The following is a 54,348-nucleotide window of genomic DNA, read 5'->3' as shown; positions in this document are numbered from 1 at the left end:
CGACGTAGACGGCCCATCGCCCGCCGTGGTAGCCGGGGCCACCGGGCGCGACCGAAGTGACCGAGAGCTGACCGTCGACACCGCTGGAGAAGGCGAAGATCGGGTCGACTCCCTTGCCTGGTGTCGATGTCGGAGTGACGACAGTTCGAACGACGACGCCGTCGTGGTAGAGCTGGCCGAATCCGGCGGCGGCGTTGCCGGAGTCTGCGACGGCGGGTGCTGTCGCCAGGACGGCCAGCGGTACGGCCAGCACAGAGGCACGGACAAGGGACACGAGACGAGGCATGAGGTTGCTCCTTCGAGCAGGCCGCGGCCAGGCGCCGCAACTCGACTGGGACGCCTCCGACATTAGATTCTGGCCAGCTGCCCAGCAGTTACAGGATCCTTACGGCCAGGACGCTCCCGGTCCGTTCTGCCACCGCCAGGTACCAGACAGTCGCGGCCGCGCGGGTCGTTCAAGCGCCGATCGCACGTGCCTGGCGGCGGGGCTACTTGGCCGCCAGGCTGCGGGCGAACAGGACGCCGCGGTCGACCCAGCGTCGAAGGTCGGCGGCCTCGGCGATGCCGGCCGGATCCACGAGTAGCCAGCCCTTCATCCGCTGGCCGCTCGGCCAGCTCAGCATCGTCGCACGCGCGAGCCAAGGCAGTGGCTGGTGGCATGCCACTGCTCGAAAGAGTCGATGGACATGCCGCGCACGCTTCATGAATTGCAGGCCTTACGGACCGATGACGGAATCGGCCTGGGTGGTGCTCTCGGGCTTAACGTCAAAGACGGGGATGGTCTAGATCGGAGTCGGTTCTGATGCGAACGGTTGTCGTACTTGCCTGCGGACTAGTGCTGACCGGCTGCGGCAGTGACCCCGGGACCGGTTCGACACCAGCGCCGACGCCGTCGCCGGTCACGGCGCTGTCGTCACGTCAGCCGTCGCCAAGCGCCAGTTCGACGTCACCGGGCGATCATTCCATGTCACCGCAACCCGCCGGGACCGGTATCAAGACAGCCGCCAGTAACTTCGGCCTGATCCTTTTCGACAGTACGGGCCAGGCGATTTACCTGTTCGACAAGGAGAAATCAGCGACCTCGGCCTGCTATGGCGCCTGCGCGGAGGCGTGGCCTCCGGTGCTGACGAAGGCACCACCCAAGGCGCTCGGCGCGGTGAAGCCGTCCCTGCTGGGTACGACGAAGCGGACTGACGGCACCATCCAGGTCACGTACGCCGGACATCCGCTGTACTTCTACGCCCACGAGGGCAAGAACCAGGTGAAGTGTCACAACGTCGAGGGCTTCGGGGGACTGTGGCTCGTCGTCACCGCGGCCGGCAAGGAAGCCCCCGCCTGAAGCCCTGTCGAGTCACTCGGCCGCTCAGGAACCAGGCCACATCCGTCCCGGCGAAACTTGACCTGCCGGATGAGGGGCGTGGATCGCTCACCAGGACAGTGAGACCTCAGTGACCACCTGCCTTTCCCACTGATCAGCCCGCGCACACGAATAGAACCCAGTGCCGCCCCGCGAGCCTCGACAACACCCCAGATAACGACACTCAGTGGCCGTGGCTAGGGGCACTGTGTTCTGTTTCGTGGGCTACGTCATGGACATCGTTACGAAGGCTTAAGGGAACATTTGTCCTGCATCTCTGCTTGAGTGCAGTTCATTGCTCGCCTGCGGTTCGGCCGCCGACAGCGGCAGGCGTGGTGGCTCCGGGCTGACGGCGTGTGCGGGTGGGCTGCCGACCGTCAGGAGACGGTGGGCAGCCAGTCCTCGATGTTCACCGGTCGCGCGCTCCTGAACCTGACGCTCCCTCGCGTTCTGTTCGCGCTCGGCGTGCTCGGGCCATCGGCGTGATCGCGTGCCACAGCGTGGCCATGGATTGTCGTCCGGTGGTCACTTTGACGGACGAGCGCCGCAGCCGGCGAGGGCGATCCACGAGCTGCTCCCCCCAAGCGGGATGCCGCCGTACGCAACGCAAGCTGCTGATCGATAGACAAGTCTTCGCGCTGATACCCAGCGACGCCCGTCATTCTCCACTCCTCGATCGGTTCGCCGCGACGGGCGAAACCGACGGCACTGGCCGATCGCTCCGGCCGGCGATGTCGTCGTACACGTCCTCGAAGGCCGCATCCGTTTCGGTCGGGGCTGGATCCGGCACCGACCAAGGCACCCGCGAGCGCGCCTCCGCCGGCAGATGTTCGTACGCGATGTCCCACACTGCGATCACGAGTCATGCGGCTGCACGACGTCGCTCACCTGAGCCGCGTGCCACTTGCCCGGATCCAGCCCACGCCGCCGCGCCACCTTCAGCGCCGGCGGATGCACGCGCTCCGCCGGCCGGGTCCCCGCCGCCACCGCGGGCACACCGACTACGTCGCGACCAGATCGCCGCCGCCAGCTGTGACACTCATTGACTCAATACATCACTGATGTATTCTCGGCTGCCAACGCTGCGGACAGAGGTCCGCACTCAGGTCATCTGATCACTTCGCCCTCAAGACAGCTGCGTGCGTCGCGATGCTCTCGATTCCGCGGGACAATCTCGCTGCAGGATCTGAGAACTGTCCCACCTCGTGTTTACGCTTCGAGAGTGAATCGCATCGACCGCCTGTACGCCCTGGTGGAGGAGCTGCGGGCCGCGGGACTCCGCGGGCGCACCGCGCGACAGTTGGCTGCGCATTTCGAGGTCAGTGTGCGCACCATCGAGCGCGACCTGAGCGCGCTCGGTCAAGCCGGCGTACCGCTCGCAACCAAGCAGGGCCGAGGGGGAGGCTTCACAATCGACCGGTCGATGAGCCTTCCACCGCTCAATTTCACGCCACTCGAGGCAGCCGCCGTCGCGGTGGCGCTGAGCCGGACCGAGCACGTGCTCTTCAAGAAGGACGCCCGCAGCGCGCTACAGAAGATCATGGCCGCGATACCGGAGCGAGCGCTCGAGGAGGCACGCACCACCGCCGAGAAGGTGGGGCTGCTCGTGCAACCTGTTCCCGACCCCGACACCGAGATCGCCGAGACCATCTGGCGGGGCGTCCGCGAGAACCGTGTGCTCCGGATCCACTACATCGATGTCGGCGGCGTCGAGACGGTCAGAGAGGTCGAACCACAGGCAGCCTCTTCGGCTGGACCTTCGAAGCCAACGGGCCCGCGTCGTCCGGCGGCACGGACTACCGCAACATCAAGGCCTCCGGCGCCGGCACCCCGATGGGCGGCATCGCCAACACCGGCGGACAGGCGCCCGGCCACGCGGTGCTCTACATCCTGGTCGCCGACGTCGACACCACCTGCATCGACACCGAACAGCTCGGCGGCTCGGTCGTCAGCAAGCACCTCGACCCCGGCCCCGGCGCCCCGACGTTCGCCTACCTGCGCGATCCCAGCGGCAACGTGTTCGGGGTCTTCGCCCCACCGGCGGCCTGATGCCGGCAGCGAAGAACGCGATGTCCCCGCCCGAACCTTCCGGCGGGCACGCTCGCGACCTCTACGACGAGCTTACCGACGACCTGCTCTACGACCCCGCCATCGGCCGGGCCACCATGATGGGCTACCCGTGTGTGCGGCTGGCCGGACGCTTCGTCGCAAGCTACGACGACGCATCAGGTCTGGTCGTGAAGCTCCCGCGCGACCGGGTCACCGAGCTCATCGAGTGCGGAACCGGCGACCCGTTCGCCCCCGCCGGCAAGGTCTTCCGCGAATGGGCGTCGATCCCCACACCCGATCGTGGATTGTGGACTGCTCTCCTCGCGGAGGCCGTCGAGTTCGCCCGAAAGTCACTCAGCCAGGAGCAGCGACGAGCAGGTAGCTCCTGAGCTCCCGCCGGGAGCCGCAGGTCGCGACACCGACTTCGGCTCTGAAGACGACATCGGGTCAGCCGTCCATCTTGTGCGTCCGGCGTTCGTAGTGTGGGTGAGAGCGAGAGCAGTGTCTCGCGTCACCGGAAGGATCCCACCATGACCTACTACATGTTGCGGCCAGGGCAACCGGTCCAAGGTCCGCCGATGTCCGACGACGAGATGAAGGAGCACCTGCGGGCGATCCAACAGCTCGAGGCGGAGATGAAGTCCGGTGGTGCCTGGGTGTTCGGCGGGCGGTTGCATGATCCTGCGACCGCTACGGTCGTGCGGGCCGAGAAGAACGATGTACTCACCACGGACGGGCCGTTCGCCGAGACGAAGGATCATCTCGGCGGCTTCTATCTGATCCGGACGAGCGACCTCGACGGAGCGCTGGCATGGGCGGGGAAGGTCAGCGCCCTGATCCGGGCCTCGATCGAGGTACGACCCTTCGTCGACGAGATGACGTCCTAGCGCCCATGGTGGCCGACCGCGAGGCGATCGACCGGATCCGGCGTGATGCCCGAGGCAACGAATTGCTCCGGGTCACCACCATGGAGCCGAGCGCAGCCGCCACCACACCTGACGACCGGCTGCGACTCCTCTTCACTTGTTGCCATCCAGCACTCGCCCGACAGAGCCAGGTCGAGCTGACGTTGCGCTTGGTGTGCGGCCTGTCAACCGCCGACGTCGCCAGGGCGTTCCTGACCAACGAACCGGCAATGGCCAAACGACTGGTGCGCACCAAGCACAAGATCAAGGCGGCAAACATCCCCTACCGGATCCCCGGCGACGCAGAACTGCCCGATCGGCTCCGCGCAGTCCTTGCCGCCACCTACCTGACCTACACCACCGGATACGGCGAGCCTGACCGCTGTCCCGACCTGTCCGGCGAAGCCATCGAGCTCGGCCGGATGCTCCGGCTGCTCATGCCCGACGAGCCCGAGGTCGCCGGCCTACTCGCACTGATGCTCCTCACGCAGGTACGACGTCGAAGCCGCACCGACAGCGCCGGCGAGCTCGTCCTGCTGCGTGATCAGGACCGCCGCCTGTGGGACCGCGACCTGATCCAGGAAGGGCACCGCCTGGTCCGCTGGTGCCTGCGCCGCAATGAGCCGGGCCGCTACCAGCTGGAGGCGGCGATCGCCGCGGTGCACGCCGAGGCACCTGCATTCGAAGACACCGACTGGAAACAGATCCTCGCCCTGTACGACCAACTGATGACCGTTGCCGCCACGCCGGTGGTCGCCCTCAACCGGGCGGTGGCAGTCGGCGAGGTCGACGGCGCAGCCAGAGGCCTCCACGACATCGACCAGCTCAACCTGCCCGGCTACTACCCGTTCCACGCGGCGCGGGCGGAATTTCTCCATCGACAGGGACACATCGAAGACGCCGTACGCGCCTTCCAGGCGGCCGCGTCACTGGCCCCGGACGGCGCGGAGCGCCGCTACCTCCAACGCCGAGCAGCCAGTATCTAGATCTCGTCTCCCCCGCATCAGTGCCGCGATGACGTACGCAGACGGCCGGTGCGGGCGACCGTCGTGCTCCGTCGACGGAGCGTCCCGCCACACTGATCGAATCCGACATGGAGACCAAGCCTCCTCAGGGCAGTTGGACGTAGCCGTGGCGCATCTTCCACAGGAAGTACTTCTCGAAGCCCAGCTTCATCAAGTGCGCCTGCGGGCCAGGAATCAGCACACCGTGCTTGCGGGGCGGCAGCATCTTGTCGGCCAGGATGATCACACCGTTGTTGCCGGCATCCATCACACAGACCGCCTTGATGTCGCCGAACCCCTTGGTGATCGTCGGCTGCTCACCCCGGATCTGCGCGGCGATGTTGGCGGCCGCAGTGTGTGCCATCACCTCGGTCGGGAAGCCCGTCTTCGGGATCCCGACCGGCGTCGGGGTCTGCCACGGCACGTCGACCGCCGCGGCCACCCCGACCGCGTAGACGTCGTCGTACTTCTCGCTCTGGTAGGTGTCCCGGACGACGACGTACCCCTTCTCGTCGGCCAGCCCGTTGGCGTCCTTGAGGAATTTCTGCCCGAGGAACGGCGGGATCACCATGCCGAAGCCGAACGGCAGCGTCTCGCCGTCCGCGAGCACCAGGGCGCCGCGGTCGATGTGCTCGACGCCGACCGAGATGCGCGCGTCGATCCCTTCCTTCTTCAGGAACATCCGCAGCAACCGCTCGCCGTGCGGTAGGCCACCGATCCCGAAATGGCCGAGGAACGGCTCAGCCGTGACGTACGTGAGCTTCACCTGCTTGTGCAGCCCGGCCTTCCGGAGCTGGTAGGAGGTGTTGAACAAGAACTCGTACGCCGCACCGAAGCAGCCGGCGCCCTGGGTCGCAGCAACCACGACGTCACCAGGATCGTCCAGGAACCGGCGCCACGCGACCCCGGTCCGCTGCGCCTCGGCCAGCGTGGTGATCGTGTTGGCGTTCTCCCTGAACCCCGGTACGACGTCGTCCTTGTTGCGATAGCCGGTGGCGATGACCAGATAGTCGTAGCCGAATTCCCGGCCGTCGTCGATCGTCACCTTCTTGGCGACCGGGTCGACCTTGGTGGCGGACGCGTGGACGAACTCGATGCCGTGCGAGTCCAAGGTCGGCGCCACCGGGAAGGTGATGTCGGCGCTGTCGCGCTTGCCGAACGGCAGCCAGATCAGGCTGGGGTTGAACAGAAATTTGTCGGCGGCCGACACGACGGTCACGTCGACATCCCCGACCAGTTCGTACCGCACCGCCAACGCCGCCGTCAGACCCCCGAAGTTGGCGCCGAGCACCAGCACTTTCTTGCGCATGTCCGACCTCCTCCATCGCACTCTCCAGCCAGATATACCCGGGGGCGTATCACCGTCGGGAGAGTCGAGTGGCCCCTCCTCGGGGGCCGGATGGCATCACGACTGCGGCGCCGTGGATGGCATAGTGCCCTGAGCGAACAGAGGGGTTGGGGTCTTGGGCAGCTGGCGGGACAGGTTGAGGTACTGGTTCGACAGCACGATGGCGCGTGGTACTCCGGCGCTGATCGGTTTGCTGGGTTTGGCATCGGCTCTGCTGGTGCTGGCGGTCTCGGCGCTGGTGCTGATGTTCGCCCCCGGCGATGTGGGCGAGCACCGTGGCTGGCACGGTGTGCTCTGGATGGGCCTGCTCCGGACGCTTGATCCCGGCACGATGGGCGGCGATCAAGGCGGGCTGGTCTTCCTCGGCCTGATGCTGGCCGTGACGCTGGGTGGCATCTTCATCGTGAGTTCGTTCATCGGTGTCCTCACCACGGGTCTCGAGAACAAGATCGCGGAACTACGGAAAGGCCGGTCACGCATCGTCGAGCGCGACCACACCGTCGTACTCGGCTGGTCGGAGCAGATCTTCACCGTGGTCGCCGAGCTCGTCCAGGCCAATCAGAGTCAGCGCAGGTCCTGCGTGGCGATCCTGGCCGACCATGACAAGGTCGAGATGGACGACGCGATCCGCGCCCGGGTACCCGAGCTGGGCCGGACTCGCGTCGTCTGCCGGTCCGGCAAGCCGCTGCATCCCGCCGACCTCGACCTGGTCAGTCTCTCGTCGGCGCGGTCGGTGATGGTCCTGCCGTCCGATGGCCCGGATTCCGACATCCACGTCGTCAAAGTCTTGCTCTCCCTGGGCAGCCGCGCGGCGACAGGCGACGGTCCGCACATCGTTGCCGCGGTCTGCGACTCCACCAACCTGCCCGCGGCCAGGCTCGCGGGCGGGCGGCGAGCGCAACTGGTCCGGGCCGACGAGCTCGCCGTACGGCTGATCGTCAACGCCCACCGTCAGTCCGGGTTGTCCGCGGTGTGTGCCGACCTGCTGGCCTTCGCGGGCAATGAGTTCTACCTGCGGTCCGAACCACAACTGGCCGGAACCACCTTCGGTACGGCGTTGCACGCGTACGAACTCGGCATACCGGTCGGGCTGCGGCACGCCGACGGAACCATCACGCTCAACCCGACCGGCGACCAGCCGATCACCGCGACCGACGAACTGATCGTGCTGGCCGAGGACGACACCCTGATCCGGCCCGCCGGAGCCGCACCACACGTCGTCGAGGCAGCGATCTCTGCACGGCCAAGACACGACCCCGCGCCCGAACGCACCCTAATGCTCGGCTGGAACGAGCGCGCACCCCAGATCATCGAACTCCTCGACACGTTCGCCTTCCCGGGATCGCACGTACTCATCGCCTGCCCCGACGTCGTCGACCAACTCATCGGCGCGACGACCAACCTGACCGTCGAGGTGATCCGCGCCGACCCGGCCAACCGGGTCGAGCTCGAAGCCCTCGATCCCCAGTTTTGCCAGCACGTCATCGTCTTGTCGGCCGACGGACTCGGCGCCCAGGAAGCCGATGCCAGGACGCTCATCACGCTGCTGCACCTGCGTGATCTGGCCGAGTCCCTCGACCAGCCGTACTCGATCGTCAGCGAAATCAACGACGACGCCAACCGCGAGATCGCCGAAGTCACCCGCGCCGACGACTTCGTGGTCAGCGAGAAACTGATCAGCCTGCTCCTCACTCAGCTGACCGAGAACCGCCACCTCGCGGCCGTCTTCGAAGACCTCTTCAACCCCACCGGCGCCGAGATCTACCTCAAACCCGCCGCCGGCTATCTACTCCCCGGCATGCCGGCCACCTTCAGCACGGTCGCCGAAGCGGCCGCCCGCCATGGCGAAACGGCCATCGGCTACCGCGTCCACGCCGAGTTCTACCAACCACCGGCCTACGGCGTCGTCCTGAACCCACCCAAACAAGCCCCACTCACGCTCACCGACAAGGACCGAGTCATCGTCCTGGCAGAGGACTGACCCTTGCATCGTCATCGCCACCCGGCGTACCGACACCACAACCGACTCCGGCCGCAGATCCGACCCACGGCGAATCAGGACAGGACGAAGTAGCGCAACCACAGGTACGGCGCCGCGATCGCGATCGTGATCGCAGTCATCACCGCACCCTTGCGGGTGAACTCCCAGAAGCTGATCGGATACCCGGCCCGGAGCGCGAGACCGATGACCACCACGTTCGCGCTCGCCCCGACCGCGGTCGCGTTGCCGCCGAAGTCCGCGCCGATCGCCAGAGCCCACCACAGGGCATGGGCCTGGCCCGGATCCGCAATGCCCTTGGTCAGTTCGGCCACGACCGGGCTCATCGTCGCGACGTACGGGATGTTGTCGACGATCCCGGACAGCACCGCGGACACCACCAGGATCAACATCACCGCCAGCAGCGCTCGTCCTTCGGTGATCTTGCCGATCTGAGCAGCAAGGTCACCGATCACGCCGGTCTTGACCAGTGCGCCGACCATCACGAACAGGCCGGCGAAGAACAACAGCGTCTGCCACTCGACGCTTGTCATGTACTGCCGGGTCTGCACCCCAGAGATCAGCACCAGCAGCCCGGCACCGAGCAGCGCCACCACTGACGGGGCGATATCCACAACCGCGCGCCCGACGAATCCGGCGAAGACCAGCAGCAACACCGCGCCACATTTGATCAGCAACCGCCGGTCCTCGATCGCCTCCCGCTCGTTCAACCGCATCACGTCCTCGACCCGCTCCGGATCGACCGTGAACGAGCCCTTGAACAGTCGAGGCAGGACCAGCGTGAACACCGCCAGCACGAGAATCACCAGCGGCGCCAGATGCACAAGGAAGTCGTTGAACGTCAGCCCCGACCGGCTGGCGATGATGATGTTCGGCGGGTCACCGATCAGCGTCGCCGTACCACCGATGTTGGAGGCCATCACCTCCGCGATCAGGAACGGCACCGGATTGATCCCGAGCCGGTCGCACACCAGCAACGTCACCGGCGCGATCAGCAGCACCGTAGTCACATTGTCCAGGAACGCCGAGGCCACCGCGGTGATCAGGGTCAGCAGGATCATCACCCGCAGCGGCGATCCCTTCGCCCGCTTGGCCGCCCAGATCGCGATGAACTCGAACAGCCCGGTACGGCGGACGATGCCGACGATCACCATCATCCCGAACAACAAGAAGATGACATCCCAGTCGACACCGGTCTCGTGCGAGTAGAACGCGTGCTCGGAATCGGTCACCCCGAGAGCGAGCAGCACCGCCGCTCCCCCGAGCGCCGCCAGCAACTTGTGCGTCCACTCGGTCGCGATCAGCGCATAGGCGACGACGAACACCACCACCGCGACGACGGTCATCCGCGGCTCCCGCCGCTCGGCAGACCGGCGTACGACGAGGCGCCGCAGGTCAGTGCGGTGTGACGGCGAGCTCGAGCAGCCTGGACGCGGTGATCGCTCCGAGGATCCGCCGGTCCTTCATCACCGCGACCAGTGGGCACCGCAGGCGGGCCATGATCGCCGCGATCTCCAGGATCGTGTCGTCGTGATTGACCACCGGTACCTCGGTGGGCTCGGCCGGCAGCAACTTCCGGACCGGAACACCTGACAACTTGTCGGCCACCCGATCCGCCAACTGCTCCCCGATCACCCGAGCCAACGAGGGATCGTCCTGCACATAGCTCGGGACCAGGAACCTCACAACCTGCGACGCCGGCAGCACCGCGAACGGGGAGCCGTCCCCGCCCACCACGATCAGACCCGGCAACCGCCGCGACGCCAGCAACTCGACCGCCCGCAGCGCATCCTCGTCCAGCCCTACCACCGGGTAGTCCTCGGCCATCTGCTCTCCGTGCACACCTCCACGGTACGCCGTGCCAACTCCGACCGATGACCACCACGAAGCCTCCCAGGACGCAACCGACCGACCCGCACCCAACTGGGTACGGGCATGCCGACCAGACTTCCCGGCGCACCAAGAGACACCCTCTCCCATTCCGTAGCCAGGAGCAACCAGGTCGGCCGACCCATGCTCGTCAGGTCGGTCACCCCGTTCGGACCCCTGTCATGGTCGATCAGCGGCCGCGGCACACCACGGGCGCTGTGCCCACCCATCCGATCGACCGGTCAGCGCCAGTGCGTGATCGGCTGCAAGTGCGCGTACGAGAATCTTGCCAACCGCTTGGCCAACGCTGGACTGGTAGGTCTGACAGACCGGGGCTTGAGGGACGTGCGCCTCTGCCGTCCTAGGTGGTCTTCGTCAGATGATGCTCACTGTCGAAGGTGCGGAATCGGCGTACGCGGCCCGTTCGGTACGGCGTGGACGTCGGAAGATGCTGCTGGCAACGATCTCGTCGTGGTCGCCGGTGGCATCGGCTTGGCGCCACTACGTCCGCTTCTGCTGGACGCGCTGGCTGAACGGGCGGCGTACCGCAAGATCGTGCTGGTGGCCGGCGCACGCCCGCCGGACGAGTTCCTGTTCCGCGCCGAGCTGGATCGCTGGGCGGCACGCGACAACCTCGACGTCGAGCTCACCGTCGACCGGCCCGCGGCGGGCTCGCGCTGTGCGGGCACTGCCAGCTCGGGGACTTCCGCGAGTTGGTCGAGTCGGCGGATCGGGCAGACATGTTCAGGGGAACGAACGGTACGCGGTGGAACAACCGGCAACTGCTGTTTCACATGTTGCTCGGCTATCTGATCATCCGCGCCCTGCTGCGGCTTGTACGGATCTTCGGGCGGCTACCGAAGGGACCCAGTCGCGCACACGCCCACCTCTTGAACGCCGCGACCCGCCCGTTCGACGAGGTGAACTTTTTCTAGGCTCGTACGCCGCCGGGCACACGGTGAGCCCTGAGCGTATGGAGACCATGTGCGATCACGTGATCGCAATGCTGCACCAGCCGCTCGCCGCCGAATCGGACGCTGACCTCGCCCGCGGCATGCACTACCCGACGCCATGGATCCGTTCTTCAAGGACTACATGACCTTGGCCGACGTGTACCACTTCCCGACTCAGCACTACGACTTCCACTGTCACCAACTCACCTTGGACGGATGAGTCAGCAGCAGGTCCTGAGGTAGGCCTGCAGATCGGCCAAGGCGGCTGCTGCACCCTCTCGATCGGCGCTGTAGAGGACGCTCTTGCCTTCGCGACGGGCGCTGACGATGCCACCACGGCGCAGCAGGTCGAGCTGCTGCGATGCGGTGGACTGGCCGATGCCGGCGTGTTCGGCAACTTCGTTGACCGAGAGTTCGGTACCGCGGGCGAACAGCAACATGATCCGCTGCCGGGTAGGGCTGGACAGGGCCTTGAGGAAATCGTGCGTGGCGGCGTGGAGCTCGACCAGGTCGTCGACGGCGTCAGCCGGCGCTGCCTTCGGGTCTGCTTGCTGCGCCATGAACCCAGACTAGCCAGTATCGTCATTTCGTCATATCGGGATATTAGGATATGTTCGCGACGTGACCAATGCAGGCAACTCCGTTGTGATCATCGGCGGTGGACAGTCGGGGCTGGCGGGGGCGTTCGCGGCTCGTGACGCCGGGATGCGGCCGGTACTGCTGGAGGCAGGCGATCGAACGATCGGCTCCTGGCCGGCGTACTACGACAGCCTCACGCTCTTCTCCCCCGCCCGCTACAGCGGCTTCCCGGGTGCACCATTTCCTGGCGATCCGGATCGCTACCCCACCAGGGACGAGGTGGTCGCCTACCTCGAACGGCTCTCCTTGGACCTTGACGCCGAGATCCACACCAGGACACGAGTCACAGCCGTCGCGCACGACGGCATCGGCTTCATCGTGCGGACCGACGCCGGGGAGGAGTTTCGTTCCGCAGGTGTCATCTGCGCCAGCGGGTCGTTCACCAACCCGCACATTCCGGCAATCCCCGGCACCTTCGACGGCCAGCTGCTGCACGTCGCGGACTACCGCGGCCCCAAGCAGTACGCCGGCCGGCGCGTCGTCGTGGTCGGCGCCGGGAACTCCGCGATCCAGGTCGCCTACGAGCTGGCAGAAGTCGCCAACGTGACGATGGCGGTACGACGTCCCATCCAGTTCGTGCCGCAGATCCGTGGCGGCCGCGACATGCACTACTGGCTACACACCCTCCGGCTCGACCTCCTGCCACCGGCCGTCCTCAGCAGACTCATCCACGGCACCCCCGTCTTCGACACCGGCACCTACAGCAACGCACTGAAGTCCAGGCAGCTGGATCAGCGACCCATGTTCACTCGCTTCGACGTCGACCACCTGGTGTGTACGGATGGTAACCGGGAGCACGTCGACACCGTCATCCTCGCGACCGGCTATCGGCCCGACCTCCCCTACCTGGACGGCCTCGGTGCACTGGATAGCGCCGGATTGCCGCTGCACAGCCGCGGCATCTCACTAACCCACCCAGGCTTGGCCTACCTCGGTGTGGAGTTCCAGCGGTCGTTCTCGTCGAACACGCTGCGTGGCGTCGCCCGAGATGCGAAGTACGTCGTCAAGGCGCTCAGCAAGCGCCTCCGCGGCTAGCGGCCGTTCTGGAGGAAGGTGGGGCCCGGGAGCAGCGCGCGGAGGGTTTGGAGCTGCTCCGGGACGATCGAGTACCAGGACCAGAGGCCTCGCTTCTCCCGAGCGAGAATGCCCGCGGTGACGAGGATCTTCAGGTGATGGCTGATGGTTGGCTGGCTGAGCTCCAGAGGCTCGGTCAAGTCGTTGACACACGCCTCGCCGTTGGCGCTCGACTCGATCATCGCGAGGAGTTGCAGGCGAGTCGGGTCGGACAGAGCCTTGAGTACGACGGCCAGCCGCTCGGCCTCGTCGCGGTCGATCGCGACGCCGGTGACAGAGTGAGCGCTGTCGTCGCTGGCTGCACCGGCTCGAGCGGCGCTTTGACGGGGGCTCACCACTGCAGTGTAGATCGCCACCTGCGTGGAAAACGTATCGGCGGCGAATATGTTCATCCACCAGACACACTGAGGAACCGAACCGGCCGCCCCGACAGCAGGCGGCCGGTCCATTGCCACCGCTCAGGCGCCGATCTCGCCGCCGTCCGGTCGCCAGGTGACGATCACTGCCGGTCGCGCGAAGTCGCCGTCAGGCCAGGTACTGGCCGGCTTGTCCACCGAAGCGTCGGTGATTTCGCCGGGGTGCTGCACCGACACGACAACCGATTTGTTGTCCGGTACGACGTACGCCGAAGCCTGCTCGGCGCCACGCGGAACCGACAGGAACTGCTTCGCCTTACCCCGTTCCGGTCCTTCGACCGCAACCGCGAACAGGCCGTCGTTGAAGTTGGTCCCGGCGTGGTCCGCCAGCGCATTGCCGTCGGTAGAGATCCACAGGTTGCCGTGGGCATCGAAGTCGAGATTGTCCGGGCAGGAGATCGGCGAGACCTTCGTCTTGTCGTAGCCGGCGAAGTACGTCGAGGGATCGGCCGGGTCACCGCACACGATCGGCAGTGACCAGACGAACGTCTCGCCGGCATGGTTCCCGCTGTCCTCGACGATCTCCAAGATCTGCCCGTGTTTGTTGCTGTTGCGCGGGTTGGCCTCGTCCGCCGCGGCCTGGCCGGCGGCGCCGCGGTTGCTGTTGTTGGTCAGCGCAACGTAGATCTTGCCGGTCAGCTTGCTGACCTCGATGTCCTCGGGCCGGTCCATCTTGGTAGCGCCGGCCTTGTCAGCGGCGAGTCGGGTATGTACCAGCACCTCGTCGATCGCCATGCCGGCCACCATGGAGTTGCCGTCGCGCGTCAGCGGGATCCAGGTGCCGGTCCCGTTGAAGGCACCGTCGCTCGGCAGCTTGCCGGTCCCGTCGATCTCTGCGGCGCTGGTGAAGCCGAGCTTGGCGACGTACAGACTGCCCGACTCCAGCAGGCGACGATTGCTCTCCCGATCCGCCTTCGAGTTCCCGGTCCGGAGCTTGCGGTCGGAGACGAACTTGTACATGTAGTCGAAGCGCTCGTCGTCGCCCATGTAAGCGACCACCTGACCAGTCTTCGCGACGACGACGGCCGCACCCTCGTGCTTGAAGCGTCCGAGAGCGGTGTGCTTGCGCGGCGCCGAGTGCTTGTCGTACGGATCGACCTCGAGGATCCAGCCGAACCGGTTGGGCTCATGAGGATTCTTCGACACGTCGAAGCGCGAGTCCGCCTTGTCCCAGTAGCGGCTTCCCGACGGGTAGCGCTTGGTGATGTCGATGCCGTACCGGGCAAGCGCCGGCTTGGCGTCAGCGGGTGCACCGTCAGCGCCGACGAAGTACTGGTTGAAGTTCTCCTCGCCGGACAACACCGTTCCCCACGGCGTCAATCCACCCGAGCAGTTGTTCAGTGAGCCGAGAACCCGTACGCCGCCTGGGTCGGCAGCCGTACGCAGCAACGGCGACCCGGCCGCCGGGCCGGTGAACTCCATCGGCGTGGAGCCGGTCAGCCGGCGGTTGTAGCTGCGCCGGCCGTGCGTGACGACGCGCCACTCGCCGGTGTGCCCGACCCGCTCGACCTCGACGACGCTCATGCCGTGCGCGGCCAGCGCGATGCGCATCTGCTCCGCTGTGGCCGTGGCTCCCCCTGCGTAGCCACGGAACATCAACTCTTCGTTGGTGTACTCATGGTTGACGACCAGGAGTCCCCGGCTGAATCGACGGTCGAGCGGCACCACGACCAGGATGTCGTTGTTGTAGCCGAACTGACCCGCCTGGGCCCCGGGGCTCTGCCGATCGACGTCGAACGCCGGTGCTCCAGGCAGGATCGGGTCACCCCAGCGGATCAGCACATGCTCGTCGTACCCGTTCGGGACGATCACGGTGTCGAGCGTGTTCGGCGGGATCGCCTTGAAGGTCAGCCCGGCGCCGGATGGGCCGCCTTCCACCGAAAGTGCGCCGGAAGCACCGGCTGGGACGGCAGCCGCGGGCACGGCGCCTGCCGCGCCCGCGCCGATCACCAGCGCACTCACGGCGCCGGCCTTGAAGATGCCCCGGCGGGACACCTCCGTCTTCACGGCGTCACCGAGGTAGGTGTTGCCGGAGGTGTTCGGCGCCGGGTTTGCGCAGGCATTCCCGCACCGGTAGAGACAAGTCATAGAACTGCGGCCACCATGTCCGTCAGCCAGCGGCAGCAGCCGGCGCGGCTCGTCAGCGAGCGTCATGCGTCCCCTCCTCGAGATTGAAGCAGTCGCGGCGACGCTAACAACCGCATAGTCGTTCATCTATGTAGTTACCGGTGACCAATCGGTGGCCATCAAGTGAACGGACCACGCCGCGCCACGCAGCGAACGCGGGCGATCACGACCCGGATCCCATACATCGACATTCGTCTATATGAGGTGAACTGATCACCATCCGTTCACCTGGCGTTTACATCGAACTTCTTCGATTTAGTTGTTGCGTGAACGCGTGACAGCTCGTGATGCCCCGGTCTGACGGGGCCCAACTCAGGAGGGGTGCCCGGTGGTCATCCGCCCGGTCAAGTACATGCGTTACCTCGCCGTCTCCGCGGCCGCCGTACTGGCGTTGTCCGCGTGCGGCGGCAACAACAACGACTCGCCGTCCAGCTCGAGCGGGAGCGGTACGGCGCTGTCCGGCCAGGTGGTCGCCGACGGCTCCAGCACCGTCGAGCCGCTCACCGCGGCCGCGGGTGAGCTGTTCAAGGAGGAGCAGAAAGGCGTCGACGTAGCCGTCGGTACCTCCGGCACGGGGGGTGGGTTCAAGAAGTTCTGCGCCGGTGAAACCGACATCTCCGATGCGTCCCGGCCGATCAAGCCCGAGGAGAAGAAGCTGTGTGACGCCAAGGGCATCACCTTCTCCGAGCTGCAGGTCGCCAACGACGCCTTGACCGTCGTCGTGAACAAGGACAACGACTGGGTCGACTGCCTCACCGTCGCCCAACTGAAGAAGATGTGGGAGCCGAAGTCGCAGGTGAAGACCTGGGACCAGGTCGACCCCAAGTTCCCCAAGGAACCGCTTCCGCTGTACGGCGCGGGTTCGGACTCGGGCACCTTCGACTACTTCACCGGCGCCATCAACGGCAAAGAAGGCGACAGCCGGACCGACTACAACCCGAGCGAGGACGACAACGTCACCGTTCAGGGAGTTGCCGGCGCCAAGGGCGCACTCGGGTACTTCGGTTACTCGTACTTCGAGGAGAACCAGGACAAGCTGAAGGCGGTCAAGATCGACGGCGGCAAGGGTTGCGTGGGCCCGTCGGTCGAGGCAGCGCAGGACGGTAGCTACGCGCCGCTGTCCAGGCCGTTGTTCATCTACCCGTCGTCCGCCGCGCTGAAGAAGGCCCAGGTAGAGAAGTTCGTCGAGTTCTACCTGGAGAAGAACCAGGAGATCGTCGAGGCGGCCAAGTTCATCCCGCTGACGGACCCGCAAAAGTCGAAGGCGAAGACCGAACTGGACGACCTCAAGGCCAAGGCCGGTCAGTGAGCGCCACGGCAGAGACGGCGGGCGATCGCTCCAACAGGAGCGATCGGCCGCCGGCCTGGCGTGGACCCGCGATCGATCTGCGCCGGCAGAGCTCGCGCGTCGGCGAGCGGGTCATCAAGGCGGCTCTCATCGCCGCGGCCTGGTTGTCGGTCGCCGTGACCATCGGCATCGTGGTGTCGCTCCTCGCACCCACCGTGACGTTCTTCACCCATGTCAGCCTCGGCAGCTTTCTGACCGGCACCGAGTGGACCGGCGGCTTCGGCGACAAGTTCAGCTGGACCGACAAGGCATGGGGCGTCTTGCCACTGGTCGTCGCCACCTTGGTCGTGACGCTGATCGCCCTGGTCGTCGCCGTACCGCTCGGGCTCGGCGCAGCGATCTACCTCAGCGAGTACGCCTCCGAGCGAGTCCGCAAGGTGCTCAAGCCTGTGCTCGAGGTGCTGGCCGGCATCCCGACCGTCGTCTACGGCTTCCTCGCGCTGACGATCGTCACGCCGATCCTGGGTCACCTCGTGAAGTTCGACACCATTCAGAACATGCTCTCCCCCGGCATCGTGATGGGATTCATGATCGTCCCGACCATCGCGTCACTGGGTGAAGACGCGATGTCCGCCGTACCGCTGGCTCTGCGGCAAGGGTCGTACGCACTCGGTGCCAACCGGATGAAGACGACGCTGCGGGTGGTGTTCCCGGCCGCCTTGTCCGGGATCGTCGCGGCGATCGTGCTCGGGTTCTCCCGCGCGGTCGGGGAGACGATGATCGTCACCATCGCCGCCGGCAGCCGGGCACAGCTGACCTTCGATCCGCGGGAAGGCGCCCAGACCATGACCGGCTTCATCGCTCAGGTCGCCAGCGGCGACGCACCGCAGGGCTCGCCGGTCTACTACTCGCTGTTCGCCGTGGGCGCCCTGCTCTTCGCCATCACGTTCCTGATCAACCTGGCCAGCATCCGTTTGGTGCGCAAGTACAGGCAGGCCTACTGATGACCACAGCAACCGCGAACCGAGCCGCCACACTCACCCGCGGGCGGCGTCGGGACGGCATCGCCTCAGCGGTGTTCGCAGCCGTCCTCTGGCTGTGCCTGGCACTGATCTGCGTGTTCCTCTTCTTCGTCCTTGCCGTGATCATTCAGAAAGGGCTGGCCCGCCTCGACGGGAACCTGATCGGCAACCAGCCGTCGAAGATCAGGCCCCAGACCGCCGGCGTGCAATCCGCACTTCTTGGCACCTTGTGGGTCGGCGCGATGACTGCCCTGATCGCACTGCCGCTCGGCATCGCCGCCGCCGTCTACCTGGAGGAGTACGCGAACCGCGAGAAGTGGTGGAACCGCGCGATCGAGCTCAACATCCAGAATCTTGCGGCCGTCCCCGCGGTCATCTACGGCATCCTCACCCTCGGGTTCGTCGTCCGCGGCCCACTGTCGATCGGCGCCGTCGTGATGGCCGGCGGCATCGCGCTCGCGCTGCTGATTCTCCCCGTCATCATCATCACGACCAGGGAAGCGATGCGCGCCGTGCCGCGTGAGATCCGCGACGGCTCCCTCGCACTCGGCGCGACCGAGTGGCAAACGACCTGGAAGCAGGTGCTGCCCGCCGCCGTGCCCGGGATCGCCACCGGCTCGATCCTGGCGATGTCGCGGGCAATCGGCGAGGCCGCACCGCTGATCCTGGTCGGCGCGACGACGTTCGTCACCTTCAACCCGGACGGCGTGCTGTCGAAGTACACGACGCTCCCGGTGCAGATCTACAACCTCGTCCCACAGGACCGCGACGCGTTCCGCGACCTCGCGTACGCCGCGATCCTGCTGCTCATCTTCGTCCTGCTGGCCATGAACGCCGTCGCGATCTGGCTGCGCAACCGCTACCAGCGTCGCTGGTGACCATGACCACCCCGGGAGACCAGCCCATGACGAACGTCGAACCAGATCTCGCCACCGTTCCCGAGACGCACGGAGCGCCCGGCGCACCACACGAGATCCATGTCGAACTCGGCGACCGGACGAACCACCGCGTGCCGTCGGCCGAGCCCGACGGTGTGATCGAACTGCGCGATCTCGAGGTGTTCTACGAGAAGTTCCTCGCCGTCTCGGGCGTCGACATGATCTTCGGCAGCAAGGAGATCACCGCCCTGATCGGTCCGTCCGGCTGCGGCAAGTCCACGGTGCTCCGCTGCCTCAACCGGATGAACGACCTCGTCCCCGGCGCCCACGTGATGGGTAAGGTGACGTTCCACGGCATGGACATGTACGACCCGAGCGTCGACGTGATCGAGGTACGGCGCCGAATCGGCATGGTGTTCCAGAAGCCGAACCCGTTCCCCAAGTCGATCTACGACAACGTCGCCTACGGACCGCGCGTCACCGGTATGAAGCCGGACAACATGGACGAGGTCGTCGAGAAGGCCCTGCACGGCGCCGCGCTGTGGGACGAGGTGAAGGACAAGCTCAAGCAGAGTGCCTACGGCCTGTCCGGCGGCCAGCAACAGCGGCTGTGCATCGCCCGCACGATCGCCACCAGCCCGGAGGTGATCCTGATGGACGAGCCGTGCTCGGCCCTCGACCCGATCGCCACGGCGAAGATCGAGGACCTCATGGTCGAGCTCGCCAAGACCTACACGATCATCATCGTCACCCACAACATGCAGCAGGCGGCACGGGTTTCGCACCGCACGGCCTTCTTCACCGCCGCGGCGGACGAGCACGGCCAGCGGACCGGTCGGTTGGTGGAGTTCGACAACACCAGCAAGATCTTCGGCAACCCGTCCGACAAACGCACCGAGGCCTACATCACCGGCCGGTTTGGGTGACCGCCATGACCGCCCCGATGATGAACCCGCCGACGGCAGACCTCCGCGCGCGCCGCCGGCTCAACCACCGGAAGTTGCGCATCTCTTTGCTGGTCATCGACCACGGTGACGACGTGGACAAGCTGCTTGCCGCCGCAGCCGGACAGCCGTTCGACATCCACGTCTGCGCCGATGCCGCGGAAGCGCTCCTCCATGTCGGCAGACTCTGCCCGGATGTCGTCCTCCTCGGTCCCTGCGGGGGACGGCTCGATCCGATCGAGTTCCTCACCATCGTGCGGGCCGACGACCCTCAGCAGCCGATCGTGGTCGGTGCGGACTCGGGCCGCAGTGAGTTCACCAGCCGGGCCAGCGACGCGGGCGCCAGTGCCGTCGTGCCGCGCCCGTACCGGGTACGCGAGTTGCTGGCGCTGATCAACTCGCTCGCCCCGGTCCCGAACCAGGTCGATCTGCGGCCGATGGTCCTGGACCTCGGTCGCCTCCGCGTCGACGGCGCCGTACCGCAGATGTGGCTCGATGGACACCAGATCGAACTGCCCCACATGGAGTTCCTGCTGCTGCGCTTCTTCGCCGAGCGACCCGGCGAATTGGTGACGCGGCAGGAACTTCTGGACGCCGTCTGGGGCAGGGGTGTCACAGTCCGCAGCAACACCCTCAACGTCCACATGATGCGGCTGCGCAAACGGCTCTGCTACGACGAGCAGGACCCACAGTGGATCAAGGTGATCCGCGGCGTCGGCTACCAGTTCAAGGTGCCGCCGAAGGCACCTGCTGTCGGCCAGGAGTTCGCCCAATGATGGCGCGGCAGGCGGCCACGCTTCGCCGTGGTTTGCTTGCCTGAGGCAAAGTCGGCTGCGGACGAGGAGAGCTGGACGATGAGGATTCTGGTGGTGGGCGGTTCCGATGCGGGGATCAGCGCGTCCCTGCGGGCGCGCGAGTACGCCCCGGACAGCACGGTGACGATGCTGGTCGCCGACTCCTACCCGAATTTCTCCATCTGTGGCATCCCCTACCACCTGTCCGGCGAGGTAGCCGACTGGCGCAACCTCGCTCACCGTACGGCGGCCGACATCGAGGCGACCGGGATCGACGTACGCATCAACCACACCGTGACGGCGGTCGATCCGACCACCAAGAGCGTCACCGCGTCCACCACCGATGGCCAGGTCGAGTTCGAGTACGACCGCCTCGTGATCGGCACCGGCGCGGAACCAGTCCGCCCGCCCATCGGCGGCCTCGACCACCTCGGGCCGGCCGACGGTGTACACCTGCTGCACACCATGGACGAGGCGCGAGGGTTGGATGAGGACCTCCGGCAGCGTGACGCCCGGCAGGTCGTGATCATCGGCGCCGGCTACATCGGAATCGAGATGGCCGAGGCCCTCACCAACCGCGGCATCGGCGTCACCGTCCTGGAGCGCCTCGACGGCGTTCTCCCCCGCACTCTCGATCAGCAGCTCGCCGACGAGATCACCGCCGAGCTCGAGGCCCACGGGGTCGAAGTGCGCTGCGGTACGACCGTGACCGAGGTACGGCGTGACGGCGCCGGGCTGGCTGTGGTCGCCGGTGATGGCAAGTGGAGTGCCGATGCGGTGCTCGTCGTCAGTGGTGTCACTCCGAACAGCGAATTGGCCGCGGCGACAGGTGTGCAGCTGAACGCGCACGGTGCGATCGTCGTCGACCGGCACATGCGGACCAGCGTCCCGGACATCTGGGCCGCCGGTGACTGCGTCCACACCCACCATGCGCTGCTGACCGAACCGACCTACGTTCCGTTGGGGACCACAGCTCATAAGCAAGGACGCGTCGCCGGCGAGAACGCGGCCGGCGGGCAGAAGGAGTTTGCCGGGATCGTCGGCACCCAGGTTGTCCGCGTCTTCGACCGCGTCGTAGCGGCGACCGGGCTTCGGGACATCGAGGCGACCGTGGCCGGCTACACACCCCTGACGGTGCAGAGCACCGCGGACGACCACAAGCGCTACTACCCCGGCGCAACCCCGATCCAGATCCGCCTGACCGGCGACCAGTCCACCGGCCGACTGCTCGGCGCCGAGCTGGTCGGAACCCACGGCGCCGAGATCGCCAAACGTGTCGACACGTACGCCGTCGCAGTGCAGAACGGACTGGCCGTCGAGCAGATCCTCGATCTCGACCTTTCCTACACGCCGCCCCTCGGAAGCCCTTGGGACGCCATCCAACTCGCCGCGCAGAGCTGGCTCGCAGCGCGGTAACCGGTCACCGGAGGCAGGTATGCGCAAGATCTACCACGAGCAGCTCGACGACATCCTCCCCGAGCTCGAACGTATGACCCGGACGGTCTCGACCGCCGTACGCCGCTCGACCGCCGCGCTGCTGACCGCCGACCTCGGCACCGCCGAAGAGGTGATCGCCGCCGACTCCCAGCTCGATGCCACCGGTGAGATGGTCGAGGAGAAGATCTTCGAGCTGATCGCCCGCCAGGCCCCGGTCGCCGACGAACTCCGGATGCTGGTCGCCGCGCTGCGGATGGTCGCCGACCTCGAGCGAATGGGCGACCTCGCCGCCCACGTCGCGAAGATCGCCCGCCTGAGGTACCCGTTGCCGGCCATCCCAGTCGAGCTCGAAAGCCTCATCGAGGACATGGGCCGGGTTGCCCAGCGGTTGGTCGACCAGGCCGGCAACGTCATCAACAGCCGCGATGTCTCGGCCGCCCAGCAGATCGCGTCGGACGATGACGAGATGGACAGGCTGCGCAGCAACCAGTTCCGTTTGATGATGGCCCCCTCCTGGCCCCACGGGGTCGAGGTCGCTGTCGACATCGCCCTCCTCGGCCGCTACTACGAGCGCATCGCCGACCACGCCGTCTCGATGGCGCGAAGCATCATCTTCCTGGTCACCGGGGAGATGCCGCTCGCTCAGTAGACACGCGGCTGCCCAGCGCGAGGAACCCTCCGGCCATCACGCAGGCAGCGGCGACCATGAGGATCAGGGAGCGGTAGCCAACGGTTGCCGCCAGCACGGCTCCGCCGAGCGGCGCGGACGCCCGAGCGACCAGGACCGGAGCAGCAAGCATGCCCGCGATCGTGCCGTACCCGGTGGCGCCGTAGCGGTCGAGCAGGATCGCCGGCGTCGCGATCGACGCGACACCGAACCCGAGGCCGAACAAGATCAGGCAAGCGATCGCCCCGGCAACATGGCGCCCGACAACCGGCAGCAGCGACATCGCCGCGCCCTGCACAACGAAGATCACAGCGGCGATGGAGGCCATCGGCAACCATCGCGTCGCGACCGTGGTCACGACCCGCCCGGTCACCGACAGCAGGCCCAGGAGTCCGGCCAGAGTGGCGGCCAGCGCGGACGAGTGGCCGAGGCTGATCAGGTACAACACCAGGTGGACGGCGATCACCGCCAGCGCGGCACCGTGCAAGACGAAGGTCGCGGCAAGCAACCAGAACCCGGAGTCGCGCAGCACCTGGCTTGGCGGGTGGTGCCGATGCCGATCTACCCGATCTCCGGGAGACGCCGTACGCCGCAGCGCCAGGCCATGCAGCGGCACCGTCACTGCTGCGAGCATCACCGCCAAGACGACTAGGGTGTGGCGCCACTCCAGCCTTGCAACCAATTGCCCGGTCAGCGGGATGAAGATGGAACTCGCGAAGCCTGCAACCAAGGTGATACTGAGCAGCGCCTTCGCCCGCCGCGCCGGATCGGTGACCGCCACCACCACGGCGAAGGCAGGCTCATACAGCACCATCGCCGACGCCGCGCCGATCACCACGAAAACCACGTACAGTCCGGCAGCGGACTGCACCTGAGACCAGGCGAGCACCGCAGCCGAACCGAGCACGGATCCGGCGGTCATGAGTCCGTGGCCGCCACGAGTATCCAGCCAGCGGCCGACCGGGATCGACAGTGCGCCTGTCACCAGGACGGCCGCGGTGAGCGCACCCGCAGCCGTCGCGGTGGAGACACGGAGATCCCGGCTCATCGGACCGACGACCACGCTGAAGGCGTAGTACAGGACGCCGTACCCGACGGTCTGGGTAACCGCGAGCGCTCCCACCAAGCGCCGCCGTCCAGGTCTGGCGGTTCGCTCCTCGGCCAGACCTGGACTGAGCGCCATCAGTTGCAGCAGCTCGACTGAGTGCTCGGCGCAGCGTCGATCACCGTGAGCAGTCCGCCACTGATCCCGGTCGCCAGACCGCGACCGACGGGCGCCTCGATTGTGACCGCTTGCGGAGCCGGACCACAGCAGCCGCCGGCCGCCTCGTCGGCGGAGTCGCCATACGCGAGATTCGACGAGCAGACGCCAGTCTCGGGCAGGTTCAGCTGCACGTCGCGAGCAGCCTCCCAATCGCCAGCGAGCGCCGCAACCACCGAGCGGGCCTGCTCGTAACCGGTTGCCAGCAGGAACGTCGGTGCGCGACCGTAGGACTTCGCGCCGACCGCGTAGTAGCCCGGCTCGGGGTGCTGGAGCTCGTCGACGCCATGCGGTGGGACGGTCCCACACGAGTGCTGGTTGGGGTCGATCAACGGCGCCAGCGCACGCGTCGAGCCCAGAATCGGGTCCAGGTCCAGACGCAGCTCGCCGACCATGTCATGGTCAGGACGGAAGCCGGTCGAGTTCACCACCGTGTCCACGACCACCTGCCGGTCCCCCGCGGTCAGCTCCACCCGGCCATCCGCCGAACGAGCCACGGACTCGATCCGGAAGCTGCTCACCAGCTCGACGCGACCCGACTGCACCAACCTCTTCAGCCGCGCACCGAGCGCACCACGAGCAGGAAGCTCGTCGGCGTCTCCGCCACCATAGGTCCGGGCCTGGTCCGCGCCCCGAACCACCCAGAGAACCTCGGTGCCCGGCTCGTGCTCACACAACTCGCCGAGCTCGAGCAGAGTCGTGGCCGCCGAGTGACCGGCGCCGACAACCGCGGTACGACGGCCCGCGAACCGCTCACGGTCACGCCCGAAGACATCCGGCAGGGCCCGTGAGATCCCCTCGGCGACGTCGCTCTCCCCACGCGCCGGGATACCGGAGCCGCCGAGGACGTTCGGGCGGCGCCAGGTCCCTGCCGCGTCGATCACTGCGGAGGCAAGCACCTCCTCGCCGTCGGCCAGGCGCACCAGGAAGGGTGCCTCCTCGCGTCCAGCCGTGCGGATACGGTCGAACCCCACCCGGGTCACCGCGGTCACGTCGGCGCCGTACCGGATCCGGTCCGCAAGCTTGGGCGTCTTTGCGAGCGGCGCCAGGTAGTCGTCGATCAGGTCGCCACCGGTCGGCAACTCGTCCAGGTTGGGCTCGATCCATTCCGACGTTTCGAGCAGACGGCGAGCCGCCCCGTCGATGTCGTAGCGCCACGGGCTGAACAGCTTCACGTGCCGCCACTCGTCGATCGCCGCGCCCACACTCGACCCGGACTCGAGGACCAGGAACTCCAGGCCACGCTCGGCCAGGTGCGCCGCTGCGGCCAGACCCACCGGACCTGCTCCGATGACTACCACCGGCTGTGTCACGATCATCCTCCGTGCTGTCTAGATGTTTATCTAATCACGAAGCTTGCCTCCTGATTCGACAAGAGTCAAGATAGACACATGCCTAAACAGGAGCTCGCCGTACTCAACACCTGCTGCACGCCGATCTCCGAGGCAGCGCTGGACCCGGCCCAGGCTGCGGACGGCGCAGCGGTCTTCAAGGCTCTGTCCGACCCGATCCGGCTCCGGCTGATGTCGATCATCGCCTCGGCCGGCGACGAGGTGTGCGTCTGCGACATCACGCCCAACTTCGAGGTCAGCGGGCCGACGATCTCCCATCACCTCAAGGTTCTCCGCGAGGCCGGGCTGGTCGACTGCGAGCGGCGCGGCACCTGGGTCTACTACTGGCCGCTGCCCGAACGCCTGGCATGGCTCTCCAGTCTGCTGTCGACTCCGACCGCTGTCTGATCAGCGACACGTCATCGACTGCTCATCGACATCCTTCAATCTAGGGCCTTAAGCAACCGACGAACCAGGAGTTCGCCATGCCCACGTCCGCAGAAGACCTCGCACTGCTCGATGTCGACACCGTCCTGACCCGCGCCGCCGAACGGCTTTCCGAACGCTTCGCCGGCGTCTTCGGCCTCGAGACCATCGACCGTTACGTCCGTGAGTGCCGACGTGGTCATCACCTTGGGCTGCGGCGACGCCTGCCCGGTGCTTCCCGGCAAGCGGTACTACGACTGGGCCATCGACGACCCGGCAGACCAGCCGGAAGACGTCGTACGCCGGATCCGCGACGAGATCGACGCCCGCGTCCGCGCACTCGTCGCCGAGTTGGTGCCGGCCGGCTGAGATGACTCCGCGGCGTGAAATGCGCATCGTGGTGATCGGCGGAGGCCAGGCCGGTCTGGCGACCGGGTTCTACCTGCGCCGGTCCGGACTCGCGCCGGGCGAGGACTTCGTGATCCTCGACGCCGCAGATCTGCCGGGCGGCGCCTGGGCCAGGATGTGGCCGACGCTGCGGACTTTCTCCCCCACCCAGTACTCGTCCCTGCCCGGCTGGATGATGCCGCCGTGGACCGGCGACAGTGGTTACCCGCCGGCAGCTCACGTGGTTGACTACCTCACTCGCTACGAGCAGCGTTACGAGCTCGCCGTACGACGTTCTGTGTCGGTGCAGTCGGTCACGCGAGGCGTTGGCGGGCTGCTCGAGATGCACAGCGATCGTGGCGGTTGGCTGGCAGAGCACGTGGTCTCTGCAACGGGGACGTGGTCCAGGCCGTTCGTCCCGACGTACCCGGGCAGGTTCGCCGGCCGGCAGTTGCACACCGCGGACTACCGGCAGGCCTCGGACTTCGCCGGCGAGCGGGTGCTGATCGTTGGCGGCGGCAACTCGGCAGCACAGATCCTCGCCGAGGTTTCGGCAGTTGCCGAGACCACCTGGGTGACGCTCCGGCCGCCGCGGTTCCTGCCCGACAACGTCGACGGGCGAGCTCTGTTCGAGATCGCGACTCAGCGAAACAGAGCCCGTCAGGCCGGTGAACCCGATAGCGGCGGGGTCGGCGGACTCGGTGACATCGTGATGGTCGAGAGTGTCCGCGCCGCCCGCGACCGGGACGTATTGCATGCTCGCGAGCCGTTCGCCCGCCTCGTCGACCACGGAGTCCGATGGCACGACAGCAGCGAAGCCCCGTTCGACGCGATCATCTGGTGCACGGGCTTCCGGCCCGCGCTCGGTCACCTCACGGGGCTCGGCCTGCGGGGGCCCGACGGACTCATCCCGACCGACGGCACCGCGGCGATCAAGGAACCCCGCCTGCACCTGATCGGGTACGGCGACTGGACCGGTCCGGCCTCCGCGACCTTGATCGGCGCCGGCCGCACCGCGCGCGAGCTGGTCACCCACATCTGATCACGCGAACAGCTCATCCACGAGTTCCTTGACCTGCTGATGGATCTCGTCCCGGATCCGTCGTACGACCGGGAGCGGGTGCCCCTCGGGATCATCGATCGGCCAGTCGAGGTAACGCTTGCCGGGGTAGACCGGGCAGGCGTCACCGCAGCCCATCGTGACGACCACGTCAGCCGCCCTGACAATCTCGTCGGACAGTGGCTTCGGGTAGGCCCCACCGAGGTACACCCCGACCTCGTCCATCGCGGTGACCACATTCGCGTCGACGATTGCCACCGGCAATGATCCGGCGGATCGCACCAGAACCCGGTCGCCGGCGAGCTGGTGCAGGAATCCGGCAGCGATCTGCGACCGGCCGGCGTTGCGGACACACACGAACAGGACTTCCGACCCGTAGCCGCTTGCCTTGCCCTCGGCCTTCGCGAGCGCCGTCAGCCGCTCCGTCGCGAAACTCGCGGTGAGAGACGGAAGGAACCGCCGCACTCTGGATCGCGCGGCCAGCATGTCATAACTCTCGTGCACGTAACGCCGTACCGTCTCCGGCGAGAAGACCCCAGCGAACCGGGTCGCCAGCTGACCCGAGATCAGCTCGAGCTGCCGGTCGACGACCGCGGCCGACGGGTCGAACGTGGCCACCTCTCGCCCTGGCTCCGGCGGCACCTCGACGCCGAGCAGCGTGGCCAGTTGCTCAAGCGCGTGATGCGTCGGCCGGTAGTAGCTGACCGACTGCCGCCGTTCCTTCGTCAGCAGATCCGCTTCGCGAAGAATCCGCAGATGGTGGCAGATCGTCGTCTGCGACTCACCGAACGCGTCAGCCAGCTGCCCCGGACTCACCTCGCCCGCCGGATGAGTGAGGATCAGACTCATCAATCGCAACCGGGTCGGGTCCGCGACCGCACTCAGCTGAGCCGCACGTCGTTCGGCATCTTCCCGGGACAGCAGCACACCCGGTGAGTGCCGTCGTAGCGGATTCGCCATGCGCCTATATTCACAGTCGTCTATATGGCGGTCAACGGACCAGACCCGCATGCTTCAGGCGGCCCGCAATTCGACCACGAGCTTGTCGACCCGGTCACGGATCTCGTCGCGAACCTGGCGGACGACCTCGATCGGCTGCCCGGCTGGGTCGGTGAGCTCCCAGTCCTCGTACCGCTTGCCGGGGAAGATCGGACATGCGTCGCCGCAACCCATGGTGACGATGACGTCGCTCTCACGGACGGTCTCGGTCTCCAAGCGCTGCGGGATGGCGTCAGTGATATCGATGCCGACCTCACGCATCGCCTCGACCGCGACCGGGTTGATCTGGTCGCGCGGTGCCGATCCGGCCGACCGGACCTCGACCGTGTCGCCCGCCAGATGCCGCAACCAGCCCGCGGCCATCTGGGACCGGCCGGCGTTGTGGACACAGACGAACAGAACACTTGGCTTGCTCACGTGGATGCTCCAGTACTCGCAGGGGTGTCAGTGTGTGGCGTGACGACTTCGTCCGCGGCTCGTCCAGCTCTCGGGTACAGCAGGGCCAAGAGACCCACTCCGACAGTAGCGCCGACGATTTGCGCAATCACGAAGCCGAGCAGGGAGGCCGGCGCGATCCCGGCGAAGGTATCGCTGAACGCTCGCCCGATCGTGACCGCCGGATTGGCGAACGACGTCGACGAGGTGAACCAGTACGCCGATCCGATGTACGCACCGACCGCGACCGGGGCGATCGCAGCCCGGCCGGATGCGGCGAGCGCGAAGATCAGAACGATCAGGCCGGCCGTCGCGACCACCTCGCCGAGCCACAGATGCCCAGCACTACGTTCTGTTGTCGACCAGGACACGGCGGATTCGCCGTACATCAGATTCGCGAGCACGGCGCCGAGCACCGCGCCGACGACCTGTGCCGGAATGTAGGCACCGAGGTCACGCGACGTCAGACCGCTGCCGGCAGGTCGGCCGAGCCACCAGTCCACGGCCGAGACCACCGGGTTGAAGTGTGCGCCGGACACCGGTCCGACCATCAGGATGAGTACGGCGAGTCCGAGCGCGGTCGCGAACGCGTTTTCCAGCAACTGGAGTCCGACGTCGTTGGCCGACAGTTTCGCGGCCGCGATCCCCGAACCGATGACGACGGTGACCAGCAGACCGGTGCCGATGCCTTCGGCAACTGCACGTCGCCAGAGTGGAGCGGTGCTCACCGGCCGCTCACAGCAGGTACCTGGAGTTCGTCGAGCAACTCGCGGACCCGACGCTCGATCTCGTCGCGGATCGGCCGGATGTCGGCGACCTCGAGCCCTGAGGGATCGTCGAGGACCCAGTCCTCGTACCGCTTGCCTGGAAAGATCGGGCACGCGTCGCCGCACCCCATGCTGATGACCACATCCGCCGCCCGAACCACCTCGTCCGTCCATGGCTTCGGGTACTCGGTCGAGATGTCGATCCCGCGCTCGGCCATCGACGCGACCGCGGCACGATTCACCTCGACGCCCGGCTCGGAACCGCCCGACCACGCGATCGCGCGATCACCCACGAAATGCTCGAAGAACCCGAGCGCCATCTGGCTGCGACCCGCGTTGTGCACGCACAGGAAGAGCACCACCGGACGACCGTCGTTGTGGTGCCCCTCGACCCGGGCGAGCGCCGTCAAGCGCTGTCGTGCGAAGCGCTCGGCCAACAGCGGCAGGAAGTTCGGCACCGTGCTCCCAGTGGCGAACTGGTCGTAGCTGGAGTGCAGGAACCGCTCGATCGTCTCCGGCCCGTAGATTCCGGCGAACTGCTCCCCCAACTTGGACGCCGCCGTACGCAACGCAAGCTGCTGATCGATGGACAAGTCCTCACGGTGATACCCAGCGACTTCGGTCATGATCTCGTCCCCTTGCTCTGTTTCAGCTTGTTCTGTGAAACCAGCGGCGCCAACCGATCGATCCGGCCGGCGATCTCGTCGTACGCAGCCTCGAAAGCCGCGTCCGTGTCCGCCGGTGCCGGGTCCGGCACCGACCAATGCACCCGCGGCCGGGCGTCGGCCGGCAGATGCTCATACGCGATGTCGCACACCGCGATCACCAGGTCATCCGGTTTCACCACGTCGCTCACCTGCGCCGTACGCCACGCCTCCGGCTCCAGCCCACGCCGCCGCGCCACCTTCACCGCCCGCGGATGCACCCGCTCCGCCGGCCGCGTCCCCGCCGACACCGCCGGCACATGACTTCGCCGCGACCAGATCGCCGCCGCCAACTGCGACCGCGCCGAGTTCTGCGTACACACGAACACCACCCGCTGCACCTCGCTCAGCGAAGGGCTGGCCACCATCGCCAACGTCTCCGGCACCAACCGCACATACGTCCGCCGGTGATCCCCCTCCGACCGACCCCGCACCACCAGCCCCGCCTCCTGCAGAACCTTCAGATGATGCGCCACCAGATTCGTCGGCATCTCTAGCAACGCCCCCAGCTCCCCCGGCGCCGCATCCCCCACCACCAACGCATCCACAATCGCGAGCCGCGCCGCATCCCCAAGCGCCGCATGCACCCGCGCCCGCTCCGCCAGAGATTTCCGCTCAGTGTTCATTGACTCAATGATCATTGATCGAATCTCGCCTGTCAACGTCGCAGCAGTTGGGCCAGGACCAGCACGGGCGCCAGGAACCCGATCACCGGCCCCAACCGCGCGGCCTCGTCAGCCACGTGGGCTGGCGAGATCGCCCCGGTCGCGATGACGACACCCGCGACCGGGACGGCCATGACCGCCCCTGGCCAGCCGAACGGACGGATGAGGGTCGTGTCGGTCAGAAGCGTGTCACCAGCGGCAGACGAGCTTGTCGGTGTGATTTGCGGGTCGGTGTCGCCGCACCCTCGGGAGTTCAGGGCCTACCACGGCACGTCCGTGCACCCTGCCCATAGGCCCGAATGCGGCGGCCTAGGCATCTAACTGCTTGTACTCGTACGTCAGACGATGCCGGCTCCCGGCGAAGAGGGTTCGCACGTATTCAACCGGTCTGACGGGACCGTCCTTCCTGGAGTACAGGACGCGGGCGTGGTCCATTACAGGTGAGCTTGTGTCGAGGCCAAGAATGGTTGCCTCGTCCGGGTTCGCTAGGCGGGCTACCACGGCATCGATCCACCCGACTCGCCGGTAGCCGGCGGCATCGATGATCCTATTAGCGTCGGCCGTCGGGTCCGCCGGTTCGACGATGTCGTGCGGGTAGTAGGCGTTCTCTAGTGCTGCCGGTTCGTCGCCTGCATACCTGACAATCTGTCGGTGAACGATCGGAGTTCGTACTGCGATCTCGAGCTGGTCAGCGACGTCGAGGGATGCTGGTTCGACCGTCGTCTCGGATCGGCCGGTAGCCGTGAGGCCCACCATGCGCGCGCCATCGCTGAATATCTCATCCCGGCGGAGTGAGTCCTTGTGGGACGACCCGGCCGGGGTGGACATGACCTGGGTCAGCATCGGTGATTTCCTTACTACGAGAGCAAGGTCACCGCGCATCACGATCAAGCCCTCGGATTGAAGACGCGCCAATGCCAGCTGCAATTCCTCCGTGGAAGAGGCCTCAAAGCGCTGTGCTAGTTCTGCTAGGGAGAGGACTCCAGCCGCGCTGAGCTGACCACGCGCGATGCTGCGCTGGATCAGTTGGGCGATCACCCGGTGTCTTGCGGGCACTGCGGCTCCTCCCCGCCTACGACCTCGTGTTCCACGGTACGACAGCCACCAAGCGAGGCCGGCAGCTGCGAACTTCTGGACAAGGGAGAGGTTGACGGCGCTGCCTAGCGATTCTTGGTCACCACCGCTGTCGCCAACCGGAGTCGAGTTGCGTTCGCCTCACGCTGCACCTCAACCCGGATCCACCGGCCGGGCTTCCGGTGATGGTTTTCTCTTGATTGTTGAGTTTTGCCGAAGGTTTGCTGGTCTTGGGCGTGGTGGGTCCGCCGATCTGTTCGGCTTCTCCACGGTGGTTGTCCGGTCGGGCCCTGGGCGGGCTGGTGTGGGTGGGAGTCAGGCTGGTTGTGGTGGTCGGCGCCGGACGGCTGTGTGGAGGTTGTCGAGGGCGTCTTGCCAGGGCCAGTTCTGGGGGAGGTGGAGTTTCAGGCGGCGGGCTGTGCGGGCCAGGCGGGCGGGGATGTTGATCAGGTGCGCGCGGATCGTCGTGGTGGTGGCGCGGGTGTGGAACGGTGAGGCGAGCGCGCCGGTGGCGCGGGTCAGGTTGTGCGCGATCGCCCACAAGGTGGCCCAGGCGGCGTTGGCCTGGAACGACGCCGACGGTAGGTGAGCCAGTGCGGAGGCCTTGGCGTCGGCGATGACCTGTTCGATCACGGCGTGGCCTCGGTGCTCGGTCTCGGCCTGCAGCATCGTGTGAGCGCTGGTGGTGAACACGGCGTGGTGGCGGTAGACGTCGAACAGTTCACCTTGGCCGTTGGTGGGGTTGAGGCGTTTGACGCGCCGCACGATCAGCCGGCCCGGCGCCTGCAACTTCTTGGGTCGCGACGAGAAGGCGACGTAGGGCATCTCGGCGACCTCGGCGTCGGAGACGAGGTCACCGGTGTCGGGATCGACGAACGCGTTCGGGTAGTGGATCGGGGTCCACTCACCGGTGTATGCGGCGATCGCGGCGTCCACCGACGGGTTCGACCCGGTGGTCAAGGACACGTGCGCGGCGGCCCGCCGGACGGCCGCGACGACGTCGGCGGTGTAGAACTTCGAGTCGCCCCGCACAATGATCGTGCCGGTCGCTCCGGCTGCTTTCGCAGTGGCCAGGGCTTCGGCGACGAACCCGGCGGCGCCGCGCACGTCGGCGGCCTTGCCCTTGCGCATCCGGATCCCGGCGACAACCGGCCGGGCCAGCGGCGTGGAGATGGTCGCCACCAGCGGGTGCAGGGTCTTCTTGCCCTTCAACCGGCCCACCTCGGCGCCCTGCTTGGAATACCCGTAGACCTGCCGGTGAGCGGAGTCGACGTCCACGAACGCGAGCACCGCGGCCCCAGGCAGCAACGGCGTGGCCGCGGCCAGATCAATCAGCACCTGGCGATGCACCCCGTGCAACTGCCGGACGTGGCCATGAGTGAACGACCGCAGGAACGTGCCCAGCGTCGACGGCGCCCGAACCCCGTCGAATGCCACCGCCATACCCCCATGGCGCAGCCGGTCGGTGTCCTCGATCGAGTCCGCACCGGCGATCATCCCACCCAGCAGCGACATCACCTTCGCGCCCGCGTTCGCCCCGCCACTATTGGCAGCACCAACGATCTTCACCCGGTCACCAACCAGCCCTGCCACGCCGACCCGCTCAGCCAGCGCCAGCACCGGGACCAGCCCCGCATCCGCGATCAGATTCGGATCATCAAACGCGACATCGACCGCTCCAGCGGCATGAGAAGATTGCATCTCGCGGGTGCACTCCAGACTCGGTCACGACGGTCCCTCAGCAAGACCATCGTCCCAGGTCAGAGGGCACCCGCGTCCTCAATCTCAACCAGCCAACCAATCACCATCGGTGCATCCGGGATCAGTCCGGTCTGGTGCCACGAGGCATGGCTATGCTGGGGCTCATCGGAGGTCCGCTGGTCGCAGCGTCGGGAATTGCGGTCATGTTCGACATCACCGAGCGCGGGTCCACGCTGCAGGGCGTCGCGACGATTCCGGAGTTCATCTGGGAGTTGTCGTTCGGCATTTACCTGATCGTCAAGGGGTTCAAGCCGTCGACGACGCCGGCCTGGCCAGACGGCGGACCTGTCGCTAACGGCGCGGTTTCGTAGCCTGCAGTGGCTCACCCCGGGCGCATCGTGCCAGGCCAGGTGGCGGTCCGGCGCTCGGCAGCAGTATGCGACAGGTGTCGTGGACGGTGAGTGCGGGCTGTTGTAACCGTTCTCTGAACGTACGAGACTCGGTGCTCTGGAGTGAGGGGCGCAGCATGGATTCGCAGGCAGGCTCGGCCAAGGGTATGGCAGGTCGGTTGTGGGGCTGGCCGGTCGCGATCCTCGTCGGGTTTCCGATTGGTGGGTTGATCGCAGACCTGGCCGTGGATGGTGTCGATTCGGTAGGCGCGGCGCTGGTGGCCGGGCTTATCGCGGGCGCGATCTTCGGAGCGGCTGAATGGTTCGCGCTACGGCAGTGGGCTTCGTGGCTTTGGATCCCGGCGACAAGCGCGGGCATGGCTGTGGGTCTTACGGCAGGGGCGGCGCTGGTTGATTACGGAGTAGGTCGGGACGATCTGGCACTCATGGGTGCTGTGACCGGGCTCGGTGTGGGCGTCCTGCAGGCGATTGCGCTGGTGCTGGCAGGGCACCAGATCTCCACCGCGCTCTTATGGGCGGTTGCGAATCCTCCTGGCTGGGCGCTTGGTTGGTTCGTGTCCTCATACGTGATCTCGAGGAATATCGACGAGCGGTGGCCGAATTTCGGCGCGAGCGGAGCGCTCGTCTTCGGACTGCTGACCTGGCTGCTCCTTGCGGTGTTGCTCAGCAGATCATCCGAGGCACCGCGAGCGACGGGCGCGGCCGCCCAGTGAGTACGGAGCGGGCTGCGGGTGCTCTGCTCGTCGTCCTGCCGCTCGCGTTCAACCTTTGTTTCTTCCTGCTCGCGCGAAGTTTCGACTACCCGGACATCCTGCGACGCCCCACCTCGGAGGTGCTCGCCCGTTTCCGCGCGGGGGGTGCTCGTCTCCTGCTGCTGTGGTGGGCCTTCGCGCTGACCGCGGTGCTGCTTGCCCCGGTGGCCGTCCTGCTCGCGGTCGCTCTCGTCGGCGCCGGCCGGAGCGTGGTCGCGGTCGCTGCGACGATCGGCGTGCTCGCCGGGGTGGTGCAGTTCCTGGGACTGGTCCGGTGGCCGTTCCTGGTCCCCTATCTCGCGCGGGTCGATGCGGACGCCGGCCCGGCGCGTCGCGAAGCCATCGACGTCGTGTTTCAGTCGTTCAACCGTTATCTCGGAGTCGCTGTCGGCGAGCACCTCGGCTACCTGTTCACGGGTGGCTGGAGCGTCGTGTCCGGTGTCGCTCTGATTCAGGCCACGAACACACCGTGGTGGCTCGGCGCTGCCGGGATCGTCGTGGGCGGCCTCCTGGCGGTGTGTTCGCTGGAGTTCGTCGGCGGCTTCGAGCCCGACGGCTGGAAGCTGGCCGCGGCGTTGACTCCCATCGCCTATGTTGCCTGGTCGGTGTGGCTGATCGCAGTCGGAGTCGCCCTGCTCTTCTAGGGTCGCGAACTGTGACCTAGGACTGAGGGGTGGGTGGCGTTCGGATGTTCATTCGTTCGCCGGGTCTTGCGAAGATGCTGAGGATCTCTGCCGGCTCCTGCCCGGTGCTGCCGAACCAGTGCGGCACGTGGGTGTCGAACTCGGCGACCTCGCCTGGCCCGAGGACCCAGTCCCGCTCGCCGAGGACGAGTCGCATGTGTCCGGATAGGACGTAGATCCACTCGTGTCCGTCGTGGGCCCGCGGCTCTGGGTTCACCTTGCTGGTCGGGATGACGATCTTCCACACCTGCATGCCGTCGGGCTGTCGGGTCAGCGGGATGACCGTCCTGCCCTTGACGCGGCCGGGTTTGAGGCGAATGCGTGGGTCGCCCACCTCGGGCGCGCCGACGAGGTCGTCCAGCGGCACCCGGTAGGCCTGCGACAGCGCGAGAAGCAGTTCCAAGGTTGGTCGCCGCTGGCCGGTCTCGAGGCGCGAGAGCGTGCTCTTCGAGATGCCGGTCGCGGTCGCCAGCCCGGTCAGGGTGATGCGGCGCTGGGTGCGAAGCCGCTTCAGCCGCGGCCCCACCTGTTCGAGCACGGCGGCGATCGCCGCTGAGGTGTCGTCCACGAGCCTCATCCCACCGCGTATTCCCAGAAACAGCAACGTTGCTTCGTGACCGGTCGGCGACGCGTCAGCCTGGTGGACATGAGTCAGTACGACGTAGTGGTCATCGGCGGCGGCGCCGCCGGACTGTCCGCAGCACTGGTCCTGTCCCGGGCCCGCCGCAAGGTTCTCGTGGTCGACGCCGGCACGCCGCGCAACGCCCCGGCCGCCCACATGCACGGCTACCTGTCTCGCGACGGCCTCCCACCCAGCGAGCTGCTGGAGCTGGGGCGGGACGAAGTCAGGAGCTACGGCGGTCACGTCCTCAAAAGCACCACGACCGAGCTGAGGTCCGACGGCCACAATGGGTTCTGGGTCATCCTCGCCGACGGGCAACGAATCTCGACCCGGCGGATCCTGGTGACGACCGGCCTACGTGACGAGTTGCCGGACGTCCCAGGACTGCGCGACCGATGGGCACGCGACGTCCTGCACTGCCCGTACTGTCATGGCTACGAGGTCCGCGACCGCCGGCTCGGCGTGATCGGCGGCGGCCCGGGCGCGGTCCGATACGCACAGATCGTGCGCCAATGGACCCACGACCTGGTCTACTTCACCCCGCCCAACACGCTCACCGCGACCGAACGAGCCGAACTATCGGCCCGCGCAATCGGTGTCGTCGAGGGCACCATCGTGCAACTGGTCATCGACGACGACCGCCTGCGCGGCGTGCAGATGGACGACGGCTGCGTGGTACCCCGGGACGCGCTCTTCGTCCCTCCCCGGTTCGTCCCGAACAACCATCTCCTCCGCAGCCTCGGTTGCGCCATCGACGACGACGGCTGGGCCGCGATCGACAACACCGGCCGCACCAGCGTCCCCGGGGTCTGGGCAGCGGGCAATCTCGTGGACCCGCGCGCCCAGGTCATCACCGCCGCCGGCGCCGGCTCCGCGGCCGCCATCGCGCTCAACGCCGACCTGGTCGACGACGACGTACGCAACGCCGTCCGCGACCTCGACCAAGGCCTCGTGCCCTGACCCCTGGACAGACACTCCGCGGCCCGAAGCGCATCACCACGCCGCCGCACCCTCTCCATCACACGCCAAGGAGTGACATGACCAACCCAAACCACCACCCCAGTCCCAAGCCGAGCCAGGTCGTGGCCGGCCCACCAACCAAGCACCAGCTGGCGCTCATGATCTGGCTGGCCGTCTTCCCGACCCTCACCATCCTCAACCTCACGCTCGCTGACTGGCTGAGCACGCTCACGCCCGTCCTACGCACCTTCGTGCTCGCCACCATCGCGGTGCCGATCGTCATTTATGGGCTGATGCCGCAACTTCACCGGCTCCGTACTCGCATCCTGGCTCGATCCGCGGGCCGCTGAGCCAGCCGAGCAACCGCAAGTCACCAGCCCCATTCTCTAGGTCCTACCCCCCTCGGCGGGGATCAGTGTCGGCAACCAGTTCACGATCTTCGGCGCCCACGGCGCCCTGGCCTTCTCCATACTGTCCGGGCTCCTGGCCCACCGCCTCCTGCCCTACCGCGCGGCCGACCGCTCCTGCTCGTCTACGGCAACTGGCGGGTCCTGCGGCACGCCAGCATGAGCGGACCGGACGATTCACCGGTAGCCAGCTGCGTGCCGGCGCACCGCCGCGTGGTCACTGCGCCGGACCTGCTCAGCTGGCTCGATCAGCAAGCCATGAGCTTTGGAGAGCTGACGCAACCAGACCTCGAGCGCTGGATCGAGGCGTATCCGCTGTGGATGCACATCGCGGACTTCCTGCGCTGGGCACGACGCCGCCGGATAACACCCCATGAACTACGACTGCCAGAGCGCGTCAGCCACGACCCCGAGATGATGCTCGGCGACGCCGACCGATCGAGCCTGCTGGACCGCTGCCGGCATGACGAACACTTGCCACTCGACGTGCGCGCCGCCGGGGCACTGCTCCTGCTCGACGGACTTCCTCTCAATCGCATCGTCGAGCTGACCACCGACAAATTCGCTCCCGAAGGACTCTGCATCAGCATCGACGCCCCGGTCATCTCGACCCCGCCCGGCACTCCTTCGGCTGCTCGACCAGCTCCCCGCGCCACCACGAGTCCCCAGCGCCGTCGCCTTGATCGCGCCAGCCAGCCCCGGCCGCTGGCTGTCTCCCGGCCGCAGCGTCAAGGGTCACGTCAGCGCCCCCGTAGTCGCCTTCCACTTCGCCGTCACGGCATCTCGGCGCCGGCATCCCGCAACGCCGCACTGATCGCGCTAGCGGCAGACCTGCCCGCGTCGGTCCTGGCCACTCTGTTGGGCTGGACATCGCGGCCTCCCTGCAGTGGACCCGCCGCACCGGCAGAGACTGGTAGTCGTTCATCGCCGCAGCAGCTCAGCAGCGCGGCGAGCCCATGCCGCGCGACCTCCCTGAGTGTCCGACGGGGTCGTCAGCAGCAGGTCCAGCCGGTGGGTGCGGAACGCGGTGACTACCTCCTACAGCCCGGCACAGATCCGTGACGCGCTGGCCGGAGAGCCCGGGGAGTCCTTGGCCGTCCGCCAGTCGCCGAATCGCCCCGCCCGAGATGATAGGCCGGTGAGTACTGCGCTGGCGGAGGCTCTCTCCGCCGTTCTTCTTGTGATGGTGCTGGCGTGCGCGGTCATCCGCCCGTTCGGCTGGCCAGAGGCGGTCGTGGCCGTCCCGGCCGCGGGTGTCGTCATCGCGACCGGGGCGATCTCGCCAGCCCACGTGGCTGACGAGGCCGCGCGGTTGGGGCCGGTGATCGGGTTCCTCGCGGCCGTACTGGTCCTGGCCCAGCTGTGCGACGACGAGGGGCTGTTCCACGCGTGCGGCGCCTGGATGGCCCGCACCGCGGCGGGACGGCCCCGTCGCCTCCTGGTGCAGGTGTTTGTCACCGCGTCGGTGATCACCGCCGTGCTGAGCCTGGACGCCACCGTCGTGTTGCTGACCCCGGTGGTGTTCGCCACCGCCGCCCGGCTGGGGGCCCGGTCCAGGCCGCACGTGTACGCCTGCACGCACCTGTCGAACACGGCGTCGCTGCTGCTGCCGGTCTCCAACCTGACCAACCTGCTGGCGTTCGCGGCCACCGGGCTGAGCTTCACCCGGTTCGCTGCCTTGATGGCCGTGCCCTGGCTGGTGGCCATCACCGCCGAATACGTCGTGTTCCGCCGGTTCTTCGCCACCGACCTGGACGCCGGCGCCACCGCCCCGGCCACCGCCCCACCGCGCGAGGTGCCGGTGTTTGCCCTGGCCACGGTGGCGTGCACGCTGGCCGGCTTCGTGGTCACCTCCGCGCTCGGAATCAACCCCGCCTGGGCGGCGTTCGCGGGCGCCGCCGTCCTCGCGGTCCGCACCCTGGTCCAGCATCGCACCACTCCGGCTGCCATCCTGCGCGCCGGCGCGGTGCCGTTCCTCGCCTTCGTCCTGGCCCTGGGCATCGTGGTCCGCGCCGTCGTCGACAACGGCCTCGACACGGCCCTGGGCCACCTGATCCCCGACGGCACCGGCCTGGCCGCGCTGCTGGGCCTGGCCGCGCTGGCCGCCGTGCTGGCCAACGTGATCAACAACCTGCCGGCGGTGCTGGTGCTGCTGCCGCTGACCGTCCCGTCCGGGCCCGGCGCCGTCCTCGCGATGCTCCTCGGGGTGAACATCGGCCCGAATCTCACCTACGCAGGCTCCCTGGCCACCCTGCTGTGGCGGCGCATCGTGCATGCCCACGACACCGAGGTGGAGCTGAGAGAATTCACCCGGCTCGGCCTGTATGCCGTGCCGGCGAGTCTGGGTGCCGCGGTACTGGCACTGTGGGTCTCGTTGACCGCGATCGGAGGAGGCTGACCCATGACCGTGGTGGTCTGGATCGTCGAGGGCACCTGGCCCGCCTGCGTGGACGCCGCCCGCACCCATGCCCACCCCGGCGCCGGCATCGTGCTGCTCCACGTCACCCCGGCCGACGTCCCGGGCGCGGCGCACGGCGCGTTCGCCGGCCTGCTCGGCCGCGGCCACCCCGAACGCGACCCCGGCACACAACTGGCGCACCTGGCCGCTGCCTCCGCCGACCAACTCCTCACCACCGCCGCACAGCGCCTCGGCCGCCCGTGCACCCGGCAGGAGCGCACCGGCCGTGTCGAGCGGGAAGTCGTCACCGCCGCCGAAGGCGCCGAACTGCTCATCCTCGCCCGCGACGGCGACCGCACCCACCTCGGCCCCCGCAGCCTCGGCCCCGCGAGCCGGTTCATCGTCGACCATGCCCCCTGCCCCGTCCTGCTGGTCTGGCCCGAGACCGCGCCCGGCATCGCCACGATCCCGCCCCCGCCACCACCCCCGTCCCACCCGCCACAGCACCGGTAGTGCGGCTCAAGCTCTTTCGTCCTCGGCTCCGCTCGCGGGCGCTCCAGCCTGACACCTTCCCACACGACGGCACCAACCGGCCAGCTATCGAGGACGCCACAGAAGAACAGTCAGGCCCCACCCCGGCGACAACTCGTACCACCGGGGTCAAAACCCCGTGTGTCCTTGACACACCCGGCCCACATGGGTGCGGTTTTGTCTGTCATCGATGATCAGCGATGACCACAGTTTGTCAGTATCTGACGGAGCTGTGACGGAGCTGGCGCGTGCCCTGGATTGGGGCTGTCGGAGTCATGGAGAGCTCGTCGGTCGATCGCTGCGGACGCGACCTACGAACGGTTTCGGCGAGTCAGGAAGAGGCGCTGGCGACCGTTCCAGACCTGCTGTACGCCATCGACAACTTGGTATCCGTGTCGTTGATAGAACGCGATAGCGGTGGTGTTCTCGGTCAGCGTCCGTAGCAGCACGGTGGTTGTCGTCGGGGGGAGGAGCTCACGCATCCGGTCCAACACCGCTGATGCGATTCCCTGGCGCCTGACCGAGCTGTCCACTGCCAACTCGGCCAGGTACTCGGTGGTTTCGGGCTCGATGGCCAGCTGCGAGAGCAGGTCGTTCAGCTTCCCGTAGGTCACGACCGGGAGACTCACGCAATAGCCGACCGGTCTGCTGCCGGCCGTCGCCACAAGGGCCACGTGTGACTTCTCTACCAGGGGTGGGAACCAGTCGGCGGCCGGCCTGATCTCGCCGGGTTTGTACGAGTACGGCGGTTCCTGCTGGATGCGCTCGACGAGGTCCAGGAGTGCGGATTCAGGTGCGTCGGGCAACAATTGCACCGAGTCGATGGTCCGTATGGTGACGGGGCGATGCGATGCCGAGCCTGTGGTCACGCGGGCCGGCCCGTGCGTGGATCGACCAGCCCGCGTTGGACGGCGGCAACCAGCCGGCGTGGCACGAGATGGCGCTCGCCGTTAACGACGACCGGTACCAGCGGTTGTGGCGCTGCCTTCCAGTTCGACCGGCGGTGCCGGGTGTTACTGCGAGACATGTGCCTCTTCGGGACAGCCATGAAATCCTCCGAGTCAGGTAGCGCGAAGCGAACGGGTAAGTCGGTACGTCGAACGTCGTGCCGAGATCAGACGGCAGATCAGGTAGATGGCGAACGAGATGCTGGTGATGTACGGGCTGATCGGAACCGAACTGCCGGCCGCCAGCAGGACACCGCCGACCGAGGCCGCGAGCGCGAACACGGTGCTCAGCAGTGGCACCTTGACCGGTGAAGCTGAGACCCGGAGCGCCGCCGCCGCTGGTGTGACCAGGAGCGAGAGCACCAGGAGCGCGCCCACAATCTGCACCGAGACAGCCACCGCCAGACCGAGCAGGACCATGAAGACGATCGACATCGCGCTCACCGGAACACCACGTGCAGCAGCAACATCCGCGTCCGTACTGGCGAACAGCAAGGGCCTCCACACCAGGATCAGCCCGGCCGCGACCGCGGCCGAGATGACGATCAGGGACTTGATCTGCGGATCGTCGATCGCCACGATCTGACCGGTCAGCAGACCGAACTTGTTGGCGGCCCGGCCGTGGTAGAGACCGAGACACAAGATGCCGAGGCCGAGGCCGAACGGCATCAGCACAGCGGTCACCGAATTGCGGTCGCGGGCCCGGGCGCCGAGCACGCCGATGAGCAGCGCGGCAGTCAACGATCCGGCCAATGCCCCGGTGACCACGCTGGCGCCGAACAGCAGGCTGGCCGCTGCGCCGGCGAAGGAGAGTTCGCTGACGCCGTGTACGGCGAACGCCATGTCGCGCATCATCACGAACACGCCGATCAGGCCGCCCATGATCCCGAGCACGACACAGGCGATGATCGAGTTCTTCAGCAGCGGCAGGAGTTGCGCGTACCCGGAGAAGTTGAAGATCTCCGACCAGACCGTGCCGGGGCTGTCCAGGCTGATCATCGGAGCGCGGCCTCCTCCGGATGGTGGTACGGATCGTGATCCGGTACGCCGGCCACGAGGATCCGCCCGTGGTGCCGGATCACCTCGACCGGGGCGTCGAAGAGGTCGCTCAGCACCTCAGTGGTCATCACCTCGTCCGGCTTCCCGATCCGGAACCTGTGGTTGGCGATGTAGAGAACCTGATCGACCTTGTCGAGGATCGGGTTGATGTCGTGGGTGACGAACAGGACGCCGAGATCGAGCCGCCGTCGCGCATAGTCGACCAGGTCGCTGACCAGGCGCTGGTGCGGCAGGTCCAGCGACAACAGTGGTTCGTCACAGAGAAGGAGCCGCGGGTCGGCCGCGAGCGCCTGAGCGATTCGCAGCCGCTGCTGTTCGCCACCGGACAGCGAGGACAGCGGCGTGTCGGCGTACGCCTCGGCTCCGACCGACGACAACAGTTGGTTGACGCGCTGCCGGCGCCGGCGGGACGGCATGGGGATGCCCCACCGGTGCCCGTCGACGCCGAGCGCGACGAGATCCCGGCCGCGCAGCGGTAAGCCGTCTTCGGCCAGCCGTTGTTGCGGGATGTAGCCGATCCGCCGGTCGCCGCGACGTACCGGCGTGCCGAGGAACGTCGCGGCTCCGGACCACAACCGCAGCTGGCCGAGTAGGACCTTCAGCAGGCTCGATTTGCCGGACCCGTTGGCTCCGAGTACGGCGATCAGCTCTCCGCTGCGCACCTCGAGATCGAGGTCCTGCCAGAGCATCCGGGATCCGAAGCCCAGCGCGGCCCGATCCAGTCTCAGAACAATCTGGTCCGAGCGATGGTGAGTGTCCATCACGACTGCCGGCCGAGCGCGGTGCCGAGCGCGTCCAGGTTCGCCGACATCCAACCGACGTAGTCCTTGCCAGCCGGGAGCGTCTCGGTCACCGGCACCGCCGGGATGTTGTTCTGCTTGGCGGCGTTCAGAATCTTCTCGGTCTCCGGACCCGTGGTCTGAGAGTTGTACGCAAGGACCTTGACCTGGTGCTCGCTGTAGAGCTGCAGCGTCTCGTTCAAGACCTTGGCCGGTACGTCGCTGTCTTCCTCGATGGCCTCGCTGAACTCGTCAGGTGTCTTGTTCTGCAGACCGATCGCGTCGAGCAGGTAGACCGGCACCGGCTCGGTGATGGCGACCGGCTGACCGTCGTACTTCTGCTTGAGCGTTGCTTCCTGCTGCTCCAGTCCGTCGATCTTCTGCTTGAGGGCGGCGGCGTTCTGCTGGAACGTCGACGCCGCTGCAGGATCGGCCTCGGAGTAGGCCTTCGCGAGCTGGTCGACGACCTTCTCGACCGTTGGGAAGTCGTACCAGACGTGCTCGTTGAGCTCCTCGCCACCTGTGGCCTGCTTGCCCGAGATCGTGACCGCGTTCAGCACGGTCGCCGAGGAGTTCTTGGAGCTCTTCAGCATCCGGTCGATGAAGTCGTCGTACCCGCCGCCGTTCTCGATCACCACGCTGGCCTCGGCCAGCGACAGCTGGTTGCGGGTGTTGGCCTCGTACTCGTGCGGATCGGCGTCCGGGCTGGTGATGATCGAGGTCACCTGGACCTTGTCCCCGCCGATGCTGGCGGCCAGATCACCCCACACGTTGGTCGACGCGACCACCTTGATCTCGGCGCCGCCGGCGGGCGCGGCCGACGACGATGCGGACGCACCGGCGGAGTCTACGCCCGACGAGCATGCGGCCAGCCCCACGGTGACGACAGCGACGGCAGCGGGCAGGGCGAACAGTCTGCGATTCACGACAAGACCAATCTTTAAGTGAAGAAAATGATAACGGTTATCATTATCTACCCCGGGCCCTGTGCGCCAGCCCTGTTGCCCACCCAGCGAGAATCGCCACGTGCAGTAACGGTGGGACTCCTCACCGAGACCGCGTTCCGACGCCAATGAGCGTGGTGGCATCGAGTTCGTTGACGCCGGCCTGGTCCAGGGATTCCAGGTACGCGTCGCGGACTTCGCGAGTCTGCTGCTCGTCCAAGCCCGACAGTGCGGCCACGTAGCCGGAGCCGGTGACGACCAGCCAGGAGATCTCAGGCGTCATGCTGAGCCGGAACTCATGAGTACTGACGGTCACGTCCACGAGGCCACGAGCGGTCAGCCATTCCCCGAAGGCACCGGAGGCGTTGATGCGGTCGATGAGATGGGTGGACCGCCGCTCCGGTGGCGTCGCACCGGTGACTCGCGCGAGGGCTGTTCGCAGGTGTTGCCCGGCGGCCTCCATCGCGCCGCGTGGCCTGAAAGTAGTGGCCGGCAGTCATGCAGCGGCTCCTCAATCGCGGCAGGTGGGGCTGTCGCCGGGGTTGTGGGATGCCTGACGGCACGGGGATGCCCCATCGGTGACAGCCGGCAGGCAGTCGGCGCAAACGCCGGCCAGTTCCAGGGTGTGTTCGATGTGGGCGAAACCGGAGTCGGCAGCGAGGCGTTCCGCCCAGCGCTCGACGACATCAGTGTCCACCGGCCGGCTCAGGCCGCAACAGCGGCAGATCAGGTAGTGGCGGTGCCCGGTGGCCGAGCGTTGCCGGTAATACCGCCCACCCGATTCGTCTCGCACGACGTCGACGAGCTCAGCACGCTCGAGATCATGCAGGGCCCGGTACACCGTGGTCAGGCCGATGGAAGCGCCCGCGGCGCTCAGCAACGTGTGCAGGTCACGCGCGGAGGCGAAATCCCTGCAATCGCCAAGCGTTCCCAGTATCGCTTCACGCTGACGCGTCCGGCGCAGGCCGATGTCGGCGGCGGTCAGCCGCGCCACACCGCCTGTCGCCGCGTCGCGCACCGCTCCTCCAATTCGAAGGCACGTTCGCGCAGAATCTTAGATGAACATGGTTTCCATGTCCATCAAGTCGCGTCCGAGCGAGGATCAGTGTTCGTGCACGTGCTCACCGTGCTGGTAGTGCCGATGACCGTCATGCAGATGGTCGACGTGACCGTCGTGCTCAACCGTCTCGCATCCGTCCCCGTCGGCGTGCGGATCACCATGATCCGCGTGCACATTGGTCTCCGGATGCCGCTCACCGTCGTGGACGTGATCCACATGGTCGCCATGAAGTACCGTCTCGCACCCATCGTCCGGCAGGTGCTCGTGATCGAGCTCTTCGGCGTGCGTGGTCATGAGAACTCCTTCCGCCTCACCCAATTCTCACCTTGCTCCGCCAGGACCGACGAACACAAGCCTGCCGACACTGACTTTCCCGCGTGGTTTCGGCGCGGACCGGAACAGGCTAATGAAAATGATTGTCGCTTCAGTTAGAGTGCCGCCTCGTGACCGCCACTCACGTCAGAACGCGCTTCCTGCCCTCCCTCGTCTGCCTGCTCCTGGGCTGCCTGCCGCTGTTGATCCCCTGGTCCGCCGGTGCGGCGACACCCGAGGTGCTCCGCGCGGTGCACACCGACGTGCTGCACTCGACGTACGACGGGACGTCGCTGAAGCTCGCCACCCGGATCGGGACGGGCGACTACCGGGACGCGGATCCGGCCGGGCTGGTGTTCAACCTGGAGGATCGCGGGTCGGCGCGGGTCGAGTTGCCGGATGTGCCGGCCTTCGCCTTCCTCGGCAAGCCGGGCGACCCGGTGTGGATCGCACCGGAGTCGCAGGATCCTGAGCTGATCTGGCCCGGCTGGGACACCGAGACGATCCCGGCCGGGGCACTGCGCGATGACGTCGTTGATCTGACACTGGTCGACGCCGAGGGACCCGGTGCGGTCGAGGTGTTCTTCAACTACGACGAGTTCACCGGCGTGGTGCCGCGATTGTTCAGCTCGGTCGATCCGGCCTACAAGACGGTCGATCAGCCGGTCGGGCGGCATGTGCACGCGAACTGGTCGTTCAGCGCGCTGGGCACGTACAGGCTGACGTTCCAGGCCTCGGCCACCACGGTGACTGGGACTGCGGTCACCTCAGGGCCGGTGGTCTACACCTTCGTGGTCGGACTGTACGAGCCGCCGACCTCGCCGCCACCCACGACCCCGCCGACCAGTCCCCCGACGACGCTCCCACCAACCACACCGCCGCCGACCTCGCCGCCCACCACGCCGCCCACCACGCCGCCATCAACCTCGCCGTCGGTAACGCCAAGCACGACGCCGCCTGCGTGCGTCACCGCAGTGCTGTCCGTCGGTCACGTCGACGTCGCGGCCCGAACAGTCGGGAGCAGGCTGCGGTTCCAGGTCAAGGACGGCACGCGCGGTGCGACGGTCTGGCGGGATCCCGGAACCGTCGCGTTCCAGGTGAAACCGTCCGCGGACGAGGTGGTGCCGGCGTCGGCGGCGTACCGCTTCCTCGGACCGGCCGGAGCGACCGTCTGGCAGATCCCACAGACCCAAGCGGCCGACCTGCTCTGGTCCGGCTGGAACACCGAGTCCGTCGACTACACCACCCTGAACGGACCGGTCCGTTGGTCGCTGGACAAGGTCTCTGGCCCGGGCAAGGCCGCTGTCTACCAGTTCGACCAGTTCGGTCAGCCGCTGATCTCGTTCGACAGCGGGACCAGGTTGCCGCAGTCGATCTCGCTGGCCGGACCGACGCATGCCCACGGCAACTGGGCCTTCACCAAGCTTGGCCTGTACAAACTGACGTTCACCCACTCCGCGACCACGAAGTCCGGCCAGAAACTGAGCGACACCGCGACCCTGTCGGTTGTCGTCGGCAACGACCTGAGCTCCCTCTGCCACGGTGGCCCGGCACCGACGACTCAACCGACCTCAGCACCGACCGACCCACCGGCAACCAGCCCAGCTCCGATCTCGAGGCCCAGCCGGCAGCAGCCGACCACAGGGCCGAGCGACGCGCGCACCACCGCAGCGAGCTCCCACACTCCGGCGGCCACGTCCACCCTTCGGCCGTGCATCACGACGCCTTCACCGAGCACCACCCCCGCTACATCCACGACCACTGCCACGACGAGCAGCACCCCAGCGCCGACCGCGGGTACCACGCTGACCAGCGGCCACGCGGACTACGCCGTACGACTGGAAGGCGGATCGCTGACCTCACGACTGAAGGACGGCACCCACGCCGGCACCCCGGTCTGGCGTGATCCCGCGTCCGTCACCGTGCGCCTCACCTCAGCAGCCGCCACCACAGCACCGGGCGGAGCCTTCGCGTTCCTCGGTGCGGCAGGTACGCCGATCTGGCAGATCCCACAGACGCAGAAGTCTGGCGTGGTCTGGCTCGGCTGGAACACTGAGGAGCTGACCGCGGCCCAGGTGCACGGCGGCGTCGACTGGCGGCTCGACAAGCTGACCGGTCCCGGCGCGCTGGCGGTGTTCGAGTTCGACTCATTCGGTCAGCCCAAGGTCATTTTCAATTCCGCCGACGGCCTGCCCGACATATACCGCGTCCCCTTGGGTACGCATGCCCACGGCAACTGGGCCTTCACGAAGCCGGGTACCTACCACGCCACCTTTACCCACACCGGGACCCTGGCCAATGGCAAGAAGTCCACGGACACCGCGACGCTCACGTTCAGCGTCGGCAGTTCGGGCGGCGCGCGTTCGATCAGCGCCGACGCGTCGGGACCCGCGGCGGCAAGCAGCCCTTCGGTGTCGGACAGCGCGCAGTCGGTCTCCGGCTGCAAGCTGGCGATCACCGGTGGCTCGATCGGCTTGGGATGGATCGTGGCCGCGGCCGTTGTGCTCGTCCTCGGCGTCGTACTGGTAGCGGCAACCAGGCGAGGTGCCCGATGAAGTGCCGGCTGGTCGCCGTCCTCTGCGCCGCGGCGCTTGTCCTCGCAGGGTGCTCTGGCAACACCGCGCACACCGCCGGGCGGCTGAATGTCGTCACCACGACCGAGATCCTGGCCGACCTCGTGCAGCACGTCGGCGGAGACCGCGTCAACGCAGCCTCACTCGTACCGGCAGGTGGCGATCCGCATTCGTACGAGCCCACACCGGCCGACGCAAAACGCGTCGCCAAGGCCGACGTGACGTTCACGAACCACTTGCTGCTCGAGCCGCAGGCGCTGATCAAGACCATCGACGCCAACGCCGGCAAGGACGCGCCGAACGTCTCCCTCGCCGAAGCAGCAGAGTCGTACGGCGCGCACGTGATCCCGCTGGTGGAGAACATCGGCCTCGACGTCCTGTGGCTCGGGCTCAGGGTCCGCGGCACCGGCAAGGAGCGCGGCGCGACCCGCACCTCGTCGATCGAGCTCGCCGCCACCAAGCTCGATGGACCCGGCCGGCTGATCACCTACCTGACCGAGTCCCTGGGCCAACCCGCCAAGTACTTCGACTCCACCGACGGCCTCGACCAGAACGACCGTACGACGCTCCCGCCGGCCGCGCACACGCACCTGAACTGGGCCTTCACCAAGCCGGGGATCTACCACCTCACGCTGAAGGGCAGCCTCGACGGCAAGCCGCTCGGCGAGGGCAGGTTCACCTTCGCCGTCGGCGTCGAACCGCACACGGTCAAAGCCGCCGACGGAGGTACGGCGGCCGTACTCTCCGACGGCCACACGGACCTGACCGTTGACCTCGACACCGGCGAGGTCTACGCCTACTCCGACGCGAAGAACGTCGGCGCCGCGCAAAGCCAAGTACCGGCCACCCGAGTCGTCATCGACGTACCCAACAAAGCCCTCGTCCCGATCCCCGACGACCCGCGCTTCGCGTTCCTCGGCGCGCCGGGAACGCAGATCCATCAGCTCCCGCAGGCCGTCCTCGGCAAGCACGTCCACGGTGAGATCGACCCGCACCTGTGGGAAGACGTCGCCAACGCCAAGGCCTACGTCCAACTCATGCGCGACACGCTCATCACAGCGGACCCCGACGGCAAACAGACCTACGAAGCCAACACCGCGACCTACCTTCGCGAGCTGGACGACCTCGACGAGTACGTCCGTACGAAGATCGCCACCATCCCCACCAGCCGGCGCCAACTGATCACCACGCACGACGCCTTCGGCTACCTAGCCTCGGCGTACGGCATGACGGTCGCGGGGTTCGTCGTACCGAACCCGGCCCAGGAGCCGAGCGTCGAGCAGGTCCGCAGACTGTCCGACACGATCCGCAACCTCAAGGTGCCGGCCGTCTTCACCGAGCCCAACCTCGCGCAGCGCGCCTCGGTCCTGATCCAGGTCGCCCACGACCAGGGCGTCCAGATCTGCTCGCTGTACGGCGACTCCTTTGACGACCACGCCCGCACGTACGTCGCGATGCTGCGCCACAACGCCGAGGAACTGCAGCGATGCCTGGGAGAAACCCGATGAAGCTGCTCGCCGCCCTGCTGCTCGTGCTCGCCCCAGTGGCCGTGCCACCCAGCGAACAAGTGGTCATCAGCAACGGTCACGTCGACCTCGGGCCTAGGTTCGTGGACGGTACCTGGACGATCCAGATCCGCGACGACACCGCCGACCCGGCCGTCTGGCGGCCGCTGGACAACGTCGTACTCCAAGCGACCAGCAAGGCCCAGGTCGCGGTCCCCGACGATCCGGCGTACGGCTTTCTCGGCAAGGCCGGTCAGAAGGTCTGGGTGATCCCACAGGTCCAGCAGGACGGCATCGTCTGGCCGGGCTGGAACACCCAGGACCCTGAGGTCGCCACGCGGGTCGATCGAGAGGTGACCTGGTCGCTCGAGGGCGTGCATGGTCCGGGTGCGTTCACCTTGTTCCTCAACTCGGACTTCGGGAAACCGTCGCCGGTGTTCGACAGCCGCAAGCCGTTCCCGCAGCGGACCGGCATCGACGTCAACACCCATGTTCACGGCAACTGGACCTTCGATGCCCAAGGCACCTACCTGCTCGACGTCGCGATGACCGCCAAGCTCACCGACGGGCAACAAGTCACCGCCCGCCGCGCCCTGCGCATCTACGCCGGCGACGGAGACGCCCATGCGGCATTCAGCACGAACACCGGCCAGACGCCGGCGACCCAGACTCCGAACTCCCCCACCCGGACAGGAACGACATCGACACCGGCCGCCGACACTTCAGCGACCGAGGCACGCAGCCAGCTTCCCTTGATCGCCGCGGGTGCCGGACTGCTCGTCGTCCTGGTCGCAGTCACCGCCCTCGTCAGGAGACGCCGATGAACGCCCTCGAGGTCACGGATGTCGCCGTCGAACTCTCCGGCCGCCACGTACTCCATGCGGTCAACTTGCAGGTCGCCGCCTCCGAGCAGGTCGGCCTCATCGGACCCAACGGCGCTGGCAAAACAACGCTCATTCGCTCGCTGCTCGGCCTGATCCCGATCCGGTCCGGTGCCATCGGGATCGATGGCAGGAACCCGGCGCAGGCCCGCGGCACCATCGGCTACGTCCCACAGCGCCACGAGTTCGTCTGGGACTACCCCGTGCGGGTACGGACCGCGGTGATGACCGGCCGGACCCATCGCATCGGCTGGCTGCGCCGACCTGGCGCTGCCGACCAAGACGCCGTACAGGAGGCTCTCGAGCGCGTTACCCTGACCGACCTCGCGACCCGGCCCATCGGCGAGCTGTCAGGTGGCCAGCGGCAACGAGTCCTGGTAGCGCGAGCGCTTGCCCTCCGGCCGAGGCTGCTGCTACTGGACGAGCCGTTCACCGGGCTCGACGTACCCACCCAGGAGATCCTCACCAGGTTGTTCCGGGACCTGACCGCGGAGGGGACCGCAATCCTGATGACCACGCATGACCTGCCGGCCGCGGCCGAAACCTGCCATCGGCTCTGCCTGCTCAACCGAACCGTCGTCGCGGACGGTTCACCCGAGGAATTGCGCGATCCGGCGGTCTGGTTGCGCGCGTTCGGCGTCGCGAGATCCGAGCAGCTGCTGCACAGCCTAGGAGTGACCCGATGATCGAGTTCTTCACCGAGCCATGGACGCACGTGTTCATGCAGCGCGCGTTCCTCGTCGTCCTCATGTCCGGCGTGGTCTGCGGCGTGATCGGCAGCCACGTCGCGCTGCGCGGGATGGCGTTCATCGGCGACGCGGTCGCGCACTCGGTCTTCCCCGGGATCGCGATCGCGTTCGTCCTCAAGACCAGCCTCCTCCTCGGCGGCATCATCGCCGGACTGGTCACCGCGCTGTCGGTTGCGGTGTTCTCGCAGAACCGCCGGCTCAAGGAGGACACCGTCATCGGTGTCTTCTTCGCCGCCGCCTTCGGTCTCGGCATCGTGGTCATGAGTACGGCGCCCGGGTACGGCGGCTCGCTTGAGTCGTTTCTCTTCGGATCGGTCCTAGGAATCAGCAACGCCGATGTCATCACTGTCGCCGTGGCGGGCGTCGTACTGCTGCTCATCACCGGCGCGCTCCACAAGGAGTTCGTCACCGTCGGACTCGACCGCGAGACCGCGCGGGCGGTCGGGCTGCCGATCTTCTGGCTCGACCTCGCCCTGTACGCGATGGTCACGGTCGCGATCGTCATCTCGATTCAGGCCGTCGGCAACATTCTCGTCCTCGCCCTGCTGATCACCCCGGCCGCCTGCGCCCGGCTGCTGACCGACCGGATAGGCGTGATGATGCTGATCGCGCCGCTCATCGGAGCTGCCTCCGGACTGACCGGCCTCTACTTGTCCTATGCGTTCAACCTCGCCGCCGGCGGGTTGATCGTCCTCACCGCGACAGCGGTGTTCATCGCGTGCTGGGTGTTCGCGCCCCGGCACGGCCTGCTCTCCCGCCGTAGCCCAGCGGCGGCTCGGGTGGTTCCCGTCCAACCCTGAAAGGAACTCCATGCGCAAGCCATATCGCGTGGTACTGCCCGCCGCGGCAGTCCTCGCGCTCGCCGGCATCGCGATGCCGGCCGATGCGGCACCCAGAGTGGTGCTGGACCAAGGACACGTCGACGTCGTCGGCATCGCCTTCGAGGACGGCGCGTTCGACGTCCACGTCCACGACGAGGATCACGGCGTCGAGTACACCCCGTCCCAGGTCCAACTCGTCGCCAAACCGTCGTCGGAGATCGCCGTACCAGACGATCCGTCGTACCGCTTCCTCGGTACGGCGGGCAACCCTGCCTGGGTCCTCCCCCAGGTCCAGGACCCGGAGCTACTGTGGCCTGGCATCGGCGCCGAGGAGATCTCGCCGGGCATGTTCACCGGCGACGCCCTGAAGGTCGACCTCGTCGGAGTCAGCGGTCCGGCCGACGTCAGCATCTTCACCACCGACGCGTTCGGTGCACCGACCGTGCTCGCGGACAGCGGTGATGGTCTGCCCGACACCATCACCACGACCGCCGGCGGGCACCTGCACGCCAACTGGGCGTTCGAGGCACCCGGGTACTACACGCTGAAGGTGCGGGTTTCCGGCACACTCGCCGCGACCGGCAAGAAGGTCACCTCCAGCATCGCCACCTACTGCTTCAAGGTGGGACTGTGAAGGCCCGCGGGCTCGCCGGCAGCCTGATCGCCGGTTTCGTCGCAGCAGTCCTCACGGTCGCCCCGGCGCACGCCCTCACCACCATCTCCTCGGGCCATGTCGACGCGATCGACGTCGACTGGACCGGATCCGCTCTGACCCTGGACCTCCGCGACAGTACCGTCACGCCGGCGGTGGACCGGGACCCGGGTGACGTCGTACTCAACGCGGTCTCGGCCAGCAAGACCACGGTCCCGTCCAACTCGGCGTACTCGTTCCTCGGTACGCCCGGATCACCAGTCTGGATCCTGCCGCAAACCCAGGCCACCGGAATCGTCTGGCCGGGCTTCAACACCGAAGGCGTCCCCAGCGGCACTCTCTCGGGGAACACCGTCACAGTCAGGCTCGTGTCGGTCAGCGGACCGGCTGACGTGAGCGTCTACACCACCAACGCCCTCGGCTCACCATCCGTCTGGTTCGACAGCGGCAACGGCATGCCGGACACCCGCTCCATCGCCATCAACACCCACGCCCACGCCAACTGGGCCTTCGAAGCAGCGGGCACCTACACCGCCGTCTTCGAAGTCACCGCCACCACCTCAGGCGGCACCGCCATCACCACCGGCCAGAAGACCTACACCTTCACCGTCCAGCCCTGATTGAAGGAGGTTTCGGCGACCTGGAGCGCGGCCGTGCCACGCTCCAGGTCCGCCTGCGGAACATGCGAAGACAGATGGGCATTCGTGGAGTGGCGCGGGGTCTTGGAGTCGTCCTACTGGTAGCGGGACTCGGGTTTCTCGGCTGGGTCGGCTGGCAGTACTTCGGAACCGCCATCACCTCGAACCAGAAGATGGACGAGGCCGAGAACACGCTGCGCGAACAGTGGAAGAGCTCTGCGAAGACACCGCCGTCGGCCGGTACGCCGAAGGCGCTCCTTCGGATCCCGAAGTTCGGCGCCGACTGGGACAAACCCGTCCTGGAAGGAGTCGGCAACGACGACCTCACCCGCGGCCTCGGGCACTACCCACAGACCCAACTGCCGGGTCAACCGGGGAACTTCGCGCTCGCCGGCCACCGCGTCACCCACGGCTCGCCGTTCCGCAATCTTCTCGACCTTCGCAAGGGCGACCAGATCATCGTCGAGACCGCAGACGCCATCTACACCTACGAGCTCGACGCTGCGGCGCGCAACCTGACCGTCAAACCCACCGACAACTGGGTCCTCGAGCCAGTTCCTGGCAAGCCCCACACGACGCCGACAACGTCGATCATCACGCTGACCACCTGCCAGGACCTGTTCCATTCCCCGGACCGCTCCGTCGCCTTCGGCCACCTGGTGACGACCACCAGAAAACCGTGAGCGCCGGCGCCGCCATCATCGCCGCTGGCTTGTGTTCGCTCATCGGGTACTGCCGAGGCCTGATGATGGAAGACGACATCGCCCAGCGCGGCGGCCGGGACGTGACGCCTGCTGTCATGCGGCACCTCATTCGTAGGGATTGGCCGGGGCGGTGACGGGATTGACCGTCTCTACTGTGAGGGCGGCGACGTCACCGTCGACGCGTTTGGTTGGCTCGGCCCACTGGCCGGTCACCGTGACCCATTGGTTCTTCGGTGGCGCGGTCTGGCCGCGAGCCTCGACCATGAACGCCGTACCGTCGGCGACGCAGCAGGTCAGGCCGATGCGGGTCACGTACCAGGTGCCGTTCTTGGCCGGGGTGACGAAGCCGGTCAGCTGGAACGCGCGGCCCTTCATGCTCTC

Annotated in this window: 63 protein-coding genes and 3 pseudogenes (1 of these 66 only partly in view); 38 read left to right on the top strand and 28 right to left on the bottom strand. The window is 67.2% G+C overall.

All coding sequences use genetic code 11. The features are described 5' to 3' along the window. A protein-coding gene (locus AB0E63_RS21810) for a hypothetical protein (RefSeq protein WP_360368948.1) crosses the window boundary here: on the bottom strand, positions 1-286 show its 5' portion. The gene continues 125 nt to the left of window position 1, outside the view; only the first 286 of its 411 coding nucleotides appear in the window; the start codon lies at positions 284-286; its stop codon lies beyond the left edge, outside the window. 202 nt (positions 287-488) lie between these two features. After that, entirely contained in the window at positions 489-623 is a 135-nt protein-coding gene (locus tag AB0E63_RS21805) for a hypothetical protein (RefSeq protein ID WP_360368945.1), read from the bottom strand. 341 nt (positions 624-964) lie between these two features. Here AB0E63_RS21805 and AB0E63_RS21800 point away from each other — a divergent pair, with 341 nt between their 5' ends. Together AB0E63_RS21800 and AB0E63_RS21795 are read left to right on the top strand one after the other, a co-directional pair. Further along, positions 965-1,339 carry a hypothetical protein gene (locus AB0E63_RS21800; RefSeq protein WP_360368942.1) on the top strand — a complete coding sequence of 125 codons (375 nt, stop codon included), beginning with the start codon at positions 965-967 and terminating at the stop codon, positions 1,337-1,339. Between the two features lie 303 nt (positions 1,340-1,642). After that, positions 1,643-1,843 (top strand): hypothetical protein, encoded by a 201-nt coding sequence (locus AB0E63_RS21795; RefSeq protein WP_360368939.1) that lies wholly within the window; start codon positions 1,643-1,645, stop codon positions 1,841-1,843. A gap of 369 nt (positions 1,844-2,212) precedes the next feature. Here AB0E63_RS21795 and AB0E63_RS21790 read toward each other — a convergent pair whose 3' ends face one another. Then, a complete protein-coding gene (locus tag AB0E63_RS21790; protein WP_360368936.1) occupies positions 2,213-2,353 on the bottom strand; it encodes a hypothetical protein in 141 nt (46 codons plus the stop codon). Positions 2,354-2,579: 226 nt separating this feature from the next. On the opposite strand from AB0E63_RS21790, the pseudogene AB0E63_RS21785 reads away from it, so the two are divergent. The 5 genes and pseudogenes from AB0E63_RS21785 to AB0E63_RS21765 all read left to right on the top strand — a co-directional run. Continuing rightward, positions 2,580-2,744 (top strand): annotated as a pseudogene (locus tag AB0E63_RS21785) (HTH domain-containing protein); the annotation flags it as partial. Positions 2,745-3,190: 446 nt separating this feature from the next. Then, positions 3,191-3,406: a hypothetical protein gene (locus AB0E63_RS21780; protein WP_360368933.1), complete on the top strand. Its 216-nt coding sequence runs from the start codon at positions 3,191-3,193 to the stop codon at positions 3,404-3,406. Beyond that, a complete protein-coding gene (locus AB0E63_RS21775) occupies positions 3,406-3,795 on the top strand; it encodes a hypothetical protein (protein WP_360368930.1) in 390 nt (129 codons plus the stop codon). Before AB0E63_RS21780 ends, AB0E63_RS21775 begins: the two co-directional genes overlap by 1 nt. Before the next feature lie 141 nt (positions 3,796-3,936). Further along, a complete protein-coding gene (locus AB0E63_RS21770) occupies positions 3,937-4,293 on the top strand; it encodes a YciI family protein (RefSeq protein ID WP_360368927.1) in 357 nt (118 codons plus the stop codon). Positions 4,294-4,298: 5 nt separating this feature from the next. Next, the gene (locus tag AB0E63_RS21765) at positions 4,299-5,297 is read left to right on the top strand and encodes a DUF6596 domain-containing protein (RefSeq protein ID WP_360368924.1); all 999 of its coding nucleotides are present in this window, start codon (positions 4,299-4,301) and stop codon (positions 5,295-5,297) included. 124 nt (positions 5,298-5,421) lie between these two features. Here AB0E63_RS21765 and AB0E63_RS21760 read toward each other — a convergent pair whose 3' ends face one another. Continuing rightward, a complete protein-coding gene (locus tag AB0E63_RS21760; protein WP_360368921.1) occupies positions 5,422-6,624 on the bottom strand; it encodes an FAD-dependent oxidoreductase in 1,203 nt (400 codons plus the stop codon). Between the two features lie 199 nt (positions 6,625-6,823). Between AB0E63_RS21760 and AB0E63_RS21755 the strand changes: the two genes are divergently transcribed. Further along, positions 6,824-8,644 (top strand): hypothetical protein, encoded by a 1,821-nt coding sequence (locus tag AB0E63_RS21755; RefSeq protein ID WP_360368918.1) that lies wholly within the window; start codon positions 6,824-6,826, stop codon positions 8,642-8,644. Positions 8,645-8,718: 74 nt separating this feature from the next. Here AB0E63_RS21755 and AB0E63_RS21750 read toward each other — a convergent pair whose 3' ends face one another. Together AB0E63_RS21750 and AB0E63_RS21745 are read right to left on the bottom strand one after the other, a co-directional pair. Continuing rightward, positions 8,719-10,008 carry an ArsB/NhaD family transporter gene (locus AB0E63_RS21750; protein ID WP_360368915.1) on the bottom strand — a complete coding sequence of 430 codons (1,290 nt, stop codon included), beginning with the start codon at positions 10,006-10,008 and terminating at the stop codon, positions 8,719-8,721. Between the two features lie 49 nt (positions 10,009-10,057). Then, positions 10,058-10,504 carry a CBS domain-containing protein gene (locus AB0E63_RS21745; protein WP_360368912.1) on the bottom strand — a complete coding sequence of 149 codons (447 nt, stop codon included), beginning with the start codon at positions 10,502-10,504 and terminating at the stop codon, positions 10,058-10,060. A gap of 498 nt (positions 10,505-11,002) precedes the next feature. Here AB0E63_RS21745 and AB0E63_RS21740 point away from each other — a divergent pair, with 498 nt between their 5' ends. Next, entirely contained in the window at positions 11,003-11,344 is a 342-nt protein-coding gene (locus tag AB0E63_RS21740) for a hypothetical protein (RefSeq protein ID WP_360368909.1), read from the top strand. Between the two features lie 361 nt (positions 11,345-11,705). On the opposite strand, the gene AB0E63_RS21735 is transcribed toward AB0E63_RS21740, so the two are convergent. After that, on the bottom strand, positions 11,706-12,044 hold the full coding sequence (locus tag AB0E63_RS21735; RefSeq protein ID WP_360368906.1) for a metalloregulator ArsR/SmtB family transcription factor: 339 nt from the start codon (positions 12,042-12,044) through the stop codon (positions 11,706-11,708). Between the two features lie 61 nt (positions 12,045-12,105). Between AB0E63_RS21735 and AB0E63_RS21730 the strand changes: the two genes are divergently transcribed. Continuing rightward, positions 12,106-13,158 (top strand): NAD(P)/FAD-dependent oxidoreductase, encoded by a 1,053-nt coding sequence (locus tag AB0E63_RS21730; protein ID WP_360368903.1) that lies wholly within the window; start codon positions 12,106-12,108, stop codon positions 13,156-13,158. On the opposite strand, the gene AB0E63_RS21725 is transcribed toward AB0E63_RS21730, so the two are convergent. Beyond that, the gene (locus AB0E63_RS21725) at positions 13,155-13,532 is read right to left on the bottom strand and encodes a metalloregulator ArsR/SmtB family transcription factor (protein ID WP_360368900.1); all 378 of its coding nucleotides are present in this window, start codon (positions 13,530-13,532) and stop codon (positions 13,155-13,157) included. The two genes, AB0E63_RS21730 and AB0E63_RS21725, sit on opposite strands and share 4 nt — an antisense overlap. Before the next feature lie 123 nt (positions 13,533-13,655). Then, entirely contained in the window at positions 13,656-15,767 is a 2,112-nt protein-coding gene (locus AB0E63_RS21720) for a PhoX family phosphatase (RefSeq protein ID WP_360368897.1), read from the bottom strand. Between the two features lie 301 nt (positions 15,768-16,068). Between AB0E63_RS21720 and AB0E63_RS21715 the strand changes: the two genes are divergently transcribed. The 7 genes from AB0E63_RS21715 to phoU all read left to right on the top strand — a co-directional run bounded on the left by AB0E63_RS21715 (position 16,069) and on the right by phoU (position 22,752). Continuing rightward, entirely contained in the window at positions 16,069-17,049 is a 981-nt protein-coding gene (locus tag AB0E63_RS21715; RefSeq protein WP_360368894.1) for a PstS family phosphate ABC transporter substrate-binding protein, read from the top strand. Continuing rightward, the gene (pstC, locus tag AB0E63_RS21710; RefSeq protein WP_360368891.1) at positions 17,046-18,032 is read left to right on the top strand and encodes a phosphate ABC transporter permease subunit PstC; all 987 of its coding nucleotides are present in this window, start codon (positions 17,046-17,048) and stop codon (positions 18,030-18,032) included. The genes AB0E63_RS21715 and pstC overlap by 4 nt, the downstream gene beginning before the upstream one ends. Then, positions 18,032-18,928, top strand: coding sequence for a phosphate ABC transporter permease PstA (gene pstA / locus AB0E63_RS21705; protein ID WP_360368888.1), 897 nt, complete (start codon positions 18,032-18,034; stop codon positions 18,926-18,928). Before pstC ends, pstA begins: the two co-directional genes overlap by 1 nt. Positions 18,929-18,954: 26 nt before the next feature. Then, positions 18,955-19,854 (top strand): phosphate ABC transporter ATP-binding protein PstB, encoded by a 900-nt coding sequence (gene pstB / locus AB0E63_RS21700; RefSeq protein ID WP_360368885.1) that lies wholly within the window; start codon positions 18,955-18,957, stop codon positions 19,852-19,854. A 5-nt stretch (positions 19,855-19,859) separates the two neighbouring features. Then, positions 19,860-20,648, top strand: coding sequence for a response regulator transcription factor (locus AB0E63_RS21695; protein WP_360368882.1), 789 nt, complete (start codon positions 19,860-19,862; stop codon positions 20,646-20,648). A gap of 78 nt (positions 20,649-20,726) precedes the next feature. Beyond that, positions 20,727-22,082, top strand: coding sequence for an FAD-dependent oxidoreductase (locus AB0E63_RS21690; RefSeq protein WP_360368879.1), 1,356 nt, complete (start codon positions 20,727-20,729; stop codon positions 22,080-22,082). A gap of 19 nt (positions 22,083-22,101) precedes the next feature. Continuing rightward, positions 22,102-22,752: a phosphate signaling complex protein PhoU gene (phoU, locus tag AB0E63_RS21685; RefSeq protein WP_360368876.1), complete on the top strand. Its 651-nt coding sequence runs from the start codon at positions 22,102-22,104 to the stop codon at positions 22,750-22,752. On the opposite strand, the gene AB0E63_RS21680 is transcribed toward phoU, so the two are convergent. Both AB0E63_RS21680 and AB0E63_RS21675 read right to left on the bottom strand, forming a co-directional pair. Next, entirely contained in the window at positions 22,724-23,953 is a 1,230-nt protein-coding gene (locus AB0E63_RS21680; protein WP_360368873.1) for an MFS transporter, read from the bottom strand. The two genes, phoU and AB0E63_RS21680, sit on opposite strands and share 29 nt — an antisense overlap. Beyond that, a complete protein-coding gene (locus AB0E63_RS21675; RefSeq protein WP_360368870.1) occupies positions 23,953-25,350 on the bottom strand; it encodes an FAD-dependent oxidoreductase in 1,398 nt (465 codons plus the stop codon). Before AB0E63_RS21675 ends, AB0E63_RS21680 begins: the two co-directional genes overlap by 1 nt. A 72-nt stretch (positions 25,351-25,422) precedes the next feature. Between AB0E63_RS21675 and AB0E63_RS21670 the strand changes: the two genes are divergently transcribed. The 4 genes and pseudogenes from AB0E63_RS21670 to AB0E63_RS21655 all read left to right on the top strand — a co-directional run bounded on the left by AB0E63_RS21670 (position 25,423) and on the right by AB0E63_RS21655 (position 27,217). Next, positions 25,423-25,770 carry a metalloregulator ArsR/SmtB family transcription factor gene (locus AB0E63_RS21670; protein WP_360368867.1) on the top strand — a complete coding sequence of 116 codons (348 nt, stop codon included), beginning with the start codon at positions 25,423-25,425 and terminating at the stop codon, positions 25,768-25,770. Between the two features lie 77 nt (positions 25,771-25,847). Beyond that, positions 25,848-25,940: pseudogene (locus tag AB0E63_RS21665) on the top strand (arsenate reductase ArsC); the annotation flags it as partial. A 31-nt stretch (positions 25,941-25,971) separates the two neighbouring features. Next, positions 25,972-26,157, top strand: a complete 186-nt coding sequence (locus tag AB0E63_RS21660; protein ID WP_360369129.1) for a hypothetical protein — start codon at positions 25,972-25,974, stop codon at positions 26,155-26,157. A 19-nt stretch (positions 26,158-26,176) separates the two neighbouring features. Then, positions 26,177-27,217 (top strand): ArsO family NAD(P)H-dependent flavin-containing monooxygenase, encoded by a 1,041-nt coding sequence (locus AB0E63_RS21655; RefSeq protein ID WP_360368864.1) that lies wholly within the window; start codon positions 26,177-26,179, stop codon positions 27,215-27,217. Here the strand turns inward: AB0E63_RS21655 and AB0E63_RS21650 are convergent, their stop codons facing one another. From AB0E63_RS21650 to AB0E63_RS21615, 8 genes are all read right to left on the bottom strand, one after another. Further along, the gene (locus AB0E63_RS21650; RefSeq protein WP_360368861.1) at positions 27,218-28,195 is read right to left on the bottom strand and encodes a metalloregulator ArsR/SmtB family transcription factor; all 978 of its coding nucleotides are present in this window, start codon (positions 28,193-28,195) and stop codon (positions 27,218-27,220) included. Between the two features lie 54 nt (positions 28,196-28,249). Next, entirely contained in the window at positions 28,250-28,657 is a 408-nt protein-coding gene (locus AB0E63_RS21645) for an arsenate reductase ArsC (protein WP_360369120.1), read from the bottom strand. Next, a complete protein-coding gene (locus AB0E63_RS21640; protein WP_360368858.1) occupies positions 28,648-29,397 on the bottom strand; it encodes an MIP/aquaporin family protein in 750 nt (249 codons plus the stop codon). Before AB0E63_RS21640 ends, AB0E63_RS21645 begins: the two co-directional genes overlap by 10 nt. Beyond that, the gene (locus AB0E63_RS21635) at positions 29,394-30,062 is read right to left on the bottom strand and encodes an arsenate reductase ArsC (protein ID WP_360368855.1); all 669 of its coding nucleotides are present in this window, start codon (positions 30,060-30,062) and stop codon (positions 29,394-29,396) included. The genes AB0E63_RS21640 and AB0E63_RS21635 overlap by 4 nt, the downstream gene beginning before the upstream one ends. Next, complete coding sequence (locus AB0E63_RS21630) at positions 30,059-30,766, bottom strand: ArsR family transcriptional regulator (RefSeq protein ID WP_360368852.1); 708 nt, start codon at positions 30,764-30,766, stop codon at positions 30,059-30,061. Before AB0E63_RS21630 ends, AB0E63_RS21635 begins: the two co-directional genes overlap by 4 nt. Positions 30,767-30,798: 32 nt before the next feature. Further along, positions 30,799-30,939: a hypothetical protein gene (locus tag AB0E63_RS21625; protein ID WP_360368849.1), complete on the bottom strand. Its 141-nt coding sequence runs from the start codon at positions 30,937-30,939 to the stop codon at positions 30,799-30,801. Positions 30,940-31,114: 175 nt separating this feature from the next. Continuing rightward, the gene (locus tag AB0E63_RS21620) at positions 31,115-31,843 is read right to left on the bottom strand and encodes a GntR family transcriptional regulator (protein WP_360368846.1); all 729 of its coding nucleotides are present in this window, start codon (positions 31,841-31,843) and stop codon (positions 31,115-31,117) included. A 351-nt stretch (positions 31,844-32,194) separates the two neighbouring features. Beyond that, positions 32,195-33,580 (bottom strand): IS1380 family transposase, encoded by a 1,386-nt coding sequence (locus tag AB0E63_RS21615; protein WP_360368844.1) that lies wholly within the window; start codon positions 33,578-33,580, stop codon positions 32,195-32,197. A 134-nt stretch (positions 33,581-33,714) separates the two neighbouring features. Here AB0E63_RS21615 and AB0E63_RS21610 point away from each other — a divergent pair, with 134 nt between their 5' ends. From AB0E63_RS21610 to AB0E63_RS21600, 3 genes are all read left to right on the top strand, one after another. Continuing rightward, positions 33,715-33,951, top strand: a complete 237-nt coding sequence (locus AB0E63_RS21610; RefSeq protein WP_360368841.1) for a DUF4386 family protein — start codon at positions 33,715-33,717, stop codon at positions 33,949-33,951. Between the two features lie 155 nt (positions 33,952-34,106). Beyond that, positions 34,107-34,703 carry a hypothetical protein gene (locus tag AB0E63_RS21605; protein WP_360368838.1) on the top strand — a complete coding sequence of 199 codons (597 nt, stop codon included), beginning with the start codon at positions 34,107-34,109 and terminating at the stop codon, positions 34,701-34,703. Further along, positions 34,700-35,386 carry a DUF4386 domain-containing protein gene (locus tag AB0E63_RS21600; protein WP_360368835.1) on the top strand — a complete coding sequence of 229 codons (687 nt, stop codon included), beginning with the start codon at positions 34,700-34,702 and terminating at the stop codon, positions 35,384-35,386. Before AB0E63_RS21605 ends, AB0E63_RS21600 begins: the two co-directional genes overlap by 4 nt. Positions 35,387-35,402: 16 nt before the next feature. On the opposite strand, the gene AB0E63_RS21595 is transcribed toward AB0E63_RS21600, so the two are convergent. Beyond that, a complete protein-coding gene (locus tag AB0E63_RS21595) occupies positions 35,403-36,002 on the bottom strand; it encodes an XRE family transcriptional regulator (protein ID WP_360368832.1) in 600 nt (199 codons plus the stop codon). 69 nt (positions 36,003-36,071) lie between these two features. Between AB0E63_RS21595 and AB0E63_RS21590 the strand changes: the two genes are divergently transcribed. From AB0E63_RS21590 to AB0E63_RS21570, 5 genes are all read left to right on the top strand, one after another. Then, positions 36,072-37,007, top strand: a complete 936-nt coding sequence (locus AB0E63_RS21590) for an NAD(P)/FAD-dependent oxidoreductase (protein WP_360368829.1) — start codon at positions 36,072-36,074, stop codon at positions 37,005-37,007. 77 nt (positions 37,008-37,084) lie between these two features. Beyond that, the gene (locus AB0E63_RS21585; protein WP_360368826.1) at positions 37,085-37,357 is read left to right on the top strand and encodes a hypothetical protein; all 273 of its coding nucleotides are present in this window, start codon (positions 37,085-37,087) and stop codon (positions 37,355-37,357) included. Positions 37,358-37,573: 216 nt separating this feature from the next. Beyond that, on the top strand, positions 37,574-38,476 hold the full coding sequence (locus AB0E63_RS21580) for a hypothetical protein (RefSeq protein ID WP_360368823.1): 903 nt from the start codon (positions 37,574-37,576) through the stop codon (positions 38,474-38,476). Positions 38,477-38,552: 76 nt separating this feature from the next. Beyond that, positions 38,553-39,812: an SLC13 family permease gene (locus tag AB0E63_RS21575; RefSeq protein ID WP_360368816.1), complete on the top strand. Its 1,260-nt coding sequence runs from the start codon at positions 38,553-38,555 to the stop codon at positions 39,810-39,812. A gap of 3 nt (positions 39,813-39,815) precedes the next feature. Continuing rightward, a complete protein-coding gene (locus AB0E63_RS21570) occupies positions 39,816-40,325 on the top strand; it encodes a universal stress protein (protein ID WP_360368813.1) in 510 nt (169 codons plus the stop codon). Between the two features lie 329 nt (positions 40,326-40,654). Here the strand turns inward: AB0E63_RS21570 and AB0E63_RS21565 are convergent, their stop codons facing one another. From AB0E63_RS21565 to AB0E63_RS21535, 7 genes are all read right to left on the bottom strand, one after another. Further along, entirely contained in the window at positions 40,655-41,158 is a 504-nt protein-coding gene (locus tag AB0E63_RS21565; RefSeq protein ID WP_360368810.1) for a GNAT family N-acetyltransferase, read from the bottom strand. Between the two features lie 50 nt (positions 41,159-41,208). Beyond that, positions 41,209-41,391, bottom strand: a complete 183-nt coding sequence (rpmF, locus tag AB0E63_RS21560; RefSeq protein WP_360368807.1) for a 50S ribosomal protein L32 — start codon at positions 41,389-41,391, stop codon at positions 41,209-41,211. Positions 41,392-41,404: 13 nt separating this feature from the next. Further along, the gene (locus AB0E63_RS21555) at positions 41,405-42,289 is read right to left on the bottom strand and encodes a metal ABC transporter permease (RefSeq protein ID WP_360368804.1); all 885 of its coding nucleotides are present in this window, start codon (positions 42,287-42,289) and stop codon (positions 41,405-41,407) included. Then, positions 42,286-43,110, bottom strand: coding sequence for an ATP-binding cassette domain-containing protein (locus tag AB0E63_RS21550; RefSeq protein ID WP_360368801.1), 825 nt, complete (start codon positions 43,108-43,110; stop codon positions 42,286-42,288). The genes AB0E63_RS21555 and AB0E63_RS21550 overlap by 4 nt, the downstream gene beginning before the upstream one ends. Continuing rightward, entirely contained in the window at positions 43,110-44,054 is a 945-nt protein-coding gene (locus tag AB0E63_RS21545; protein WP_360368798.1) for a zinc ABC transporter substrate-binding protein, read from the bottom strand. The genes AB0E63_RS21550 and AB0E63_RS21545 overlap by 1 nt, the downstream gene beginning before the upstream one ends. Before the next feature lie 121 nt (positions 44,055-44,175). Next, entirely contained in the window at positions 44,176-44,535 is a 360-nt protein-coding gene (locus tag AB0E63_RS21540; RefSeq protein ID WP_360368795.1) for a hypothetical protein, read from the bottom strand. Between the two features lie 48 nt (positions 44,536-44,583). Then, positions 44,584-45,090 carry a Fur family transcriptional regulator gene (locus AB0E63_RS21535; RefSeq protein ID WP_360368792.1) on the bottom strand — a complete coding sequence of 169 codons (507 nt, stop codon included), beginning with the start codon at positions 45,088-45,090 and terminating at the stop codon, positions 44,584-44,586. A 93-nt stretch (positions 45,091-45,183) separates the two neighbouring features. On the opposite strand from AB0E63_RS21535, the gene AB0E63_RS21530 reads away from it, so the two are divergent. The 9 genes from AB0E63_RS21530 (at position 45,184) to AB0E63_RS21490 (ending at position 53,946) form a co-directional block, all read left to right on the top strand. Continuing rightward, complete coding sequence (locus AB0E63_RS21530) at positions 45,184-45,564, top strand: hypothetical protein (RefSeq protein ID WP_360368790.1); 381 nt, start codon at positions 45,184-45,186, stop codon at positions 45,562-45,564. 11 nt (positions 45,565-45,575) lie between these two features. Next, entirely contained in the window at positions 45,576-47,999 is a 2,424-nt protein-coding gene (locus AB0E63_RS21525) for a TIGR03773 family transporter-associated surface protein (protein ID WP_360368788.1), read from the top strand. Next, entirely contained in the window at positions 47,996-49,525 is a 1,530-nt protein-coding gene (locus tag AB0E63_RS21520) for an anchored repeat ABC transporter, substrate-binding protein (RefSeq protein WP_360368786.1), read from the top strand. Before AB0E63_RS21525 ends, AB0E63_RS21520 begins: the two co-directional genes overlap by 4 nt. After that, positions 49,522-50,346: a TIGR03773 family transporter-associated surface protein gene (locus tag AB0E63_RS21515; RefSeq protein WP_360368784.1), complete on the top strand. Its 825-nt coding sequence runs from the start codon at positions 49,522-49,524 to the stop codon at positions 50,344-50,346. Before AB0E63_RS21520 ends, AB0E63_RS21515 begins: the two co-directional genes overlap by 4 nt. Beyond that, positions 50,343-51,089 carry an anchored repeat-type ABC transporter ATP-binding subunit gene (locus AB0E63_RS21510; protein WP_360368782.1) on the top strand — a complete coding sequence of 249 codons (747 nt, stop codon included), beginning with the start codon at positions 50,343-50,345 and terminating at the stop codon, positions 51,087-51,089. Before AB0E63_RS21515 ends, AB0E63_RS21510 begins: the two co-directional genes overlap by 4 nt. Continuing rightward, complete coding sequence (locus tag AB0E63_RS21505; protein WP_360368780.1) at positions 51,086-51,952, top strand: anchored repeat-type ABC transporter permease subunit; 867 nt, start codon at positions 51,086-51,088, stop codon at positions 51,950-51,952. The genes AB0E63_RS21510 and AB0E63_RS21505 overlap by 4 nt, the downstream gene beginning before the upstream one ends. A gap of 10 nt (positions 51,953-51,962) precedes the next feature. Further along, positions 51,963-52,607, top strand: a complete 645-nt coding sequence (locus tag AB0E63_RS21500) for a choice-of-anchor M domain-containing protein (RefSeq protein WP_360368777.1) — start codon at positions 51,963-51,965, stop codon at positions 52,605-52,607. Beyond that, the gene (locus AB0E63_RS21495) at positions 52,604-53,245 is read left to right on the top strand and encodes a choice-of-anchor M domain-containing protein (protein WP_360368774.1); all 642 of its coding nucleotides are present in this window, start codon (positions 52,604-52,606) and stop codon (positions 53,243-53,245) included. Before AB0E63_RS21500 ends, AB0E63_RS21495 begins: the two co-directional genes overlap by 4 nt. 62 nt (positions 53,246-53,307) lie before the next feature. Further along, a complete protein-coding gene (locus AB0E63_RS21490; protein ID WP_360368771.1) occupies positions 53,308-53,946 on the top strand; it encodes a class E sortase in 639 nt (212 codons plus the stop codon). 126 nt (positions 53,947-54,072) lie between these two features. On the opposite strand, the pseudogene AB0E63_RS21485 reads toward AB0E63_RS21490, so the two are convergent. Continuing rightward, positions 54,073-54,348: pseudogene (locus AB0E63_RS21485) on the bottom strand (TIGR03943 family protein); the annotation flags it as partial.

Origin of the sequence: Kribbella sp. NPDC026596, from assembly GCF_040638415.1 — a bacterium.
GTDB lineage: Bacteria > Actinomycetota > Actinomycetes > Propionibacteriales > Kribbellaceae > Kribbella.
The sequence above is the reverse complement of the archived record's forward strand: the minus strand, read 5'-3'. Positions and strand labels throughout refer to the sequence as shown.

Excerpts from the sequence above, each read along its gene's own strand:
- AB0E63_RS21490 (WP_360368771.1), top strand. The coding sequence starts at position 53,308 with ATGCGAAGACAGATGGGCATTCGTGGAGTGGCGCGGGGTCTTGGAGTC.
- AB0E63_RS21750 (WP_360368915.1), bottom strand. The coding sequence starts at position 10,008 with ATGACCGTCGTCGCGGTGGTGGTGTTCGTCGTCGCCTATGCGCTGATC.
- AB0E63_RS21735 (WP_360368906.1), bottom strand. The coding sequence starts at position 12,044 with ATGGCGCAGCAAGCAGACCCGAAGGCAGCGCCGGCTGACGCCGTCGAC.
- AB0E63_RS21695 (WP_360368882.1), top strand. The coding sequence starts at position 19,860 with ATGACCGCCCCGATGATGAACCCGCCGACGGCAGACCTCCGCGCGCGC.
- AB0E63_RS21585 (WP_360368826.1), top strand. The coding sequence starts at position 37,085 with ATGACCAACCCAAACCACCACCCCAGTCCCAAGCCGAGCCAGGTCGTG.
- AB0E63_RS21630 (WP_360368852.1), bottom strand. The coding sequence starts at position 30,766 with ATGAACACTGAGCGGAAATCTCTGGCGGAGCGGGCGCGGGTGCATGCG.
- pstA (WP_360368888.1), top strand. The coding sequence starts at position 18,032 with ATGACCACAGCAACCGCGAACCGAGCCGCCACACTCACCCGCGGGCGG.
- AB0E63_RS21680 (WP_360368873.1), bottom strand. The coding sequence starts at position 23,953 with ATGGCGCTCAGTCCAGGTCTGGCCGAGGAGCGAACCGCCAGACCTGGA.
- AB0E63_RS21590 (WP_360368829.1), top strand. The coding sequence starts at position 36,072 with ATGAGTCAGTACGACGTAGTGGTCATCGGCGGCGGCGCCGCCGGACTG.
- AB0E63_RS21555 (WP_360368804.1), bottom strand. The coding sequence starts at position 42,289 with ATGATCAGCCTGGACAGCCCCGGCACGGTCTGGTCGGAGATCTTCAAC.
- AB0E63_RS21500 (WP_360368777.1), top strand. The coding sequence starts at position 51,963 with ATGCGCAAGCCATATCGCGTGGTACTGCCCGCCGCGGCAGTCCTCGCG.
- AB0E63_RS21650 (WP_360368861.1), bottom strand. The coding sequence starts at position 28,195 with ATGGCGAATCCGCTACGACGGCACTCACCGGGTGTGCTGCTGTCCCGG.
- AB0E63_RS21800 (WP_360368942.1), top strand. The coding sequence starts at position 965 with ATGTCACCGCAACCCGCCGGGACCGGTATCAAGACAGCCGCCAGTAAC.
- AB0E63_RS21515 (WP_360368784.1), top strand. The coding sequence starts at position 49,522 with ATGAAGCTGCTCGCCGCCCTGCTGCTCGTGCTCGCCCCAGTGGCCGTG.
- AB0E63_RS21635 (WP_360368855.1), bottom strand. The coding sequence starts at position 30,062 with ATGACCGAAGTCGCTGGGTATCACCGTGAGGACTTGTCCATCGATCAG.
- AB0E63_RS21605 (WP_360368838.1), top strand. The coding sequence starts at position 34,107 with ATGGATTCGCAGGCAGGCTCGGCCAAGGGTATGGCAGGTCGGTTGTGG.
- AB0E63_RS21510 (WP_360368782.1), top strand. The coding sequence starts at position 50,343 with ATGAACGCCCTCGAGGTCACGGATGTCGCCGTCGAACTCTCCGGCCGC.
- AB0E63_RS21775 (WP_360368930.1), top strand. The coding sequence starts at position 3,406 with ATGCCGGCAGCGAAGAACGCGATGTCCCCGCCCGAACCTTCCGGCGGG.
- AB0E63_RS21770 (WP_360368927.1), top strand. The coding sequence starts at position 3,937 with ATGACCTACTACATGTTGCGGCCAGGGCAACCGGTCCAAGGTCCGCCG.
- AB0E63_RS21520 (WP_360368786.1), top strand. The coding sequence starts at position 47,996 with ATGAAGTGCCGGCTGGTCGCCGTCCTCTGCGCCGCGGCGCTTGTCCTC.
- AB0E63_RS21805 (WP_360368945.1), bottom strand. The coding sequence starts at position 623 with ATGCTGAGCTGGCCGAGCGGCCAGCGGATGAAGGGCTGGCTACTCGTG.
- AB0E63_RS21550 (WP_360368801.1), bottom strand. The coding sequence starts at position 43,110 with ATGGACACTCACCATCGCTCGGACCAGATTGTTCTGAGACTGGATCGG.
- AB0E63_RS21655 (WP_360368864.1), top strand. The coding sequence starts at position 26,177 with ATGCGCATCGTGGTGATCGGCGGAGGCCAGGCCGGTCTGGCGACCGGG.
- AB0E63_RS21755 (WP_360368918.1), top strand. The coding sequence starts at position 6,824 with ATGGCGCGTGGTACTCCGGCGCTGATCGGTTTGCTGGGTTTGGCATCG.
- AB0E63_RS21675 (WP_360368870.1), bottom strand. The coding sequence starts at position 25,350 with ATGATCGTGACACAGCCGGTGGTAGTCATCGGAGCAGGTCCGGTGGGT.
- AB0E63_RS21505 (WP_360368780.1), top strand. The coding sequence starts at position 51,086 with ATGATCGAGTTCTTCACCGAGCCATGGACGCACGTGTTCATGCAGCGC.
- AB0E63_RS21780 (WP_360368933.1), top strand. The coding sequence starts at position 3,191 with ATGGGCGGCATCGCCAACACCGGCGGACAGGCGCCCGGCCACGCGGTG.
- AB0E63_RS21625 (WP_360368849.1), bottom strand. The coding sequence starts at position 30,939 with ATGGCCGTCCCGGTCGCGGGTGTCGTCATCGCGACCGGGGCGATCTCG.
- rpmF (WP_360368807.1), bottom strand. The coding sequence starts at position 41,391 with ATGGCTGTCCCGAAGAGGCACATGTCTCGCAGTAACACCCGGCACCGC.
- AB0E63_RS21615 (WP_360368844.1), bottom strand. The coding sequence starts at position 33,580 with ATGCAATCTTCTCATGCCGCTGGAGCGGTCGATGTCGCGTTTGATGAT.
- AB0E63_RS21580 (WP_360368823.1), top strand. The coding sequence starts at position 37,574 with ATGAGCGGACCGGACGATTCACCGGTAGCCAGCTGCGTGCCGGCGCAC.
- AB0E63_RS21760 (WP_360368921.1), bottom strand. The coding sequence starts at position 6,624 with ATGCGCAAGAAAGTGCTGGTGCTCGGCGCCAACTTCGGGGGTCTGACG.
- AB0E63_RS21670 (WP_360368867.1), top strand. The coding sequence starts at position 25,423 with ATGCCTAAACAGGAGCTCGCCGTACTCAACACCTGCTGCACGCCGATC.
- AB0E63_RS21690 (WP_360368879.1), top strand. The coding sequence starts at position 20,727 with ATGAGGATTCTGGTGGTGGGCGGTTCCGATGCGGGGATCAGCGCGTCC.
- AB0E63_RS21570 (WP_360368813.1), top strand. The coding sequence starts at position 39,816 with ATGACCGTGGTGGTCTGGATCGTCGAGGGCACCTGGCCCGCCTGCGTG.
- AB0E63_RS21595 (WP_360368832.1), bottom strand. The coding sequence starts at position 36,002 with ATGAGGCTCGTGGACGACACCTCAGCGGCGATCGCCGCCGTGCTCGAA.
- pstB (WP_360368885.1), top strand. The coding sequence starts at position 18,955 with ATGACGAACGTCGAACCAGATCTCGCCACCGTTCCCGAGACGCACGGA.
- AB0E63_RS21720 (WP_360368897.1), bottom strand. The coding sequence starts at position 15,767 with ATGACGCTCGCTGACGAGCCGCGCCGGCTGCTGCCGCTGGCTGACGGA.
- phoU (WP_360368876.1), top strand. The coding sequence starts at position 22,102 with ATGCGCAAGATCTACCACGAGCAGCTCGACGACATCCTCCCCGAGCTC.
- AB0E63_RS21540 (WP_360368795.1), bottom strand. The coding sequence starts at position 44,535 with ATGGAGGCCGCCGGGCAACACCTGCGAACAGCCCTCGCGCGAGTCACC.
- AB0E63_RS21765 (WP_360368924.1), top strand. The coding sequence starts at position 4,299 with ATGGTGGCCGACCGCGAGGCGATCGACCGGATCCGGCGTGATGCCCGA.